Here is a 53,653-nt window from a genome sequence, read left to right as displayed (position 1 = left end):
GGGTCGCCCAGGCCCGAGGCGATGCGCAGTTCGGCCGCCGGGTCGCCGGCGGTGTCGTCCATCAGCACCGTGCAGCCGTGTCTGCGGGCCGCCGCGATCACCTCGACGGCCAGCTCGGCGAAGTACGGCGACGGCAGCTCCGGGAAGGCCAGCGCCAGCATGCCGCTGCGGCCGGTGCGCAGCCGGCGGGCCATCACATTCGGCTGGTAGCCGAGCAGGTCGATGGCCTGCTGGACCCGCGCCCTGGTCTCCACGGCCACGTGCACCGAGCGGTTGACCACGTTCGACACGGTCTTGACCGACACTCCCGCGGCCTCGGCCACGTCCTTCAGCGTGGGTGCGGTCGAGCCGCCCGTTCGCCCGTCCATTGAACCGACCTCTCGTCCCTGCGGTGCGTGCGGCGAGCCCGCTGAGGCCACAGCGGCATCAGCGGCTGTATTACAACGTTAGAATATCCGTTGTCGCAGCGTCTTCGGCAAGTGCCGCGAGACAGGATCAGGAGTCCGCCCGTGCTCTTCTCCGACCGATCCACCCACCGGCCGCAGCCCGCGCCGGTCCGCGACGTCTTCGGAACCCTGCCGGACGGCTCGCCCGTCCACCGCTGGACCCTCGACGACGGAGCGGGCATCACCGCCGCCGTGCTCACCCGCGGCGCGACGCTCCAGGCGCTGTACGTCCCCGACCGGGACGGCCGGGCGCTGAACGTGGTGCTGGGGCACCCCTCGCTGGACGGCTACCTGGTCCGCGGGCCGTTCTTCGGCGCGACCGTGGGCCGCTACGGCAACCGGATCGCCGAGGGCCGCTTCCAGCTGGACGGACGCACCCACACCGTCCCGCTGTGCGACCCGCCCCGGCGCAACGCCCTGCACGGCGGTCCGCACGGCTTCGACACCCGGCTGTGGCGGGCCGCCCCGCTCGACGGCGGCCCGGGCAGCGGCGTGCAGCTGACCCTGGACAGCCCGGACGGGGACCAGGGCTTCCCGGGCGCGCTGCGGGTCACCGTCCGCTACCTGCTCACCCCCGGCCGGCTGCGGATCGACTACCGCGCCCGCACGGACGCGCCCACCGTGGTGAACCTGACCAACCACTCCTACCTGAACCTGGCCGGCGAGGGCTCCCCCACCGTGCTGGACCACGAACTCACCCTGGCCGCCGCGGCGTTCCTGCCGGTGGACGCACAACTCCGGCCGCTGCACGGCCCGGTACCGGTCCACGGGACGCCGTTCGACTTCACCGCGCCCCGGCCGGTCGGGGCCCGGATCCAGGCTCCGGACGCCCAACTGCGGCTCGCCGGCGGCTACGACCACTGCTGGTGCCTGGACGGCGGCGCCACCCCGCGTCCGCGCCCGGTGGCGCTGCTCCGACACCCGGCCTCCGGAAGGGAGTTGACCCTGTCCACCACCGAACCCGGCATCCAGCTCTACACTGGCAACGCCCTCGACGGCACGCTCACCGGCCCCTCGGGGCGCCGCTACGGCCCGCGCTCGGGCCTGGCCCTGGAGACCCAGCACTACCCCGACTCCCCCAACCGCCCGCACTTCCCCAGCACCGAGCTGCGCCCGGGCCAGGAGTACCGCTCCACCACGCTGCTGTCCTTCACCGCCCCGGGCGGCCGGGCCGAACCCGGCGAGGCGTAGCGCACGGCCCGGCCGGGCGGATGGCAGCTGCACCACCCGCCCGGCCGGGCCGTCGGCTGCGTTCAGACGAACTGCCACAGATGGTCGGCGGTGCCGTTGTCCTCGAACTGGACGACCTGGGCGCTGTCGGCGGTGGACATCCCGGAAACCCCCAGCACCAGGCCGCTGTTGAGGTTGCGCACCCGGTACCAGCCGTCGCCGTTGTCGATCAGCGCCCACAGGTGGTCGGCGGAGCCGTTGTCCTGGTACTGCTGCACCGGGGCGCTGTCGGCCTGTGACATGGCGTTGACGGCCAGCAGCAGGCCGCTGTTCCGGTTGGCGATGCGGTACCAGCCGTTGCCGGTGTCGGTGAACTGCCACAGGTGGTCGGCGGTGCCGTTGTCGGCGTACTGGACCACGTCGGCGCTGTCGGCGGTGGACATCCCGGAAACCCCCAGCACCAGCCCGCTGTTCCGGTTGCGAATGCGGTACCAGGTGCCGGGCAGCACCACGGCCGGGGCGGCGGTGACGTTCCACTGCAGGATGCCGCCGGAGACCCCGCTCTGCAGCTGCACGGCCAGCCGCAGGCCGGTGGTGGTCACCGCGTCGAAGGCGGTGGTGTTGAAGGCGTCGGCGGCCGTCCCGTAGCCGGAGGCGCCGCTCACCGGGGTCCAGTCGCCCGCGGCGTCGAGGTACTGCACGCTCCACGACTGCGGCACCCGGCACTGGCCGCTGCCGGTGTCGTCGTACCAGTAGACCGACACGGCGGAGACGGTGACCGGGCCGGTGTAGCTGTACTGCACCCACTCGGAGCTGCCCAGGTGGTTCCACCAGGTGAACCGCGGGTGCGACTGGTCGTCCGAACTCGCCGGGTTGTAGCCGCTGTTGAGCGCGGCCACGGTGTCCCCGCTCCAGCAGTAGGAGGCGGACGGGGCGGCGGGCAGCTGCCACGGCCGCCCGCCCGCGCCGACCACCGGGAAGGAGGTGATCCGCAGCCGGGCCGCGCCCATCGGGATCAGCGTGACGCTGTGCGCGGGCTCGTCCGAGGCCACCGGGCTGGGCTGCAGCGGGGTGACCACGTTCTGGCTGTCGCAGGTCCAGTTGGCGATCGCCCGTGCGGTGGCGGTGAGTTGGACCGGGGCGCCGCTCTGGGTGAAGGGGTTGGCGGCGGTCGCGCCGGTGGACGACCTGGTGAAGGAGGAGGCCGGGTCCGACGCGTCCAGCACCAGCCCCTGGTTCCACGCCGAGGTGGGGTAGACCTCCCAGGTGGGCCAGGTGGTGTCGCCGGTGCTGTTGAGGTAGTTCTCGCCCACCTGCAACGAGTAGGCCAACGGCCCGTTGCTGACCGACACCGAGCCGTGGTTGGCGGTCCAGGTGGTCACCTCGGTCTGCATCGGCAGCGTGACCGTCACCGTGTCGCCGTTGCGCCAGGTGCGGTTCACCGCCGCCCAGGACGGCCCGGCCTGCGCGGCCACCGCCGCACCGTTCACCTGGACCGTGGGGGCCTGGCACCAGCCGGGGATGCGCAGGTAGAGCGGGAAGGCCACGGCCGTCGAGGTGGCCACGGTGAGCGTGACGGTGTCGCCGAACGGGTACGCGGTGCTCTCGGTGACGGTCACGCTCTGCCCCGAGGCCACGTCGGCGGTGACGGTGCAGGGCGCGTACATCGCGGCGGCCAGGCCGTTGTCGGCGGTGGCCAGCCACAGCGTGTCGGTGAAGTACGGCCAGCCCTGGCCGTAGTTGTGCGGACAGCAGCGGTACTGGTCGATCCCGGTCATGTACGCCTGGAGCGCGAAGCCGTCGTCGAACTGCCCCTGGGTCTTGGGGTAGTCGTCCAGCTGCATGCAGTTGGGGCTGCTGATGTAGTGGGTGCCCTTGCCCTGCGGGTCCAGCGCGGCGGGCAGGCCGTTGAACGCCAGCAGTTCGCAGGCGTCGGCCCAGGCCGGGTCGCCGGTGAGCCGGGTGAGCGTCTCATGGCTCTGCATGAACTCGACGATGCCGCAGGTCTCGAAGCCCTGCCGGGGGTCGGTGTATCCCGGGCGGCAGTTCTCGTCCCCGGCGAAGCCGCCGCCGGAGAACTGCCCGTACGTCCCCATGATCAGCTGGTAGTCCTGGTAGCTGGCCTGGAGCAGGCTGCTGCCGCCGCTGCGCAGCGAGTACTGGGCGGGTTCGGTGAAGCCCTGGGCCAGGTTGACGTTGTGCAGGGTCGGCAGGTTGCCGACGTAGTCCGCGCCGTTGGCGTGGATGGTGTCGGCCAGGGTGAGCAGGAAGCTCTCGCCGGTGCGGTTGTACAGCCACCACAGCGAGTCCAGGTTGGTGGCCCAACGGTAGGACGCCCAGCTCTGGTTGAAGGCGGACGCGCCCTGCGCGGCCTGGTAGCGGTAGAAGGCGGTCATGAAGGGGATGATCCTGCTGTCCCCGGTCGCCTCCTGGTAGGAGCGCATCGCCTGCATCATCGGCATGTACGGCCAGAAGTCCGGGCCGCCGCCGAGGGAGGTGCGCAGCGCGGTCGGTCCGAAGAAGCCGTCGGACGCCTGGGTGGCGAGGACGGCGTCGATCCAGCTGGCGGTCGTGGAGACGGTGTGCGCGTCCCCGGTGACGGCGCCGAGGTCGACGTACCCCCTGAGCCAGTAGGGCACCTCCTCCCAGCCGACCTGGGAGGGCACCGCCCAGCCGGTGGAGGACAGCTTGAGGAAGTGCGAGACGGTGTCCATCTGCCCGTTGAGACCGGCGAGTTGCAGCGACAGCTGCTCCTGGAGCCAACCGGAGGGCTTGACCGAGCCCACCGGCAGCCGCAGCAGCGGCGTCCGGGCCAGCGGGGCCAGGTTCGGGTGGTAGAGGCCACCGCCGGCGGTGCTGCCGACCAGGGTGATCGGGGAGGCGGACGCCGCATAGGCGGCCTGGCGGGCGAGCAGGCCGCCGAGACCGGCGGCGCCCAGCGCGCCCAACGAGCTTCGCAGGAAGGTACGACGGTCCACAGCGCCCCCAGCGGGATCAAGCGTTTTAACGTTGTAATTTCATGGCCCTGCCAGAGAACCCCCGTCCGCCCGACTCGTCAAGAGCCCGCGCAGCAGATTCGGCGCGGGGTTCGGCGGCAGGCCGCGTCGGTACCGCCGTCGGCGCCCATCACCCCAGATGGCAACGGTGTTGGCAGTCCACAGGACGTACGGGCGGCCGGATGGGGCGGGGCGGAGTGCTGCCGGGATTCTTGACAGTGCGCAGCAGGATGGCCCATCGTCCTCTACATCGTTGGAATCCCCGTCGTGGCGCCAGGCGAACCGAGTTGAGGTGACCTCATGCCGGACGACCGCACCTCCGCGCGCAGCGCTGCCGCAGGCAGCGGGGCCGGGCCCGGCTCAGCGGGAGCGGCGGCTGCTCTCCCGCACCACCACCCGGTGGCCGAGCGTGATCTGCCGGCTGGGGCCGGAGAAGCGCCCCTCGATCCGCTCGACCAGGCAGCGCACCGAGAGTTCGGCGATCTGCCGCTTGTCCGGCGCCACCGTCGTCAGCGAGGGGATGGCGTACTCGGCCTCCTCCACATCGTCGAAACCGACGATGGCGATGTCCTCCGGCACCCGCAGCCCGGCCTCGTGGACGGCCCGCAGCGCGCCCAGCGCCAGCAGGTCGTTGAAGCAGAAGACCGCGTCCGGGCGGTTGGGCAGCTTCAGCAGCCTGCGCATCGCGGCGGCCCCGTCCGGGCGGAAGTACGTTCGCACCGGCGGCAGCAGCGCCTCCTCCACCGCCATGCCCGCGGATTCGAGCGCTTCGCGGTAGCCCGCCAGCCGCTGCTCGGCCGTGGCCCGCGGCGCCGGGTCCTGCCAGCCGATGGCGGCGATCCGGCGGCAGCCTTCGTCGATCAGGTGCCGGGTCACCTCCCGGGCGCCGGAGACGTTGTCGATGTGCACCCGGTCCGCCACCGGCCCCAGATCGGCCTCGCCCAGCAGCACCAGCGGGATGTCCCGGGCGCGGGAGAGCAGCGTCAGCCGGTCCAGGCCCAGCGGGCTGAGGATCACGCCGTCGATCGTCGGATCGCCCAGGCCGGAGGCGATGCGCAGCTCGGCCGCCGGATCGCCGCCGGTGTCGTCCATCAGCACGGTGATGCCCTTGCGCCGGGCCGCCGCGATCACCTCCACCGAGAGTTCGGCGAAGTAGGGCGAGGGCAGTTCGGGGAAGGCCAGCGCGATCACGCCGCTGCGCCCGGTGCGCAGCCGCCGAGCGGTCGCGTTGGGCCGGTAGCCGAGCGCGTCGATCGCCTGCTGGACCCGCTGCCGGGTCTGCTCGGCGACCGGCACGGTCCCGTTGACGACGTTGGAGACGGTCTTCACCGACACCCGGGCCAGCTCGGCCACGTCCTTCAGCCGTGGTGCCGTGGACCAGCCGGTTTCCTCGGTCACGTGTTCCGTCCTCCCCTTGCGCCCCGACAACGAGAGCGTACAAGAGGGCAGCTCCCCGGCAGGGCGAGCCGGTGCGGCCCGGGGTCGCGGGCGCCGCCCGTGGGGGGCGGGGAAAGCCACTGGTCCAGCACCTTCGGTACCGACGCACAGCTCCCACCTACCCTTCGGAGCGCACATGTCAGGAAAGACATCCGCTGTCACCGGCCGGGGCCGCGGAACCGCCCGCCGGCTGCGGCGGGGACTACAGGCCCTGGTGACCGTCCTGGGCCTGGCGGCGGCGCTGCTGCTGGGCCTGCCCGGGACCTCCCAGGCCGCCACCCAGCTGCCCTGCGACATCTACGCCTCGGGCGGCACCCCCTGTGTCGCCGCGCACAGCACCGTCCGAGCGCTGTTCGCCGCGTACGACGGCCCGCTCTACCAGGTCACCCGCGCCTCGGACGGGGCCACGGACGACATCGGCCCGCTCTCCGCGGGCGGCTACGCCAACGCGGCCGCGCAGGACGCCTTCTGCGGCGGCACCAGCTGTCGCATCAGCAGGATCTACGACCAGACCTCGCACCACAACGACCTGACCCCGGGCCCGGCGGGCACCTCCGGCATGGGCGCGGACCGCGGTGCGGACGCGAGTGAGATCTCGGTGGTGGCCGGCGGCCACAAGGTCTACGGCGTGTGGATCTCCCCCGGCGTGGGGTACCGCTACACCGGCGCCGCGTCCGGCGTCGCGGTCAACGGCGCGGCCGAGGGCGCGTACATGGTCGCCAGCGGCACCCATGTCGGCTCCAACTGCTGCTTCGACTACGGGAACGCGGAGAGCAGCGCCGACGACTCGGGCAACGGCCACATGGACGCGGTCAGCCTGGCGACCACGTGCTACTTCCCGCCGTGCACCGGCTCGGGCCCCTGGGTCGAGGCCGACATGGAGAACGGCATGTTCCAGGGCGCGAACGGCTCCAACACCGCCAACGCCGGCAACAGTTCTCCGTTCGTCACCGCGGTCCTGGAGAACAACGGGCAGAACACCTACGCGCTGGCGGGCGGCAACAGCCAGTCCGGCGGGCTCTCCACCTGGTGGGACGGCTCGTTGCCGACCCAGGGCGGCTACGAGCCGATGCACCAGGAGGGCGGCATCATCCTGGGCACCGGCGGCGACAACAGCAACTGGAACATGGGCACCTTCTTCGAGGGGGTGATGGTCTCCGGGTTCCCGAGCGCCGCGACCGAGAACGCGGTCCAGGCGAACGTCGTCTCGGTCGGCTACTCGGGCGAGACCAACGTCCCCAACGGCCCGCAGGGCACCGTCACCGGGCCCGGCGGCCAGTGCGTGGACGTGGCCGCGGACGACACCGGCGTCGACGGCGCGGCGGTGCAGCTGTGGAACTGCCAGTCCTACGCCGAGGACCAGCACTGGACCCACAATGTGAACGGCTCGCTCAGCACCATCGGCCGGTGCCTGGACATCGACGGCGACGGCACGGCGGCCGGTACGCCGGTGGAGCTGTGGGACTGCAACGGCGTCGGCGGCCAGCAGTGGATCCAGCAGTCCAACGGCTCACTGCTGAACCCGCAGTCCGGGCTGTGCCTGGACTCGCCCAGCGACGCCACCGCCAACGGCACCCGGCTGCAGATCTGGACCTGCAACGGCACCGCCGCCCAGCAGTTCTCCGTCAACGGCGGCGGCCCGGTCACCGGGCCGGGCAGCCAGTGCGTGGACGTGGCCGGTGACGACACCGGCGGCGACGGCACGGCCGTGCAGCTGTGGAACTGCCAGTCCTGGGCGATCGACCAGCACTGGTACCACAACTCCAACGGGTCGTTGGAGACGCTGGGCCGGTGCCTGGACATCGACGGCGACGGCACGGCGGCCGGTACGCCGGTGGAGCTGTGGGACTGCAACGGCGTCGGCGGCCAGCAGTGGGTCCAGCAGTCCAACGGCTCACTGCTGAACCCGCAGTCCGGGCTGTGCCTGGACTCGCCCAGCGACGCCACCGCCAACGGCACCCGGCTGCAGATCTGGACCTGCAACGGCACCGCCGCCCAGCAGTACGCGCTGCACTGAGCCACGAACGCCGCGCACGCCGCATGCGCCGAGGGCGCTGAGCGCAGCGAGTCCCGGTCTCCGGTCCGCCGGAGGCCGGGACCTTCTGCGCGTCGGGGCGCGGGGCGCGCGGCGCCGGGCGCGGCAGGCGGCAGACTGTCGTACGCGCGGCAACCGCGACAGGCCGAGGCGAGAACGGAGCAGGGGATGAAGGCAGTGCGTTTCAACCGGTTCGGGGGCCCGGAGGTCCTGGAGATCGTGGAGCTGCCCGATCCGCAGCCGGGGCCGGGCCAGGTCCGGATCGCGGTGCGCGCGGCCGGCGTCAACCCGAGCGACTGGAAGAAGCGCCAGGGCCTGATGGACGAGGAGCTTCCGCAGACCCTGGGCTACGAGGCGGCGGGCGTCGTCGACCAGCTCGGCGAGGGCGTCGCGGACGTGGCCGTCGGCGACCGGGTGTTCGGCTTCTCCGCCGAGGGGGCGGCACAGGCCGAACGGGCGCTGCTGTCCTGGTACGCGCCGATCCCGCCGTCCCTGGACTTCGCCGACGCCGCCGCGCTTCCGGCCGCCGTCGAGACGGCCACCCGCGCGCTGGACCAGCTCGGCGTCGCGTCCGGCAGCACGCTGCTGGTCAACGGCGCCTCCGGGAGCGTCGGCAGCGCCGCGGTCCAGTTCGCCGTGGTGCGCGGCGCGCGCGTGATCGGTACCGCCAGTACGGCCAACCACGGCTACCTGCGCTCGCTGGGGGCCGAGCCGGTCGCCTACGGCGAGGGCCTGACCGAGCGGGTCCGCGCGCTGGCGCCCGGCGGGGTGGACCTGGCGCTGGACGTCGCCGGCAGCGGCAACCTGCCCGAGCTCGTCGCGCTCGCCGGCGGCCCCGGGCAGGTCGTGACGCTGGCCGACTTCGCCGGCGCGCGCGAGCACGGGGTGAGGTTCAGCAGCGGGGACGCCGGCCGCGCGCTGCACGCGATCGACGAGATCGGCGCGCTGGTCGAGTCCGGGCGCTTCTCGCTCCCGGTCGCGCAGACCTTCCCGCTCGCCGAGATCGCGCAGGCGCACCGCCTCAGCGAGGACGGCCGGGTCCGCGGGAAGCTGGTGCTGACCGTCGACGCGCCGTGATCAGTCCTTGACCACCTGGTAGATGCCGTAGATCACGCCGGGGATGTGGCCGAGCAGCTGCAGCAGGAACGCCCACAGGACCTTCAGGCACGGCCCCTCCTTGATCAGGACCGCCAGGAACGGGAAGACCAGGCACAACAGGACCAGCAGAACCTTGACCATGAGGACTCCTTCGACTGCGAGGGGGCAGCCGCTGCCCCACGCTGTCCCCTGCCCCGACCCCGGCGGTCCATGTAACGGCGGAGGTCGATGCAAGGACGGATTGGATCCGTCCCGGCCGGGCAGGGGCCGGGCAAGGGCGCATTCCCGTTCCCCGGGGACGCGCCCGCTCCCCCCTCCGCCCTCTCCTCCAGGAGTCGCCCAGTGGCCCTGCCCGAATCCGGTCCGGACGGTGTCGGCATACCGGCGTCCGGCCCGGCCGCTCCCCCGCCCAGACGTTCGTGGTTCGCCATGGGATTCCAGCTCAGCCTGGGCGCCCTGGTGGCCTATCTGCTGGTCGAGGCCGTGGAGGGGATCGCCAGCCTGGTCATGCTCTCGCTGCTCGCCCTGGTGATAGCGATCAGCGTCGACCCGTTCGTACGGGCGCTCACCCGCGCCGGGCTGCGCCGCACCTGGGCGGTGACGGTGGTGATCCTGGGGCTGGCCCTGTTCGTGGCCGCGCTGGCCCTGCTGTTCGTCACCCCCATCACCAACGAGATCAACGCCCTCACCCGCAGCGTCCCCGTCTGGCTGCAGCAGCTCCAGGACCACCACTCCACCCTGGGCCGGCTCGAGGACAAGTACCACATCGTGGAGAAGGCCAAGCAGGAACTGGGCTCCGGGGGCGGCGGCACCCTGGTGAGCGGGATCGTGGGCGCGGGTCAGCTGGTGCTGACCACGGTGACCGGGCTGTTCCTGGTGGTCACGCTGACCATGTACTTCCTCGCGGGGCTGCCCACCATCAAGGACTTCTTCCTGCGCTTCGTGCCGGGCAGCCGCCGCCCGCACGCCACCGAGCTCACCGACGAGATCCTGCTGCGCACCGGACGCTACATGCTCGCCAACCTCGCCACCTCGGTCATCGCCGGGCTGGCCACCTTCGTCTGGCTGCAGATCTTCGGCGTCCCCTACCCGGCCGCCCTCGGCGTGTTCGTCGCCGTGCTGGACCTGGTCCCGCTGGTCGGCTCCACCATCGGCGGAATCGTCGTCTCGCTCGTGGCGCTGGTGGTGTCCTGGCCGGTCGCCCTCGCCACCGCCGCCTTCTACACCGTCTTCCGCGTCGCCGAGGACTACCTGATCACCCCCAAGGCCATGAAGTACGCGGTGGCCGTCCACCCCCTGGTCACCATCCTGGGCGTGGTGATCGGCGGGGACCTGCTGGGCCTGATCGGCGCGCTGCTGGCCATCCCGGTGGCCGTCGCGGTGGGGCTGATCCTGGACGACGCCGTCTTCCCCAGCATCGCCGAGCGCTGAGGACGACGGCCCGTACGACCGCGCGCCCCGAGTTGCCGCCCCCGTGCCCGGAGCCACGATGAGCCCAACAGACAGGCGCGAGCCGCTCGGCTGCGCCACGGTCCGAGGAGCCGCAGTGGCCAAATACTTCGCGTCCTCCCAGGAATCGCTGGTGGCCGATGCCATAGCCGGCTTCTCCACCGTGCACAGCGGGCTGGTCGCCCACCATGCGCAGGACGGCTACGTACGCGCCCGGCACACCGCGCCCGCCCGCCGGGTCGGCCTGCTGTCCGGGGGCGGCTCCGGGCACGAGCCGATGCACGTCGGTTTCGTCGGCGCGGGCATGCTGGACGCTGCCTGCCCCGGGCAGGTCTTCGCCTCGCCGCACAACCGGCAGATCTTCAAGGCGTCCTGCGCCGTGGCCGGGCCGGAGGGCGTCCTGCACATCGTCAAGAACTACACCGGGGACCGGATCAACTTCGGGATCGCCGCCGAGCGGCTGGCGCACCAGGGCATCCCCTGCGCCCGGGTGCTGGTGGACGACGACCTCGCCTCCGACTCCGACGGAGTCGCCGTGGGGCGGCGCGGCACCGCGGCAACGGTGCTGGTGGAGAAGATCCTGGGCGCGGCGGCGGACCGGGGCGACGGACTGACCCAGTTGGCCGAGCTGGGCGCCCGGCTGGTCCGGCAGTGCCGGAGCATGGCCGTCGCAGCCGCCGCCCACACCGCCCCCGGCACCGGCAGGGCCGCCTACGCCCTGCCGACCGGGATGATCGAATTCGGCGTGGGCATCCACGGCGAACGCGCCGCCCGCTCCCTGCCGCAGGGCTCCCTGGCCGGACTGGTGGGGCGGATGGCCGAGGCGCTGACCGCCGCGCTGCGGCCGCCCCCGGGCGCGCCGGTGATCGTCCTGGTGAACGGGCTGGGCGCGGTCACCAGCCTGGAGCTGTACGCCGTGGCGCACGAGACCGTGCGGGCGCTGGAGGGGCGCGGGGTGCTCGTGGCCCGCTCCCTGGTCGGCGACTTCTCCACGGCGCTGGACACGCGGGGCTTCTCGCTCACGCTGCTGGTCGCCGACGAGGAGGTCCTCGGCCTGTACGACGCGCCGGTGCGCACACCGGCACTCGAGTGGTCCCGTCCGATGGTGAGGGAGTCGGTGGCATGACGAGCTTCGACGGCACCTTCACCCGCGCCTGGCTCCGGCGCTTCGCCGCCTCGGTGACCGCCACCGAGCCGGAGCTGACCGAGCTGGACCAGCGGGCCGGGGACGGCGACTTCGGCATCAACCTGCGCACCGGGGTGTGCTGCGCCACCAAGGCGCTGGACCGGCTGCCGGAGGCGGGCCTCTCCGCCGCCCAGCCGCTCCGGGCGGCGGCCGACGCCTTCCTGGACGAGGTGGGCGGCACCAGCGGCCCGCTGTTCGGGCTGGTGCTGCACCATCTGGCCGAGGCCGCCGTGCACCACGACCTCACCACGCCGGACCTGGCGCGCGGCGCCGCGGCGGGTCTGGCGGCCGTGCAGCGGGTCGGCGAGGCCGTCCCCGGCGACAAGACCCTGGTCGACGCGCTGGCACCGGCCGTCCTGGCGCTCCAGCTGTGCACGGTGGACACGCCCGTGGACCGCGCCCTCCCGGCGGCGGCGGACGCCGCCTTCCAGGGGGTGCGGTCCACCAGGGAGCTGTGCGCGCGCCGGGGCCGGGCCAGCTACCTGGGCGAACGGGCGTCGGGCATCCCCGACCCGGGCGCGGTCGGCGTCGCCCTGCTGTTCTCCTCGGCGGGAAAGCAGGTCACCACGCTCGTACCGCTGCTGGCGGAGCCCGGTCAGCACGTTCCGACGGGCTGACCGGGCCCGGCCCCAGCGGTCGGCCGCTCAGCCCGCGCGGCCGGTCAGACCGCGGCGCAGCGGGCCTGCCGTCCGGCGGCCCAGGCGCGGAGGGCGGGATCGGCCAGGGTGGTGACCCAGAGGTCGGCCATGGCGGTCTCCTCCTCGCCCGGGTGCGGCCCGACGCCGAGCACCCGCAGACCGGCGCTGACGGCGGAACGGATGCCGCAGGCGGAGTCCTCGACGGCCAGCGACTCGTCGGGGACCGCGCCGCACCGCTCGACGGCGGCCAGGTAGACGTCCGGCTCCGGCTTGGGCAGCAGGCCGTCCTGCGGCACCACGATGTGCGCGAAGCAGGACAGCAGACCGGCCTGGTCCAGGCTCGACTCGACGACGTCCAGCGGGCAGTTGCTGGCCACCGCCAGCGGAGCGAACTCGGCTGCGGCGAGGACGAGTTCTCTTGCGCCCGGGCAGGTGACCGGGTTCTCGGCGACGAGTTTGCGGAACACGTCCAGGAGTTGACGGGTCATGGCCTCGGCCAGCCCGGGGAATCCGGCCGTCTCGGCCATCAGCCGGCCGCACTGGGTGTAGTGCAGCCCCTTCGCCCGCGCCGCGAACAGGTCGTCGGGCGCGATTCCGTGGCCGCGGAGCACCAGCTCCCGGGCCTCCTGCCAGTGCTGCTCGCTGTCCATGAGGGTGCCGTCGCAGTCGAAGACCACAGCGGCGGGAGTCCAGGTGAGGATCGATTTTTTCGCCATGCCTCTACCGTTCGTGAGGGAAGGGAGGAGTACGGGGAGCGAATGCCGTGACCGATCGCGCAGGCGTGAGGGGAAACGCGGCGAACTCGCAGACCGCATATCCGGGCCGTTTTCGCATACGGGCCCGGCGAGAGGCCGTGCTGACGCGGCCTCGGAGTTCCGGCCTGTCCAGGAGCAGGCAAGAACATAACGCTCAGAACGTTATGTTCGCTACGGTTCGGAGTCAAACAACTCGCGGGCGTGTTCAGCCGCCGGTTTTCCGGAATACCGGAGCACGCCGACGGCGGTCGGTCCGGCGTCCTGCCGGATCCGGAACACGCAGGTGGTGCCGTGCACCGTGCACTCGACGGTCGCGGCCGGGCTGAACTCGGTGAAACGCAGCAGGCGCAGGCCGCAGCCGACCGGGCGCTGCAACCGCCCCTCGCTCTGGACCGCCACCGCCTGGCGCGCCGCCTCCAGCAGGGTCATGCCGGGCACGTGGTCGCTGTCGTGGTCGAAGAAGTACGGATGCCGGGGATCGGCCGGATCCACCCGGACGCCGTCCGGCGCGAGCGCCAGCATCACGTCCTGCGGCGAGGCCACACCCAGGCCCTCCGGCGCCGGACGCAGCCCGGCGGGGGCGCGCGGGTGTCCGTCGGGGGCGCCCGGGCGGCCGTCCGCGCCCGGTCCGGGCCCGCGCAGCGCCGTGTAGCCCTCGGCGTCCAGGATCCGCGCCCCGCCCTCGGCCTGCGCGAACGTCCGCCCTCCGGCGAGGAAGCGGGCCCGCAGCCGCATCCCCGACAGCGCGCCCGAGGCCGCCCGGCGGCGCACGTCGCCCATCTCCACCAGGCAGGTCACCTCGGTGGCGCCGTACCGGACCCGGGGCTCGGCGGCCGGATCCAGCTCGTAGGAGACGTCCGTGATCAGGAAGTGCGAGCGGGGCGGGACGCCGCAGTACCGCAGCGGCAGGTAGATGCCCAGCTGCCGGAGGGTCTCCACGATCATCAGCGGGTTGTGCAGGCCCTCCCCGCCGCGCGGGAAGGTGGGGTGGGAGAGCGGCCACTGGGCGGCGGCCGCGAAGCGCCCGGGCCCGGCCGGCAGCACATCGGTGAGCAGCACCTCGGCCACCGAGAGCCGGTGCACCGACTCCCGGGGCACCGTCCGCGACCAGGTGAGCGGGCGCGGCCCGTCCGCGGCCGAGCGCCCGCCACCCGTGCGCGGCACGGCGTCCCAACTATGCATACCAATAGCACATATCAAACCTTCGGAAAACGCATCCGCGATCCCGCGGCGGGCGGGGCAGAGCCGCTATGGTGACCCCGTCATTCGACGGCATCGACCGAGGCAGAGAACACGTGCAAGAACGGGCGGCGACGACGCGCAGAGCAGTCCTGGAGGCGGCAGCGCACCTCTTCGACGAAAAGGGCTACGCAGGGACAAGCATCGGCGACATCAGCGCGCTGTCCGGCCGTACCAGCGGGGCGATCTACTTCCATTACACGAGCAAGGAGAACCTGGCCCGGGCCGTCATCGAAAAGCACTTCTCCACCTGGCCGCAGCTCATCGACGGCGTGGCCGGGGGCGGCCCGCCCATGGAGCGGCTGGTCCTGCTGAGCTTCGTCGTGGCCCGGGCGTTCCGGGACGACGTCGTCGTCCGCGCAGGCGCCCGGCTGTGGTCCGAGCGGAAGGCCATCGACGCGGTCCTGCCGACGCCCTTCGTCGGCTGGATCGACACCGTGGCGGAGCTGCTCCGGCAGACCCGGGCCGAGGGCGGCCTGGCCCCCGGCGTCGAGCCCCGGCAGGCGGCGCACACCCTGGTCTGCGCCTTCTTCGGGCTGCACACCGTCTCCGACGCCCTGGACGGCCGACGCCGGATCGAGGCCCACCTGACCGGCCTGTGGCTGCTGCTGCTCCCCGCGCTGCAGGCGCGGCCGGAGCCGGTCGCGCTGCTCACCCGCGTCCGCGACCGGCTGCCACAGGCCCGGGCCACGGCCGATGACCAGGTCGAACTCGTCCGCTGACCGGTGTCCGGCCCAGGTCGGGGTAGGCGGGGGATCATGACTTTGAAACACCCAGCCGAGACCAACGGCGGCCAGCGCAGCCGGTTCGACCGTCTGGCCGAGCACGCCTCCAACTTCAGCAGTTCCCCGGCGTTCTTCCTGTTCTGCCTGGCCCTGGTGGCCGGTGTCCTGGGCGTGCACGCCGCCCGCCTGTCCACGGACACCAAGCTGTTGGCGGGCGACGCCATGACCGCGGTCACCCTGCTGCTGCTGGCCCTGCTCAAGAACTCCGAGCGCCGCTCCGAGCGCGCCGTGCAGCGCAAGCTCGACGCGATCGCCGCCTCCCTGCTGGAACTCCACGGCAACGCGGCCGGACCGGTCCGGCAGGACCTGGAGGCGGCCATCCGCATGGAGGACGAGCTTTAGCCGGACGGCAGACCGCAAGGCCGCCCCGCCGACCGCCGGTTCACGCCCGGGGCGGCCCGGAAGGGCGGGCGACGCCGAGCCCCTTGACCGGGGACGATCACGTCCGGGCAGGGCACGAGCCTCCTCGCGGCGTCAGCGGTCTCGGCGGCCCCAGCGGCGCTGTTCCGCCATCCGGCGCCGGATCACCAGCAGGTCCGCCACGGCGACCACCGCGCACACCGCGCAGACGACGGCCACGCCCAGGTTGACCGAGCGGTCCAGGTGCGGCCCCTTCGCCGCCAGCAGCGCGAAGGCCACGGCCCCCAGCACCATCAGCGGCGCGAAGACGCCCGCCAGCAGCCGCCGCGCCCGCAGGTCGCTGCGGGCCCACTGCGGCTCGGAGCCGTCGTGACGCCAGCGCCGGGCCGCCGCCCGGGCCCGCCGGTCCGCCGCATGCGTCTGCCACCACTGGCGGACGTGGTGCCCTTCGCTGTGCTGGTACGACATGGTCCCGGTCCCTTCCGGGTGGAGGCAGCCCCTGATCCTTCACCTACCCGTCCACCCGGCCGACCCCACCGCCCCGACCCCGATTCCCTGACCTCCTCCCGGTCCGGCCGGGCGGCGGTCGTCAGGCCGGTGCCTGGCCCTCGGCCAGGGAGGCGAACCAGGGCCGGGCGATCTGCACCAGCTCCGCCGGGTCGACGCCGCCCATCGCCGCCAGGTCCAGGAAGTGCCGGACGATGGTCAGCCCCAGCGTGCTGCTGACCGCCAGCAGCGCGCGGGCCTGCGCGTCCGGGCCGCCGCCCATGGACGCGGCGAGTTCGGCGACCCGCTGGTCGAGGAAGTCGCTGACCTGGCGGGACGCGTCCGGGGAGGTCAGCATCGACCGGAGCAGGGCCGCGGTCTCCGGCGGCAGCTCGCCGAGCTTGAGCGCCATCACGTCGCCCAGGTGGGCGGCGGCGTCACCGGGCTCGCCGGCGGCCAGTCCGGTGGCGGCGGAGAACAGGGCGTCCTTGGAGCCGTAGTGCTGGTGCACCAGCGAGGAGTCCACGCCCGCCCGGGCGGCGATGCTGCGGACCGTCGCGCCCTTGAACCCCTTGGCGCCGAACTCCTCGCGCGCGGCCTGCAGGATCCGCTGCGCGGTCGCCGCCCGTCGGGCGGCGCGGGTGGTCGTCGGCTGCTCCATGCGCCCACTCTAGCGTCACCAGCAACTTCGCTCCTCAATCGGTGAGCGAATGGTGTAGGGTTTCACTCATCACTGGATGAGCGAAAGGCGAGAGCCATGAATGCACAGCAACTGTTCGACGCGTGGGTGCAGGCCGTCCTGGTCAAGGACACCGACGCCATGGCCGACCTCTACTGCGAGGACGGCGAGCACCACTTCTCCTTCCGCGACGGCGCCCCCTTCATCAAGGGCCGCGAAGCCATCCGCGCCCACCTGGCCGCCACCTTCGGCGCGTCCCCCTTCACCTTCCAGCGACTCTCCGCCTGCACGGTGCACCGGACCACCGACCCGGACACGATCATCGTCGAGTGCACCTTCGAAGGCGCCGCCCCCGGCGGCGCCCCCTTCAACCCCTCGTACGTGGAGGTGCTGACCGCCCGCGACGGCCGCATCGCCCGGGTCCGCGACTACGAGAACCTCGCCTACCGCGCCGGTCGGCAGACCCCCGCCGCAGACGCGGCGCCCGCCGCGCCCTCCGCCTGATCCGCCTTCCGGCGGGTGCCGCACCGCCGACCGGGTCAGCCCTGGCCGGCGAGGAACGGCAGCAGGTGGGCGATGGTCAGTTCCGGGCGCTCCAGCGGGGCGAGATGGGAGGCGTCCGGGAGGGTGTGCAGCCGGGCGCCGGTGATGCCGTCGGTCAGCTCCCGGGCGGCGGCGAGCGGGGTGCTCGGATCGGACTCCCCCACCAGGACCAGGGTGGGGCAGGCGATCCGGCCGAGCCGGGGGGCGAGGTCCAGCTCGGCGACCATGTCCCAGACGGCGGCGTGCACCTGCGGGTCGTCGGCCAGCAGGGTGGTGGTGGCGCGGTCGATCAGCTCGGGCCGGTCCGTCAGGGCCTGCGAGGTGAACCAGCGGGCGAAGGTGGCCGGGAGCATGGCCTCCATGCCCTCGGTCCGGGCCTGCCGGGCGCGGTCCCGGATGGCGGCGCGCCCCTCCTCGGAGAAGGACGCGGCGGTGCCGATGAGTACGAGCGAGCGGACCAGCTCGGGCTCGGCGAGCGCGAGGGACTGCGCGATCATGCCTCCCACCGAGATCCCGACCACATGGGCGGCGGGGATGCCGAGGCCGCGCAGGAAGGCGGCGACGGTCGCGGTGACCCGTTCCAGCGGCCAGTCCCGCGGGCCGCCCGGGGAGCCGCCGTGGCCGGGCAGGTCCAGCGCGACCACGTCGTAGGCCGGGCGCAGGGCCGCGATGTGCCGGTCCCAGTAGCCGAGGTCCAGACCGGCCGGATGCAGCAGGACGACGGGCACTCCCCCGCGCGGTCCGGTGCGGAGGTGGTGCAGGGCTCCGGCGGCGGAGCTGGTGCGGGCGGTGCCCATGGGGATGCCTCTCTGGCGGTGGTGCGGGCGGTCGCGCCCGCACCACCAGCCTCGGGCCGACATACTTATGGTGTCCAACGAAGGATCACGATGGTATTCATCGATTCCGGACATCAATGGTGTCGGGCCGTGCGGGATGGCATGCGGGACGAGGGGCGGAGCATGGAGCTGCGGCATCTGGAGCACTTTCTGGCCGTAGCCGAGACCGGGAGCTTCACCCGGGCCGCGGAGCGCGTCCACGTGGTGCAGTCGGCGCTGTCGGTCTCGGTGCGCGCGCTGGAGGCGGACCTGGGCGCGCAACTGTTCCACCGGTCCACCCGCAGGGTGGAGTTGACCGAGGCGGGAACGGTACTGCTGGGCGAGGCACGGCGGACGCTGGAGGCGGCCCGCGCGGCGCGCGAGGCCGTCGCCGCCGTCAACGACGGCATGCGCGGCACGATCCGGGTCGGCATCATGCATGCCCTTCCCGGGATCGACCTGGCGGCACCGCTCGCCCAGTTCCTGGCGGAGCGGCCGCTGGTGCAGATCAAGCCCACGACCAATTCGGCGGGGTCGCGGGATCTGGTCCAGGCGGTCGCCGACAACCGGCTGGATCTGGCCCTGGCGGCGATGCCCGGCGCGCACCCGGCCGAGGTGGAGGCCATCGCGCTGTACCACGAGCCGATCATGCTCGCCTGCCCGCCGAACCATCCGCTCGCCGGACGGCGGCAGGTGCGGCTGGCCGATCTGGTGGGCCGGCCCTTCCTGGACGTGCCGGAGGGGTGGGGCAGCCGCATGAGCGTCGACTGCCTGTTCACGGCGCACGGCCTGACCCGCACCATCATCGTGGAGGTGGCCGACGTGGCGACCGTGTGCGAACTCGTCCGGGCCGGCCTGGGCCTGGCCCTGCTGGCCCCCTCGTCCGCCCCGGCCGACCAGCGGCAGCTGCTGGTGCCGGTACGGCCGCACGCCACCTTCACCGTCTCGCTGGTCCTGCCGCGCCACCGCACGCTCTCCGCCGCGGCCACCGCCTTCGCCGACCGGATCCGCGCCACCTACGGCCCCGCCCCGAGGCCGGCGGACGCCACGGGGTGACCCGCTTGACCAAACGGAACGCTGATCCGTATCGTAACGGAACAACGATCCGTTTTCAGGCCGCGTCCGCACGAGGCGTTCCCCGAGCGACGCCGGCGGAAGGACAGACATCATGAGTGCTATGACGACGCCCGCGCTGGTGGTCGCCGGTGACCAGGACGCCTCTGCGCACCTGACGGTCGCGGGCCCGGCCTGGCACGCCGATCCGTACCTGCTCTCCCCCGGGCCCAAGTCCCTGCTCACGCTGTTCGGCGCGGAGCACGGCCTCGGCGGGGTCTCCGGATACGACGTCGCCGAGACCACCGACGAGAGCCCCGAGCGGGTGGCCGCCGTCCAACGGCTCACCTGGGCCTACCTGCGCAGCGCGCTCCACCCCGGCGATCCCGCCTGGCAGGCGGCCTGCGAGGCGCTGGCCGCAGCAGCCGAGCCCCTCGGACGAGTGCAGTCCGCGTAGCTCCCGCCAGGAGCAGAGGCGACGCCAACTGCCGTCCGACAGGCGGACGATGGCGGCGCGGTTCAGCTGTCCCCGGGCCGCCGACCAGGCCGTCTGCCGTGGACACGACGATTCGGGCGGACCGGTGCTCCGATTCGTCCCCCGAGCCGCACGGCTTCCTTCTATCGTCTGTACCACGGCAGTTCACATGGGGGAATGATGGATTCCGAGTTGGTCATGCTGGCGTCGACAGGAGCCACCACGGTGGTGGCGCTGATGGCGACCGACGCCTGGGAGCAGGCGAGGGCGGCCATGGTGTCGCTGTGGCAGCGCGTGCACCCCGACCGGGTGGCCACGCTTGAGGCCCAGCTGGCAGAGGGCCGTTCGGCACTGCTGGCGGCCCGGGAGACCGGGGAGGACACCGTCCCGCAGGCGCTGGTCAGCGAGTGGAACGGCCGGATCGGCCGCCTGCTGGCCGTCGAGCCGCAGGCCGCAGGCTACCTGCGGCAGTTGATCGACGAGCAGCTCACCCCGGCCCTGGCCGCAGTCGGCGGCGACCAGCACATCGCCGAGGGACCGGTCCAGTGACGGTCCAGGCATCCGCCTGCGCCGGAGGCCGGTGGACCGCAACCATGTGCGGGTCCTGTGAGTCCTTCAGAGCGATACGTGTCCTGTCCTGATATGAGCGGAGCAAAGTATGGGTCGAATAAAGCGCAGCGTCGGCGTGGCGGTGCTGGCGGGTGCGGTGCTGGCCGGGGGCGGGTTGTTTGCCGGTAGCGCGACGGCGGCGGTGACCACGGGTGCGAGCGCGCAGGCGGCCGTCAAGCCGATGCTGCTGAACTCGATCAGCCCGGCCACCGGATCGACCGTCGGTGTGGCCATGCCGATCTCGGTGGTCTTCACCGACCCGGTGGCGCCCTCGGCCCGGGCCGCGATCGAGCGGCACCTGAAGGTCACCACGTCGGTGCCGGTCACCGGCGCCTGGCACTGGTTCAGCGACACCCGCGTCGACTGGCGGCCCAAGGGCTACTGGCCGGCCGGGACGAAGGTCACGCTGGACGCCTCGCTGACCGGTGTCGCGGACGGCCACGGCCGCCGCGGCGTCCACGCGTACCGGCACACCTTCACCATCGGCGCCGACTTCGAGACCACGGTCTCCGCCTCGGGGCACACCATGAAGGTGACCCACAACGGCCGGGTGGTGCGCACCATGCCGATCGACGCGGGCAGCCGGACCTTCCCGAGCTGGGACGGCACCATGGCCGTGATCGACAAGCAGCGCTGGGTGCACATGACGTCGTGCAGCGTGGGCATCACCTGCAACCCGAGCAACCCCAACTACTACGACCTGACGCTCCCGTGGGACGTCCAGCTCACGTACTCGGGGACGTACGTGCACTACTCCACCGGCGACCCGTACCCGGGCCACAGCCAGGGCTCGCACGGCTGCATCCACCTCTCGTACGCGAACGCCGAGTGGTACTACAACAACATCAAGCAGGGTGACCCGGTGACCATCACCGGCTCGCCGCGCGGCAAGGCCGCCGGTGACAACGGCTACGCGGACTACGACCTGTCGTGGTCGCAGTGGCTGGCGGGCAGCGCGACCGGCGCCCAGACCGCCTGACGCTCCTGCCCCGAGCAGACCGGGAGGGTCCGACCGCGACTGCGGTCGGACCCTCCTCCGCTTCGGCCGGGTGCGTCCCGCCGGTCCGGCGCGGGTCAGCCGGGCGTCACGTCAACCGAGCGTCACGTCCGCCGAGCGGGACGGGACGGCGTCCAGGGCGGCGAGGGTCGCGGCGTCCAGCGTCAGCGCGCCTGCGGCGATGTTGGCCTCCAGGTGGGCCGGGTTCGCGGTGCCCGGGATGAGCAGCACATGGGGCGCGTGCTTGAGCAGCCAGGCCAGGCCGACCTGGGAGGGGGTGCTGTCCAGGGCCTGCGCCGCGGCCTGCACCGCCGGTTCGTCCACCACCTTCGGCATGGCGGGGAACGCTCCGCCGAGGGGGAAGTACGGCACCCAGGCGATGCCCTCGGCGGCGCACAGGGCGAGCATGTCCTCGTCGCCGCGCGTCACCAGGCTGTAGGCGTTCTGCACGCAGACGATGCCCGCGGGGAGCGCCCGGCGCAGGGTGTCGATGGTCACGCTGCTCAGGCCGATCGCGCCGATCTTGCCCTCGTCGCGCATCGCGGTCATCACCGCGAGCTGGTCGTCGACGCCGACCACCTGGTCGCCCTCGGCCCGCAGGCCGGGGCCGGTGTCCAGCCGCCGCAGGTTGACCACCGGGATCCGGTCGAGCCCGAGGCTGCGGAGGTTGTCCTCGACGCTGGCCCGGAGTTCCTCGGGCCGCTGCGCCGGGCGCAGCGGGATGCGGCCGCCCGGGTCGGGGTCCGCTCCGACCTTGCTGACCACGACGACGCCGTCCTCGGGGCGGAGCGCGTCGCGGAGCAGCTCGTTGACGAAGCCGTTGCCGTAGAACTGGGCGGTGTCGACGTGGTCCACGCCGAGTTCGACCGCGCGGCGCAGCAGCGCGACGGCGGCGGCGCGGTCGCCGTGCAGGCGTTCGAGCTGCATCGCGCCGTATCCGACGCGCGAGACGGTGTGGCCGGCGATCGTGCCGGGGCCGCCGGCGCGCGGAGCGCCGATGGCGGCGCTGGGGGACGAGGGGGTGTCGGCAGGCATGGCGATGCTCCGGTCCTGTGCGACCATAGGGTAAGCGGAGGACCCTCCGCTCCATCGACTGTAACACTAACGGAGGTTCCTCCGCTTGACCCCGCCGACCCCGGACCCCGCCGGCCCGCCCCGGCCCGCCGACTCCGCCGACTCCCCCAGCGGCGCCGAGCGCCCGCTCCGTGCCGATGCCCGACGCAACCGCGACACCCTGGTCGCCGTCGCGCGGGCTGCCTTCGCCGCCGCCGACGACACCGTCCCGCTGGAGGTCATCGCCCGCGAGGCAGGCGTCGGCATCGGCACGCTGTACCGCCACTTCCCCACCCGGGAGGCGCTGGTCGAGGCGGTCTACGCCGCCGAGCTCGACGACATCACCAGCAGCGCCCCGGCCCTGCTGGAAACGCTTGCGCCCGACGCCGCGCTCCGCGCCTGGATGGACCGCTACGCGCAGTTCGCCGCCGTGAAGCGCGGAATGGTCGACACCCTGCGCGCGGGCTGGGCCTCGGGGCGCATTGCCACGCCGACCACCCGGGAGCGCATCACCGCTGCGATCGGGACGATCCTCACCGCCGGGGCCGAGGCGGGCGTGCTCCGCGCGGACGTCGAGCCCGACGACGTCACCGCGGTCCTGCTCGGGGTGTTCATGTCCACGGCCACCAACAGCACCCTGGACCAGACCGGACGCCTGCTCGACCTGGTCGTCGACGCGCTGCACCCGGAGCGAGCTGCCCGGGCCACCCGCTGACCCGGACGGCTCCGGCCGCCCGGTCCGGGAAGCCGCCCGGGCCGGGAGCCGGCCGGGCGACGTCCGTCAGCGGCCGCCGACCGGGCCGGTGGCCGCGCCCGCGCCCGCGCGCAGCTGCTCCCGGCTCGGCGGGTCGGCGCCCGGGCGGGTGCAGGTGACGGCGGCCGCCCGGGCGGCCAGGGACAGCGCCGCGACCACCTCGTCGGCCGCCCGGGTCCGGCCGACCGCAGCCCGGAGCCGGGCGCGGGGGGCGGGCCCGGGACCCAGCATCCCGGCCTGGAGGAGTCCGCTGATCAGGCCCGCCATGAAGGCGTCGCCCGCGCCCACGGTGTCCACGACCCGGACCGGGATCGGCGGGACCTCGCGCAGGCCGCCGTCCCAGAAGGCCGTGGCGCCCTCGGCTCCCCGGGTCAGCACGACCAGCGCGGGGCCGCTGCGGGCCCAGGCGGCAGCCGCCTCCCGGGGGTCGCGTCCGGGGTAGAGCCAGGCCAGGTCCTCGTCGCTGGCCTTGACCACGTCAGCGGCGGCGACCAGCGCCTCGACGCCCGGCCGTTCCCCGTCGGCGGAGCGCAGCAGCGGGGGCCGGATGTTCGGGTCGTAGGAGACGGTGGCCGTGGCCCGGGCCGCCTCGACGGCGGCCCGCACCTGCGCGGCGCCCGGTTCGAGCGCGGTGGCGATCGATCCGGTGTGCAGGTGGGCGACGGCTCCGGTGCGGGCGGGCGCGGTGGCGGAGGGCGGCAGCGACCAGGTGATGTCGAACCGGTAGGCGGCCGCGCCCCGGGCGTCGAGGGTGGCGGTCGCGGTGGAGGTCGGGGCATCGACGACGGACCCCTCGGTGAGCCGCACCCCGCCGTCCCGCAGGTGGCGTTGGAGCGCCTCGCCGAAGGGGTCGGTGCCCACCCGGGTGGCCAGCTGCACGGGGTGGCCGAGCCGGGCCACGCCCAGCGCCACATTGACCGGGCTGCCGCCCGGGTGGGCCTGCCGGCGGCCGCCGGGGTCCACCAGGATGTCGGTGAGTGCCTCGCCGACGACCAGGGTCGGCGGTGGGGTCGACTGCATACGTGCTCCTTCGGGGCGGACGGCCGCCCCGGCTGTCGCGGGCAGGGGCGGGGTCAGGGCCGGGTGAGGGCCGGGTCAGGGCGTCACCAGGATCTTGCGGCCCTTGCCCGCCTGGAACTGCTGGAGCGCGGCGGCGTAGTCGTCCAGCGGGAGCCGGTCGCTGATGAAGACCTCCGGGTCCAGCACGCCGGTGGCGAAGAGGTCCGCCGCGCGTTCGTAGCTGTGCAGGACGGCCATGGAGCCGGTGATGGTGATCTCCTCGTTGTAGATGCGGTAGGGCTCGATGGTGGTGCGCGCAGCGTAGTTGGCCACGCCGAACTGCAGGTAGGTGCCGCCCTTGCCGACCCTGCCCAGGGCGTCCTGGATGGCCTGCTCGTTGCCGGTGGCGTCGATGACCACGTCCCAGCCGCGCGGGCGCTGGATCTCGTCGGCCGAGGTCGCGGTCCCGGAGCAGCCCAGCAGCCGCGCGGTGGCGAGCCGGTCGGCGTTGATGTCGACCACGTCCACGCTTGCCGCGCCGGTGCGCTTGGCCAGTTCCAGCATCATCAGGCCCATCGTGCCGGAGCCGTAGATGAGCACGTGGGAGGCGAGCCTGCTGCGCAGGATGTCGTAGCCGCGCACCGCGCAGGAGAGCGGTTCTATGAGGGCGGCGTCCTCGGTGCGGACGTGGTCGGGCAGTTTGACGCAGTTGGCGGCGGGGGCGACGGCGTACTCGGCGGCCCCGCCGGGCACGGTGACCCCGATCGCGGCCCAGCGCTCGCAGAGGTTGTTGCGGCCGATGCGGCAGTAGTGGCACTCGTGGCAGTAGAGCGACGGGTCGACCGCGACCCGGTCGCCGGTCGCCAGCCCGGTGACCTCGGCGCCGACGGCGACGATCTCACCGGCGAACTCGTGCCCCGGGACGATCGGCAGGGTGGGGGCGAACTCGCCCTGGAGGATGTGCAGGTCGGTGCCGCACAGGCCGCACACGGAGACCTTGACGACGACGTCGCGGGGGCCGGGCGCGGGATCGTCGACCGACTCGATGGCCACGACACCGGGCGCGCTGATGACGGCTGCTTTCATTTGACTGCCCCAAGGGAGAGGCCCTGGACGAGCTTGTCCTGGGCAGCGAAGCCGGCGGCGAGCACCGGCAGGGAGACGCAGACGGCGGCGGCGCACAGCTTGGCCAGGAACAGGCCTTCGCTGGTGACGAAGCCGGTGAGGAACACCGGCGCGGTGCCCGCCACGACGCCGGTCAGCACTTGTGCGAACAGCAGTTCGTTCCAGCTGAAGATGAAGGAGATCAGCGCGGTGGCGGCGATGCCGGGGGCGGCCACCGGCGCCACGATCCGGACCAGGGTGGTGAGCAGTCCGGCGCCGTCGATGGAGGCGGCCTCCAGGATCTCCTTGGGGACCTCGGAGAGGAAGGAGCGCATCATCCACACCGCGATCGGGAGGTTCATCGAGGTGTAGAGGACGACCAGCAGCCAGATGTTGTCCAGCAGGCCGGCGTGCTGCGCGATCAGGTACAGCGGCAGCAGGGCCGCCACCGCCGGGAGCATCTTGGTGGACAGGAAGAAGAACATGACGTCCGTCCACTTGCGCACCGGCCTGATCGACAGCGCGTAGGCGGCCGGGATCGCCAGGACCAGCACCAGCAGCGTCGAACCGACGCTTGCGGTCAGGGAGTTGATCAGCGGCGGCCAGGGGCTCACCCCGGTGCCGGCGCCGAAGAACTCCCGGTACCCCTGGAGTGTGAGCGGGGCGGTGAAGCTGGGCGGGTTGGTCGCCGCCGCCGGTTCGCTGTGCAGGGAGGTGAGCACCATCCAGGCGAACGGCAGCAGGAACAGCGTGCCGCAGGCCCAGGCCAGCAGGCTCAGCAGCCGGCCGTTGCGGCGCGCGGCCCGGGAGTGGCGGCCGGGCCGACTGGCGTGGACGGTCGCGCGGGCGGACGGGGGGACAGTGGCCGCAGTCATGACAGGGACTCCTCTCGGAACAGCGAGGAGACTGTCCGCAGGGCGAAGGTGGCGATGGCCAGGGAGAGGACGACCACGATCACGCCCTCCGCCGACGCCTCGCCGTAGTCGTGGCCCGCGTAGAAGGTCTGGTAGACGGCGTACGGGAGGTTGGCCGTCCCCAGGCCGCCGGAGGTCAGGGTGAAGACCGCGTCGAAGTTCTGGACCACGTAGATGCTGCCGAGCAGCGCGGCGAGTTCCAGGTAGCGACGCAGGTGCGGAAAGGTGAGGTAGCGGAACACCTGCCAGGTGCCCGCGCCGTCCACCCGGGCCGCCTCGACGACGTCGGTGGGCCGGCTCTGCAGCCCGGCCAGCAGGATCAGCATCATGAACGGGGTCCACTGCCACACCAGGGACGCCTCGACCGAGGCCAGCGGGAAGCTGGTGAGCAGGTCCGGCTGGGGCGGGTGGGTGCTGCCGAACAGCTTCCACACCCAGCTGAGCAGGCCGTCGACGAGCCCGAAGGAGGCGTTGTAGATGGCGTCCTTCCACAGCAGGGCGGAGGCGACCGGGACGATCAGGAACGGTGTGATCAGCATGGTGCGGACGATGCCGCGCCCCAGGAAGCGCCGGTCGAGCAGCAGCGCCAGGCCGAGGCCCAGCACCAGGCTCACCAGCACGACCGTGACGGTCAGTTCGACGGTGGTGAGGATGGCGGAGCGCAGCGCCGGATCACGGAACGCGTTGGTGTAGTTGGTCAGGCCGCCGAAGCCGACATCGTCCGGATCGAGGGCGTTCCAGCGCATGAAGGAGATCACCAGCGTTCCCACGAAGGGGAGTTGGGTGACGACGATCATGAAGATCAGGGCGGGCAGCAGCGGGGCCCGCCGGGCCCACGCGCCGCGCTGCCTGCCCGACTCGGCGGGTGCGCCGGAGCGGCGGGCCCGGGGGACGCGGGCGGTCCGGGTGATCGAGGGAGTACTCATGGGTGCCTTCTGGTGTCGTCAGTGGCCCGCATACCGGGCGCCGACCTTCGCGGCCAGGGCCTGGCTGTTCTTCAGCGCCGTGCCCACGCTGATCTGCCCGGCGATGGCGTCGCTGATCAGCTGCGAGACCTGGGTGCCCAGGTCCTCGAACTCGGGGATGCCCACGAACTGGATGCCCGGGGCGGGCCGCGGCTGCACGCCCGGGTCCTGCGGGTTGGCGGCGTTCAGCGCGGTCAGGGTGGGCCCGGCGAAGGCGGAGGCCGCGCTCAGGTAGCCGGGGTCGGAGTAGGTCGAGGCGCGCTTGCCGGCCGGGACGGACGCCCAGCCGAGGGTCGTGCCGACCAGGTCCTCGTACTGCTTGCTGGACGCCCAGGAGACGAACTTCCAGGCGTCGGTCTGGTGCTTGCTCGCCTTCTGGATGCCCCAGGCCCAGGTGTACAGCCAGCCGGAGCTCTTGGTCTGGTCGACCGGGGCGGGCACGTAGCCGATCTTCCCGGCCACCGGCGAGCCCTTGCCCTCCAGCGAGCCGGCCGCGGAGGTGGCGTCGTACCACATGGCGACCTTGCTCTGCTCCATGTCGTTCAGGCACTCGGTGAAGCCGTCCTGGGCGGCGCCGGCCTCGCCGTGGGCGCGGACCAGGTCGACGTAGAACTCGGTGGCCTGCTCGAACGCCGGACTGGTCAGCTGGGCCTGCCAGTTGTCGTTGAACCAGGTGCCGCCCATGGTGTTCACCACGGTCGTCAGCGGCGCGATCACCTCGCCCCAGCCGGGCTGGCCGCGCAGGCATATGCCCTTCATCCCGGACTGGGCGCCGTCGGCCTCGGCCGCCAGGGCGGCGACCTGCTGCCAGGTCGGGTGGGCCGGCATGGTCAGGTGCTTGGCCGCGAAGACGTCCTTGCGGTACATCAGGAAGGACGACTCGCCGTAGAAGGGCTCGGCGTAGATCTGGCCCTTGTAGGTCAGCGACTGCTGGATGTTGGGCAGGATGTCGCTCTGGTCGAAGGCCGTGTCGGACCGGGCGTCCGAGCTGAGCGGGGACAGCCAGCCGTCCTTGGCGAAGAACGGCGTCTCGTAGTTGCTGATGGTCGCCACGTCGTACTGCCCGGCCTGGCTGGAGAAGTCCTGGGTGACCTTGTCCCGCACGTCGTCCTCGGGCAGCACGGTGAAGTTGACCTTGATGCCGGTGGACTTGGTGAAGTACTGGGCCGTCAGCTTCTGCAGGTCCAGCATCTGCTGGTTGTTGACCATCAGCACGTTGATGGAGTCCGACGAGCCGGAGGCGGTCCCGGCGGAGCCGCCGGCGCCGCTGCAGGCGGCCAGCAGGGCGCCGCAGAGCACCACGGCCCCGATCGGAGCGGTTCTGCGCAGGAGGGAGTTGCTGGGTGGCATGGTGTTTCCTTCGGTCCTCGGTCGGTTCACGGGGAGCGGGCCGGGAGGGGCCCGCTGCGGGCATGGTCGGCTGGGCGCGCGTCGCAACGGCGCCGTACGGGTGGTGGTGTGGGGGCGTCAGACCCGGATGACGTGGGGGCCCATCAGGGAGTAGCGCTGGGCTTCGGCACTGGACAGTCCGGTGTCGGTGACGATCGCCTCGAAGTCGGAGACCTCGGCGAAGCGGCAGAAACTGCTGGCGCCGAACTTGCTGTGGTCCCCCATGAAGATCCGTCTCCGTGACACTTCCAGTGCCTTGGCCTTGACGTCCGCCACCACCGGGTCGGGTGTGGTGAGGCCGAACTCCCGGGAGATGCCGTTCGACCCCAGGTAGGCCAGGTCGATGACGAAACCCGAGAGCATCGCGCAGGCCCAGGAGCCGACGGTCGCCAGGGTGCGCGCCCGCACCCTGCCGCCCAGCAGCAGCACGGTGGTGTTGCTGGAGTCGGCGATGGCGGCCGCGGTGGACAGCGAGGCGGTGACGATGGTCAGCGGCCGGTCGGTGGGCAGCAGCGCGGCGAGGATCTGCGGCGTGTAGCCCTCGTCCACGAACACGGTCTCCGCGTCGCCGAGCAGGCCCACCGCCTCGGCGGCGATACGGCGCTTGTTCTCCACGTGGAGCGTGACCCGCTGGGCCAGATTGGTCTCGAAGCCCGCGCTCTCGACGGGATAGGCGCCGCCGTGGGTACGGCGGACCAGCCCCCTGCGCTCCAGTTCGTTGAGATCCCGCCGGATGGTCTCCAGCGCGACCCCGAAGTCGGCTGCCGCGACCGCGACTTCGACGCTCCCCTCCTGGCGGGCCAGGAGGAGGATACGGCGCTGCCGCTCTTCTGCCCTCATGAACAACCGCCCTGATCCCTCGTCAGACATTCGGGCATCCGAAGCCCGAATGTGCCCGCGAGAGATTTATACCGTCCTCCCCGAGCCGGGTGGTGCCCCATTACGGGCAACAGATTGGCCGATCGTGCCCGGATCCGGAGGGGGGGAGTCGCAGCGCCGGGGCGGCCCGCGGCGTCCCTGCCCGGGCGGCCCGGGCCTGGTTGCGGGCGATCCCTGCCCGGATGCTGTGGGATGCGCCGATCGCGGCGGAGTTTGCCCCCGGGGGCGCCGGGTACGCGTCAGCCACTTCAGTTTCCTGACTGTCAACCCCAGCGCGCCGGTTCCAACGCGCGGAGAACGCAACCGCCCGCAGCCCGGGCACGGTACGCAGGATTGGGAGGCCGCATCACATGTTCGGCTGGTATGTACTGGTAGCCCTCGTCGCCTACGTGCTGTGCTCGCTGGCCGTGGCCCGACAGGTGTACGGGATACAGCGGACGGCTCTCATCACCCGGTCCGGGCCCCGGGGCGGGCGCAGCTGCGCCGAGTACTTCCGCTCGCACGACCAGGAGCACGCGACCGCGCTCGCCCTGCTCGCCGGGCTGCTGTGGCCGGTGGCGCTTCCCGCCTGCCTGGCCTACCGCTTCTGCAAGTTGGCCATCACGGCCCGTCCGCCGCTGACCCCCGCCGAACGCCGGGAGCGGGCCTTCATCCTTCAGGAGCGCACCCGCGAGCTGGAGAGGGTCCTGGGGATGGCACCGGACGCCGAGTTCGGCTCCCCCGTGCCCAGCTCCACCCCATGACCCCGCCAGGGCCGGCCAGGACCGTCCGGCGCACACCACGGGCCGGGCAACAGCCGCCGGTGGCCCGGACGTTGTGCGTGTCCGGGCCACCGGCGCCGGAGTTCAGCCGGCCGGTACCAGCGCGACGGCGTTGACCAGCGGCTGGCCCGCCGATCCCGGCAGGAACTGCACGGTGACGTCACCGTTGGCGTCGGCGGTCGCGTTGACGTCCTCCTCCACCCCGATGTACGTGCCGTCGCCGCCCGCATTGCCCGCCGCCTGCACGATGTCGAAACCGGTCAGCGCCGGGGCGCCGTTGACGTCGACGTCGAAGACGCGCTTGCCGACCTGGGTGTTCTGCCAGTCCAGGAAGTACAGCCGCACCTGGTAGACGCCACCGGCGGTGAGATCGGGGATCTGGTACGTCGAGGCGGACGAGCGGAACGAGTTCCAGTCCGCCTGCGGAATCGGGTGCGCCACCGTCTTGAAGGTGGTGAAACCGTTCGACCCGGACGCGTTCACCCCCGCCGTACCACCGCTGTAGTACTCGTCCGCAGCGAATCCGCTGCCACCCGAACCGCTGCTGTCGACCGTGACGTCGACCAGTGACCACCAGTTGGTCCTGACGCTGTCGGTCAGCACGATCCGCAGGTAGCGCGCCGTCTGCGGGGCGAAGACGGCGGTCTCCGGCGAGCCGGTGCCGGTGTCGGTGGAGACGGTGGTGAAGGTCGTGCCGTCGTTGGAGACCTCGACCTGGTAGCCGCGGGCGTAGTCGGCGTTGAAGCCGCCGGAGTCCAGCTCGACCTCGTCGAAGCTCTGCGTCGAGCCCATGTCCGCCTGCCACCACATGCCGAAGGACTGGTCGGCGTCGGAGCTGAAGCGGGCGCCGGTGTTGCCGCTGATCGCGTTCTGCGGGGCGTCACCGGGGGCCGAGCTGGTGTTCGCGGTGGCCACCCAGCCGGTCTCGGGCAGCGCTGCCCCGGCCGGGACCGCGCCCCCGCTGTCGCCCTGACCGCCGGAGTCGACCGAGACGCCTTGGGCGTTCACCGCCACCGGTGCCAACGCGATGGCGTTGACCAGCGGTTGGCCGACCGGGCCCGGCAGGAACTGCACGGTGATGTCACCGTTGGCGTCGGCCGTCTCGTTGACGTCCTCCTCCACCCCGATGTACGTGCCGTCGCCGCCCGCGTCGCCCGCCGCCTGCACGGCGTCGAAGTTCTCCAGCGCCGGGGCGCCGTTGACGTCGACATCGAAGACGCGCTTGCCGACCTGGGTGTTCTGCCAGTCCAGGAAGTACAGCCGCACCTGGTAGACCCCGCCCACGGTGAGGCCGGGGATCTGGTACGTCGAGGCGGACGAGCGGAACGAGTTCCAGTCCGCCTGCGGAATCGGGTGCGCCACCGTCTTGAAGGTGGTGAAACCGTTCGACCCGGACGCGTTCACCCCCGCCGTACCACCGCTGTAGTACTCGTCCGCAGCGAAGGTCTGGTCGCCCGCCCCGCCGGAGTCGATGCTCACCCCGCCGGCGTTGGTTGCGGCCGCCGCCGCGCGGGCGGGCCCGCCGGCCCACGCCGGGGCGGCGCCGATGAGGCCCAGCACGAGGGCGATGAGCAGCACACTCCCCAAGCCTCGGTGTCGCCTGGTACTGGCTGAATTGGCGATCACGGAATTCCCTCCGCTGATCTCGTTGTTCGGGTGGGTTGGCCTCCGTCGACGGCGGCCCTGATCCGGAGAGCGCTCTCTTGATGAGATGGTCACGCCCGCGTAACACATGAGATGGTCACGCCCGCGTAACACACTGTCAAGTAGCGGCGCAGGGTGCGAACTTGTCCGCATCTGCCCGGTTGCGGGACAAACCCGGCGCCCGGCCCGGCAGTTGGTCCGGGGCACACAGAAAGGCCGCCTCCGCGCGCTGCGCGGAGGCGGCCCCTGGCGCCGGTCGCCCGGCCCGGCAGGTCAGTGCATGCCGGCGATGCCGTAGTAGGTGCCGACCTGCTCGTGGTAGGTCGGGTCGGCGACGTGCTTCTCCTTGTCGAACTCGGGGGAGTTCTTGATCTCCTCCTTGGTGCGGCCGACCTGGATGGTCTCGTTGACGGTGTCGATCAGGGTGATGGTTCCGGCCGGGAGCAGCACCTGCTTGCCGAAGATCCACACGCCGGTGTCCACGACGATGTACCCGGCGCCGACGTCCTCGGAGTACTTGTCGACCTTGCCGATGTGGCCGTCGGTGGCCTCGACCTTGAAGCCGGTCAGGTCGGTGCCCGCCTGGTAGCCCGCGTTGTCCTGGTAGCCCCACATGCCGTTCTCCACGGAAACACCCTCTTCTCTGTCAGCCGATCGGAGGCCGGAAGCCTCCCCACGGGTCGCCTGTCCCTGATCCGCGCGCCCATGCCGGGCGGATCGGCGGAACCCTGCGGACGCCCGGGGTGCACGGCAGGGCCGCCCCGCAGCCGTGCCGTCAGCTGCAGGGCACGCAGGTGCGCGCCGCCGGGCGGGCCTCCAGGCGTTCCGCGGGGATCGGCTCGCCGCAGCGCTCGCAGCGCCCGTACCCGCCGCTCGCCAGCCGCTCCAGGGCGCGGTCCACCTCGCCCAGCTGCTCCTCGGCGCGGGCCAGCAGCGCGGCCACATGGGCGCGCTCGAAGGCGGTGCTCGATCCCTCCGGATCGTGTTCGTCGTCGTTGGCCACCAGCGCGTTCGCCTCGACGATGCCGTCGTAGTCGCGGCTCAGCACGGCGATCTGCGCGCTCGCTCCGGCGCGCTCGGCCAGCAGCAGCTCCCGGGCGCGCTCGGGCCCGGGGGCCGGGGAACGGGAAGGACGGGTATTGCGGGACGAACCGCTCATCACCGCACTAACGCGGGCGCACCGGGCGGACATTCCCTCGCGGCCCCACAGCGCCCACAGCGGCCCCTCAGCGTCCGCCCGCATGTCATCCGTTCGGCGCGGCGCGCCTGCCGCGCCCGAGCCCTCCGCGCCACCGAGGCTGGAGGCTCGCCCTTCCCGGTGGTCGGCATGCACGCGAGAGGCTGAAGCGGTGTTCGAAGCGAATGACATCCGTGAGTACCGCGGCCACGACGTGGTCGACGTGGACAAGAAGAAGATCGGCGCCCTGGAGTCCGTGTACGTGGACACCGCCACCGACGAGCCCGCCTTCGCCACCGTCACGATCGGGCTGCCGACCCGGCACCGGCTGGTGTTCGCACCCCTGGCCGGGGCCCGCGTGGGCCCGGGCTACCTGCAGGTGCAGTATCCCCGGGCCCTGGTGAAGGACGCCCCGGCGATGGGGACGGACGACGTGCTGCCCGTGGAGGACGAGGCGGCGATCTTCGCGCACTACGAGCTGGCCTACGAGACCGGCGCGGCCGGGGAGCGGCGGCTGGCCCGCCGCTAGGCCGGTCGGCGACCGGCGGCCGGTCGGCGGCTAGCGCCGGACGTCGCGCCGCCCCAGCCTGATGCCGCCGTAGACGAGCGCGGCCACGAAGAGCACGCAGCCGATCACCAGGAGCCAGAGCAGGCCCTTGATGATGGCGCCGAGGAATCCGCAGACGACCGCGACCAGCAGGATGAACAGAACGACCGCCATGGTGCCTCCTCCGGGCTGCGGCGCCTCCGAACACGGTGCCCAGTGAGGTACGTCTGCCCGCTCAGCTCAGACCCTAGCGGGGCAGAAACGGAAAAACCGCAATAAAACGCTGATCATCTTGTCGGCGCGTCATCTCGTCGGCGCGCCGCCGGACGGAGCGGCGCCGAGGGCCGGAGCCCCCGTGCGGGGGGCGTGGCCCGGCCCGGCCGCGTGGGTGGCGGCCACAGGCGCGCCGACCAGGCAGATCAGCAAGATCATGTGCCCCAGAACATGCCCCAGCCCGTGACTGCTCCCGCGTTTGCCGCACGCCATGTCCACCCCTCGCCTCGACCGATGGCCGACGCCTACCCAGGCGCCGCCGCCGCAACGGTGCGAAGCCGAACCGGTCCCGGGTAACCGAATTCGCTCACATGTTCTATTCTGAAGCGACAACGGTCCCCACCACACCCCCGAGGAGGCGGCATGCGCTGGCAGAACCTCGGCGCCGACAGCAGCACCGCGCCGGCGCTCTTCGGCCTGGACGCGGTCACCCGCACCTTCGACACCCCGGAGTTCCGCGGCATCACCTTCCACGAGATACGCGCCCGGTCGATCATCAACCGGGTTCCCGGCGACTCCCACGTGCCGTTCGAATGGACGATCAACCCCTACCGGGGGTGCAGCCACGCCTGCGTCTACTGCTTCGCCCGCAAGACCCACAGCTATCTGGACCTGGACACCGGGCGGGACTTCGACAGCCAGATCGTCGTCAAGGTCAACGCCGTGGAACTGCTGCGGCGCGAGCTGGCCGCGCCGCGCTGGCGGGGCGAGCGCATCGCCATGGGCACCAACGTCGACTGCTACCAGCGGGCCGAGGGCCGCTACCGGCTGATGCCCGGCATCCTGAGCGCACTGCGGGACCGGGCCAACCCGTTCTCCATCCTGACCAAGGGCTCGCTCATCCTGCGCGACCTGCCGATCCTGGTACAGGCCGCGCAGGTCGCCGAGGTCTCCACCGCCGTCTCCGTCGGCTTCACCGACCACGGCCTGTGGCGCAGCGTGGAACCCGGCACCCCCTCCCCCGACAAGCGCCTGGAGGTCTGCCGCACGCTCACCGGCCACGGCATACCCTGCGCCGTGCTGATGGCGCCCATCCTGCCCTACCTCTCCGACTCCCCGAGCAGTTGAGCGCCACCGTCCGCGCCGTCGCCGCCAGCGGCGCGACCTCGGTCACCCCGCTCGTCCTGCATCTGCGGCCCGGCGCCCGCGAGTGGTACTTCCAGTGGCTCGCCGAGCACCACCCGGCGCTGGTCGGCCGCTACGAAGCGCTCTACCGCCGCGGCCCCTACGCCCCCGACTGGTACCAGCGCCGCATCACCCGCCAGGTAAGCGAGTTGGCCGCAGAGCACGGCATGGCCCCCGCCCGGCTCGGCCGCCCCGGCGCGGCGCCGCAACCGCCGCCCGACGAGGCGCCCGGGGAGTCCGACGGGCCCGCGCAGCTCCGCCTGATCTGACCCCGACGGCGAGCGGCCGCGCCCGGGCGCCATGTGAACGCGGTCACAGCGGGATTGGGATGCCGATTCCGGGTTACTCCTTGGTAGGTGGATGGTGTCGAGATAGCCGCACGCGGTCTGAGCGTGCGCGGGGCCCGGGGACCGGTCTTCGAGAACGTGGACGTCCAGGTGCCCCCGGGCGGCCTGCTGGTGGTGCACGGGACCGCACGGTCCGGGCGCACCTCGCTGCTGTTGGCCCTGTCCGGGCGGATGCGCCTGAACGCCGGAACGGTCCGGATCGGGCCCTACACCGTCCCCTCGCAGGCGCGGAAGGCCGCCGCCCTGGTCACCGTGGCCCGCGCCGAGCCCGCCGTCGCCCTGGAGGAGAGGCTCCGGGTCGGCGAGCTGATGTCCGAACGGTGCTGGACCTCCCGGGCGGTGACCCGCCAGGGCATCCGCGACGCCGCGTCCGCCGTCGGGCTGGAGCTGGACGAGCGGCTGCTGGTCGAGGAGTTGACCGCGCTGGACCAGACCCGGCTGGCGCTGGCGCTGGCCCTCGCCGGGCGGCCGGCCGCTCTCGTCATCGACGACGTCGACGCCGGGTGCACCGACGAGCAGCGCCGACAGGCCTGGCAGGCGGTGGCCCTGGCCCATGAGCAGGGCTGCACCGTGCTGGCCGGCGCGCTCCAGGAGCCCCCGCCGCAGGGCGAACCCGTCGAGCTGGTAAGCCTTCCGCAGCTCAGCGCCCACCGGCTGCCGCCCGCCGTCACCACGGACGCCCACCGGCTGCCGCCGGTCGTCACCGCAGAACCGAGGAAGGCGATCGCCGAATGACCGTGTTCCGACTCGCCTGGCTCGAACTGCGGCGCTTCCGCGGCCCCATGCGCCGCCTCGTCCCACTGCTGCTGTGCCTGATCCCGCTGCTCTACGGCGCCATGTACCTGTGGGCCAACTGGGATCCGTACGGCAAGACCGAGCGCATCCCGGTCGCGGTGGTCGACCAGGACCGCCCGGCCGAGGGGCCGCAGGGCCAGCCGGTCGACGCGGGCAGCCAGCTCGTCCAACAGCTCAAGGCCACACCGACGTTCGACTGGAACTTCGTGAGCGCGGCCCAGGCCAGGGACGGGCTGCGGCACAACCGCTACTACTTCACCGTCACCATCCCGGCCGACTTCAGCAGCGACCTGGCCACGGCCGGCACCTCCGCCCCCGAGCGGGCCGGCATCACGCTGCAACTGAACGACGCCAACAACTACATCGCCGGGATCATGACCGAGGTGGTGCAGTCCAAGCTCCAGGACCAGGTCGACTCCGCCGCCCACGCCGCCTACGTGCGCAGCATCTACGGCGAACTCTCCACCGTGCGCTCGCAACTGGACACCGCCTCCAGGGCGGCGGACCTGCTGGTCGCATCCACGCAGACGGCCCGCCAGGGCAGCGCCGCACTGGTCTCCGGAACGGGCGACCTGCAGAGCGGGGCCGCGCAGACCGCCGCCGGCGCCGACCAGATCTCCCAGGCAGCCGACAAGCTCAACGGCCTGTTCAACAGCCTGGACCAGAGCGCGGCCCAGCAACTGCCCACCGCCGCAGCGACGTTGGTGAATGCCGCCGGGCTGGCCGCGCAGGGCCTGGACGACATCCACAGCGCCACCGGCCAGGTCCACCAGGCGACTTCCAAGGCCGTCACCGACCTGACCGCCCTGGCCGACGCCCATCCCGGCCTGGCCGACGACCCGCTCTACCAGAACGCCCTCAAGGACGCCAAGAACCTCGACGCCACCGCCGGCCGTCTCGACGGCCAGGCCGCCACCGCGGCGGCCAACGCCCAGCAGGCGCTGACCCAGGCCGACAGCGTGCAGAGCGCCGCCAACGCCGTCCAAGGCCAAGTTCTGACCGCCCAGGGCGCGTTGAACCTCGCCGACTCCGGTACGGCGCAGGTGGCCGACGGCGCCGCGACGGTCAGCAAGGGCCTGGGCACGCTCAGCCAGGGCGCGCAGAGTTTCAACAGCGCCGCCGACGAGGCCCACAGCGGCGCCTCCAGCCTCTCCGGCACCATCAACCAGGCCCTGCAACGGATTCCCCCCACCAGCCCGCAGGACACCGCCCGCGCGGCCGACGTCCTGGGCTCGCCGGTGAACATCACCGACACCAACCTGCACCCGGCCAAGGTGTACGGCCGCGGCATGGCGCCGTTCTTCTTCGGCATCGCCCTGTGGGTGTTCGGCCTCTTCGCCTACCTCCTGCTGCGCCCGGTGAACCTGCGGGCCATGGCCAACCGGGTGAACGCCCTGACCGTGGCCGCCGCCGGCTGGCTTCCGGCCGCCTCCCTCGGCGGCGTCGCGGCGGTGGTCCTCTTCGGCGTCGTGGACGTCACGCTGGGGCTGGACCCGATCCACCCCTGGGCCACCATCGGCCTGCTGCTCCTGGCCGCGGGCGCGTTCACCGCGGTCGACCACTGCCTGCGGACCACCCTGGGCGTCCCCGGCGACGTGCTGTCCCTGGTGCTGCTGATCCTCCAGCTCACCGCCTCCGGCGGGCTCTACCCGATGCCCACCGAACCGGTGTTCTTCCAGACCGTGCACGGGCTGCTGCCGATGACCTACCTGATCGACGGGCTCCGGGTCACCATCTCCGGCGGCTCCACGGCGAGCCTGGCCAGGGACGCCGTGGTCCTGCTGGGCTTCACCCTCGCGTTCGTCGGCCTCACCGCCCTGACCGTGCGCCGCCAGCGGGTCTGGACCGTCGCCCGGCTGCACCCCGACGTCAGCCTCTAGCCCGGCGCTGCCGGCGTTCGGCGTTGCGGAGCACGCTGTAGGGGAGCAACAGCCAGCCGACCAGGAACCAGGCCAAAACGGCGCCGGCGATGGCCCAGGCCAGGGCGTCGTTTCCGGTGGCGACGCGGAGCAGGAGCAGCAGGGCGGTACCGATGGTCAGGCCCAGCAGACACAGGCCCATGGTGATCAGCCGTGCGCCGACCTTGATCAGTTCCGGCTTCAGGTCGTGGCCGGTGAAGAAGCGGTGGAACGCGACCGGGGCGATCAGGGCGCCCGTGGCGCAGGCGCCGAGGACCATGGTGACCACGTACAGGCCCTTGTCGAAGCCGCCCAGCCCGGCGAACCGGGGCGTGAAGGCGACGCTGAGCAGGAATCCGAAGAGGATCTGGGCACCGGTCTGGCAGACCCGGACCTCCTGCAGCATCTCGGTCCACAGCCGGTCTGCCCGCTCCTCGGGCGTCTCGTGCCTGCCCGGGCCGCCGCCCTGCTCGTTCGCGCCGTTCATCCAGGCTCTCCTCGCCCCCGCTCTGCCGCACCGTGCCGCGTCGCAGCTTCTGATCTTCGGCTACCCGGGCAGAAAACCCGCAACCGCCGCTCCCGTTATCGCAGGTCCAGCCGGGGAACGGTGTCGTTTGCCCGTTTTTGCTTCGGGTAGCCGCATGAGCGGGTCCACCCGCAGGACAGCTCCAGGGAGGCGAGGAACGTATGGCGGATCAGCTCGCAGCGTCCGGCAGGAGCGGGCTGCCGCCCGCAGGCGCGGTGCGGACGGGGGCGGCCGGATGAAGGCGGTCAGCTACCGCGCGTACGGCGGCCCGGAGGCGCTGGAGTACGGCGAGCGCCCCGATCCCAAGGTCGGCCCCGACTCCGTCCTGGTCAGGGTGAAGGCGGCGGCGGTCAACCCGGTGGACTGGAAGCTGCAGTCGGGGGCCATGGACGCGATCATGGACGTGGTCTTCCCGGTCGTGCCCGGCTGGGACGTGGCCGGGGTGGTCGAGAAGGTCGGGCCCGCGGTGATCGAGTTCTCCCCCGGCGACGAGGTCTTCGGCTATGTGCGTGAGGATCTGGTCGGCCGGGGCACCTTCGCCGAGTACGTGTCCGCGCCGCTGCGCACCCTGGCGCACAAGCCCGCCGGGCTCTCCTTCGAGCAGGCGGCGGGCGTCCCCCTGGCCGGCCTCACCGCCTACCAGGCGCTGAACCGGGGCCTGGAACTGCGGTCCGGCGAGACGCTGCTGGTCCACGCGGCCTCGGGCGGTGTGGGGTCGTTCGCCGTGCAGATCGCCCGGACGCTGGGCGCGCGGGTGATCGGCACCGCGAGCGAGGCCAACCACGCCTACCTGCGCTCGCTCGGAGCCGAACCGGTGCCGTACGGCGACGGTCTGGCCGAGGCGGTGCGCGGTCATGCGCCCGAGGGTGTGGACGCCGTGCTCGACCTGGTCGGGGGCGAGGCGCTGGAGGCGTCGTTCGGCCTGCTCCGCGACGGCGGCCACGGCCGCGTGGCCTCCACCATCGATCCGGCGGTCGCCGCCCGGGGCGGGCGCTACGTGTTCGTCCGCCCCGACCGGCACGACCTGGACGCGCTGGCGGCCCTCGCCGACGACGGACGCCTGCGGGTCGACATCGCCGCCACCTTCCCCCTGGAGCGGGCCGCCGACGCCCAGCGCTTCAACGCCGAGGGCCACACCCGCGGCAAGGTGGTCGTGACCGTCGCCTGAGCCCGACCCCGCCCGCCCCGACACACGGACACCGGGCACCCGAACACCTGGAACGCGAACACCCGACACCGGCGTACAGAGCCGAGGAGGCACACCATGAGCGACGACGACGCCTGGGGCGACGAGGTCTACCAGCCCGACCCCACCGAGGAGGAGCAGGACGACGTGGGCCTTCTGGACCCCGAGGACTCGCTGCTGGACCGCGGCGTGGACCAGGCCCTCGACGAGGGGTACTCCCCGCCCGAGCGGCCGCGGGGCGTGGAGCACTACGGCATCACCGCGGACGAGCAGCAGCGCGGCGAGAGCCTGGACCAGCGCCTCGCCGAGGAGGTGCCGGACGACAACCAGGCCACGGAGCAGGACGACGACCCGGGGGACGACGACGGCTACGTCGGGGACCGGCGCTCGGGGCGGCTGCTCTCCCCCGGCGAGGGCGCGCACGAGGAGCACGACGGCATGGTGGGCACCGACGTCGGCATCGACGGCTCCGCGGCCTCGGCGGAGGAAGCCGCCGTCCACATCACTCCGGACGGCGGCTGATCCCTCTCCGACTGCGGTGCTGGGCGGTCAGATGCTGCGGGTGAGCCTGCGGCGGCCGGCGGCCGCCCAGCGCTCCGGGAGTTCGGCATCGGTCCGGCTCAGCACGGACTGCTGGGCGGCGTAGAGCACGCCGTAGCCGAAGCCCTGCTCGCCGTGGGCGTGGGCGACGGCCGCGAGCCCGGGCAGGGCCCGGCGCGCCAGCACCGCGTCCTGCCGGTCGCCCAGCACGGACTGCACCGCCTTCATCCGTTTGGCGAAGCGGTGCGCCTTCCTGCCGACGACGGCCTCCGCCGCCTCGCCCACGTAGCGCGCCCGCTTGGCGGCCCGGCGGGCGGCGTGCAGGGCGCCGTCGCGTTCCTCCCCCGGCGGCAGGGCCTGCGCCGCGTCCATGCGCGCGGCCACGCGCTTCTGCTCGCGGGTGAGCACGCGCCGCACCTCCTTGCGCGCCCCTCGGTCCGCCGCGGACGCGGCCACGGGGGCGGCGGCCAGGCTCTCCAAAGCGGTGAGCAGCTGGTAGTAGCGGGCGCTGTCCAGGGCGGCGTCCAGCGGGATGCGGGCCTCCCGGCGGCGCTCGGCGGACCAGACCGCGATCCGGTGCCGTACGGGGCCCGGGCGGGCCGCCTTGGGCAGGTCCTTGGCCTGGGCCGCCAGCTGCTTGCCGAGGACCTCGCTGTCGCGGGCGTCGCCCAGGCAGTGCCCCAGCCAGCGCAGCTCCCCGGCCATGGCGTCGGCCGTGGCCCGGTCCAGCGAGCGCCGGTGGGCCCGGAGCGTGCTGCGGAGCCTGCGCACGGCGATCCGCATCTGGTGGACGGCGTCGGGCCGGTCCCGGCGTACCGCACCGTCCAGGTCCAGCACGGCGGCCACCTGCCCGGCGACCTGGGCGGTGAGCATGTCCCCGACCGAGGCCGGATGCTCGGGCGCCGCCGCAGCTGCGGCGACCACCGGTGCGTCGGCGTCGTCCCTGAGCGCGCGGGCCAGCTTCGAGGGCACGGCCGCCCGGGACAGCCCGGCGTCGACGAAGCGCTCCTCCAGGGCGTCCAGCAGGGCCACATCGCCCTCGTGCAGCTCGGCCTCCACCTCGCGCCACTCGCGCAGCACGACGATCTCGGAGCCGCGGGAGCGCTCGGGTACGCGCGCGCTGACGGTGTCCTCGGCGATCTCGGCCATCGGGCTGCCCGCCCCGTCGAGCAGCAGCCGGCGGTGCCGGTGCGTGTGCAGCCGGGCCACCGGACCGAGGGACTGGCCCCGGGCGTACGCACGGACCCGCAGCTCCAGGTCGGCCGGGACGTGGTCGGGGGCGCCGCCCGCGTCCACCGGGAGCTGTACCTCCCGTCGGCGGTCGGTGCCCTCGGGCAGCTTGAGGTGCCAGCCGGCGTCGTGGCCGCCGGTGCGGCGGCGCAGGGTGATGTGGTGGGCCAGGAGGCGGTGGTCGGCGGTGTCGTAGTAGACCGCGTCCAGCTCCTCCGAACCGGCCGGTTCCACGGTTCTGATCCCGGGGAGCCCGCTGAGGTCGGGCAGGACCGCATCCGATCCGCCGTCGAACGTCCTCTCGTGCTCCAGGTGGCTTGCCGTCACCGTACGACTCCTCTCGGCGCTGAGAGCTGCTTCGTCCCCTCCGCTCAGCGCCTACCCGGCGCCCGTGCCCTCACGCTCCCGGCAGGTCCTGCCGGAGGCCGGTTGCGGGGTCGGTACGGGGGACGGCGCGGGGGCCCCGGCTGTGGGCCAGCACCTCCAGCAGCGCGCCGACCGGCAGACCGGCCTCCGCCGGGTGCCGGAGCAGGGCGTCGGGCACCACCCGGTAGTGGTTGCGGCGGCCGACGCGCGAGCGCTCCAGGTATCCGGCGCCCTCCAGGTCGGCCACGATGGCCTGCACCGCCCGCTCGGTCAGCCCGCACACCTCGGCGACGTCGCGCAGCCGGGCGCCGGGATCCCGGGCGACCAGCGAGAGCACCCGCGCGTGGTTGGTGAGGAAGGTCCACGCCATGCGCGGCTGCCGTACAGACTCCATGCCCACCATCATACGATCTGCGATTCACGTATCAAGAGACGCGTACTATGCTTCAGGCGTTGCGCGACAGGTGCACTGTCCGACCGCACGATCGATGACGGAACCTCCTGGACGCCAAGGAGCAACCATGTGCCGTACAGACCCCGATCGGCGTGCCCTCCTCACCTCCCTGGCCGGCTGCCGGGCCGGTTCCGACGGCGACGCCGTGAGCATGCGCGTCGTCCGCTCCGGGACGGGCTCCCCCGCCGTGGCCGTCGGCGGCGACCTCGACCTGGACTGCGCGCCGGCGCTTCAGCAGCTCATCGCCGTCACCGCGTCCCGCTGCCCGGCCGGACAGCCGCTCGAGCTGGACCTGCGGGAGGTCACCTTCTGCGACTGCTCCGGCCTGCGGGTGCTGATGGCCGCCCGGGAGCGGCAGCTGGCCCGTGGCGGCAGCCTGTGCATCGTGGCCGCCGGCCCGGCCGTGCTGCGGCTGCTGGAGATCAGCGGCGTCGCGCACCTCTTCGCCATCGGCCGCCCCGACCCCCGGGGCGGGGCCGACCGCGCGGAGCAGCCGGAGCAGGGTCAGCCGGTGACCGGGCGCAGCACCGGCGGCGGCCCGGTCTAGCCGGGACCGGGGCGGGCGGGCCTGACTGGCCGGGTCGGGGCCCCACAGCACGACATGCCCGGGGGCCACCGCATGCGGTGGCCCCCGGGCATGTGGACGGTCTGCCTACCAGCGGTACCAGCGGCCCCCGCCCGACCCGCGGAAGACGAACCCGAGTATCCACAGAACCAGCACCACCAGCGCGACCCACCACAGGATGTGGACCGCGAAGCCCACACCGCCCAGAATCAGAGCCAGCAACAGAACCAGCAGCAATGCACCCATGCCGTCATCCTCCTTCGTTGAGACGCGTCTGCCCCCGCGCACGGCGGTCATGCAGCCGATCTGCCGCCGGACCGGCACCGGTACCGATTGGGATGCCAACGAACGGGCAGATAGTCAACAGATCTGGGCAATTCGGTCGTACCGGCCGCACCGCATCCGCGTCGGCCCGGGGACCGTCCGTCCCGGGAGAGCAGGGAGTCGCTGGTGGACCGCATGCATCCCGCTCAGTCGGCGGCCGGGGCGCCCGGCACGCTCCTGGACCGGCTTGCGGTGGCGGCGGTGGTGCTGGACCCGCACGGCCGGATAGTGCTGTGGAGCCCGGAGGCGGAGGGCCTGTTCGGGTACACCGCCGAGGAGGCCCTGGGCCGCCACGCGATCAGCCTGCTGGCCGACCCCGAGCACCAGGATCGCGTCTCCAGCGTCTTCGCGCAGATCATGGACCACCACGGCACCTGGGCGGGTGTCTTCCCGATCCGGCACAAGAACGGGACCACCCGGCTGGTGGAGTTCCGCGACATGGGCCTGGAGAACGAGCAGGGACGGCCGTTCGTGCTGGCGCTGGCCGCCGACCAGTACACCGTGCGCACCGTCGAGCGCGAGCGCGCGCTGGCCGTCAAGCTGATCGACCAGTCCCCCATCGGGCTGGCCGTCTTCGACCACGACCTGCGCTACGTCTCGGTCAACCAGGCGCTGGCCCGGATCAACGGCCTGCGGGCCGAGGCGCACCCCGGCAAGCGGCTGGGCGAGGTGCTGCCGTTCCTGGACACCGAGGCCATCGAGGACACCATGCGGCAGGTGCTGACCACCGGCACGCCCGTGCTGGACCAGCGCTCGCTCGGCCACACGCGCCTGGGCCGGCACGGCGTGCTGGCCCTGTCGGCCTCCTACTACCGGCTGGAGGACCCGGGTGACAGCGTCCTTGGCCTGGCCGTGTCCGTCGTCGACATCACCGAGCAGCACCTGGCCGCGGCGGCGGCCCAGCGCGCCCAGCACCGGCTGGCGGTCATCGCGGACGCCTCGGCCCGCATCGGCACCGCCCTGGACCTGTACCAGACCGCCGCCGAACTCGCCGACGTGGCGGTGGCCGGCCTGGCCGACATCGCGGCGGTGGACGTGCTGGACTCCGTCATCCCCGGGCGGCACGCCGGTCCGGACGCCGAGGGCGGCGCCCTGTTCCGGGCGCTGGCGGTCGCCGCCGCCGTGCCGACCGAGGCCCTGGCCGCGGCCGACCAGGCCGGCGAGATAGCCCGCTACGGGTCGGACCGGCTGGTCACCCGGTGCGTCCGCACCGGGCAGCCGGTGCACATCGCCCGGATCGGCCCGGGCGATCTGGCCTGCATCGCCCGCGACGCGGACTCCGCCGAGACCCTGGCCCGGGTCGGGGTGCACACCTACCTCGCGGTGCCGCTGGTCGCCCGGGGCGAGATCCTGGGCGTGCTCGACCTGAAGCGCTTCCGCAACGCCCAGGCCTTCGACGGGGACGATCTGCTCCTCGCCACCGACCTCGCCGCCCGCGCCGCCGTGGCCATCGACAACGCCCGCTGGTACCAGCACGCGCGCGACACCGCGCTCACGCTCCAGCGCAGCCTGCTCCCCCGCCCGCCCAACCGCATGCCGGGGCTGACCCTGGCCTCCCGCTACCTGCCCGCCGACGCCGCGGACGAGATCGGCGGGGACTGGTACGACGCGATCACCCTGCCCGGCGGCAAGACCGCCCTCACCGTCGGCGACGTGATGGGCAGTGGCATCCCCGCCGCCGCCACCATGGGCCGTCTGCGGACCGCGCTGGCGACGCTGGCGCCGCTGGACCTGCCGCCCGGCGAGCTGCTGCGGCACCTGGACACCATCACCGAGAACCTCGGCCAGTCCATCGCCACCTGCATGTACGGCGTCTACGACCCGCGCACCGCCCGCTGCTGCCTGGCCAGCGCGGGCCATCTGCCGCCGGTGCTGCTGCGCCCGGGGCGCAGCCCCGAGGTGGTGGACGTCGCCCCCGCGCCGCCGCTGGGCGTCGGCGGCCTGTCCGCGGTCGCCGCGGACTTCGACTTCCGCCCCGGGGACGCCCTGGTCATGTACACCGACGGCCTGGTGGAGACCCGTGACGCCGACATCGAACAGCGCCTGGCCGTCCTGGTGCAGACCCTGGCCGAGGCCGACGGCGCCTCGGCCGAGGAGCTGTGCGACCACATGGTCCGCGAGCTGGGCAGCACCGGCGCGCACGACGACATAGCCGTCCTGGTGGCCCGCGCCGACGCGCTCGAACCCTGACCGAGCGCCCCGGCTCGGACGACAGGTTGTGTGCTGAGCGTCGCCGGGGGTACGCGCACCGTCGGCAAGCACTCGACCCACTCTTGGGAGGCACGGCATGACTCAGGTTGTCGGTCCCGCCACAACGGACCCGGACGTCATCGCGGTACTGCTCGGGCAGCACGCCCGGGTGAAGAACCTGTTCGCGCAGGTGGAAGCCGCTACCGGCCAGGCCCGGCAGGAGCGCTTCGACGAGCTGCGGCAGCTCCTGGCCGTCCACGAGATCGGTGAGGAGATCGTCCTGCGGCCGGTGGCGGAGAAGGCCGCAGGCGAGCAGGAGGCCGACGCCCGCAACGCGGAGGAGAAGGAGGCCAACAAGGTCCTCGCCGAGCTGGAGAAGCTGGACGTCGACGGGGCGGAGTTCGCGGCCAAGTTCGCCGAGTTCCAGAAGGCCGTGCTGGCCCACGCGGAGCACGAGGAGCGCGAGGAGTTCCCGGCGGTACGCGAGCACTGCTCCCCGCAGGAGCGGCAGGAGATGGGCCGCCGCCTGCTGAAGGCCGAGGACAAGGCCCCCACGCACCCGCACGCGTCGGCCGCCGGATCGCCCACCGCGCAGAAGGTCGTGGGCCCCTTCGCCGCCATGGTGGACAAGGCCCGCGACGCCCTGTGACCGGGCCGCCCCCGGGCGGAGCACAGAACGGACGGCCGAGGGCCGTCGGTCGGCGTGAGCCGCAGGCCGACGGCCCTCGGCCTGTCGGCGCGCCGAAGAAGATCCCGGAGAAACCCATGGGAGCAGAGGGACGGGGCAGGCGATCGCCATGACTACCTCCATGACATACGTGCAGACAGCGGCCGGGAGCATCGGATCGGCGGGCGCGATCGCCCTCGTCGCCGGGATCGTCGTGGTGGCCGCGCTGATCACGGCGTTCGTCTGGGGAGCGCGCCGCAAGGAGAAGGAGCCGCCGCCGCTCACCCCTTCGGCCGAACGGCCGCCGCAGGAGGCCCGCCGCCCGGACAGCGGTTCGTGGTCCACACCGGCGTCCACGCCCGGCGAGTCGCCCCGTGGGGGCCCGACCCGTCCCGACGACGACCGGACCTGACCCGGATGGCCGATGCTAGCCCGCGCAGAACTGGGCAGAAGTGACCTATGTGGTTGATGCAGCCTCCTGGTGTGTACGCGGCCCAGGGCGATACGGCTCTGCTGATCGAGCATCTCGGACGGGAGAGCCTGAGCCCCGGCTGCCGGGTGCTCGACCTCGGCACCGGCAGCGGTGCGGTCGCCGTGGCGGCGGCACGCTGGGGCGCCGCCGTGACGGCCGTCGACGTCTCCCGACGGGCGCTCGCCGCCGCCTGGATCAACGGCGCGCTGCACGGCCGGCGGATCTCGGTACGCCACGGGGATCTGCTGGAGCCGGTGCGTTCCCGCCGCTTCGACGTGGTGGTGTCCAATCCCCCGTACGTCCCGGGCCTCAGTGAGCGGCTGCCGGCGCACGGCATCACCCGCGCCTGGGAGGCCGGGCCGGACGGGCGGACGCTGCTGGACCGGATCTGCCACCAGGTGCCGCAGGTGCTCGTCCCGGGCGGGGTGCTGCTGCTGGTCCAGTCCTCGATCTGCGGCGTGGAGCTGACGCAGAAGGCGCTGTCGGCGTCCGGGCTGGAGACCGCAGTGGTGGCCCGGGTGCGGCAGCCGTTCGGCCCGGTGATGGCCGCCCGGGCAGCCTGGTTCGAGGAGCGCGGGCTGATCGCCCCGGGGCAGCGCGCGGAGGAGCTGGTGGTGATCCGCGGTGTCCGGGCGGCGTGACGGCCCGGCGCGGGTGGTGATGCCCGGGGACAGCGGGCCGATCCTGGTGGAGGGCCCGGTCGAGGTCCAGCTGCCGGACGGCACGCTGCGGGTCAGCGAACGGCCGGTGGTGGCGCTGTGCGCCTGCCGCCGCAGCCGCCACTACCCGTTCTGCGACACCAGCCACCGACGGCGGTCGCTGCCGCCGTCGGCGCACACCCAAGCGGACGCCTCAGCGAACCCCGGCGCCTCAGCGGACCCCGGCACCGACTCCCCCGGCAGCGACCTCCGCGCCGGGCGCGTCGGCCAGCGGGACGCGTAGCGAGCTGCGGCCGCTGCGCCAGCTGCCGAGCAGGTGCTCGGCGAAGAGGTCGTCCACCAGGCCGCTGGCCGCCAGCCCGAAGGCGATGTCCGCCTCGAGTGCGGGCTCGTCCCGCAGAAGCGCCTCGATCACCCCGTGCCGCACCAGCTGCTCGTGGACGGCGTCGGCCTCGACGTGCTCCTGGTAGAACCGGACGCCGGCCGGGCCCGCGCCGAGCCGCTCCAGCGCCGAGGCCAGCCGCTCCGAGCCGGGCGAGGAGGTGATCTCCACCGCGGCGAACTGCCCGACCAGCGCGCCCCGGTGGGCGCGGTGCAGGCCGAACAGCGACATCAGGTTCACCACCGCCAGCGCCGGGGCCGGGGAGGCGTCCAGGTAGCGGCCGTACCCGGGGTCCAGCCCCAGGTCGGCCATCATCTCGGCGAACAGCCGGGCGTGGACCCGTTCGGGCCGCCCGCCCCCGTACTCGTCGTACTCGATGGCGACCAGCGCCGCCTGCGCGTCCCCGTGCAGCCGGGGGATGACCCACGCCTGCGGGTCCGCCTCCTTGAGGTGGTACAGCGAGCGCTGGGCGAGGTACTCGCGGGCCTGCCAGCGCTCGCCCTGCTCCAGCAGGTGGTACGACGGACCGGTGCCGGTGGGCGGCTCGACCAGCAGCGCGTCCAGCTGCTCGGCCAGGCCGGGGACGGGCCCGAGCCGCTCGCGCAGGGAGGCCAGGAAGGCGTCCTCCAGCTGTCGGCGCAGGCCCAGCAGCTGCGGATCCCACTCCCAGCGCGGGTCCACCCCGGCGAAACCGCGGTAGTGCAGTTCGTAGCAGAGGTACAGGGCGAGCTGGTGGTCGTCGCCCCACGGATCGGCCCCGAACGGATCGGCCCCGGGGGCGCTCTCCGGGCCGCCCTGCGGGCACAGCTCCGCTGCTCGCGGCGCGTCGGGGGCGCCGAGCAGCAGCGCGGTCAGCGCCTGGCTCAGCGGGCCGCGCGCGCCGGGCAGGGCGGGCGCCGAGGGGGCGGTGATACCCATGGTCCTGATCCTCCGATCAGCCGAGAGCGGTGCCGGGCCTGCGCCCGCCGGGAGGCCGGTGGTGGGCCCGCACGCCTGCGGGCCTCTCGGCGGTGCGTCCGGCGGGCCCGGCGGCGGGGGCGAGGGCGGCGTCGCGTAGTTCCAGCATGCAGCACTTGGGGCCGCCGCCGCCCTTGAGCAGCTCGCTCAGGTCGACGCCGATCGGTCGGTAGCCGTGCGCGGCGAGCCGGGCGGCCAGGGCGGTCGCGGCGGCGGGCAGGACGACATGGCGCCCGTCGCTCACCGCGTTCAGGCCGAAGACCGCCGCGTCGGCCTCGTCCGCCTCGATCGCCTGCGGGAAGAGGCTGCGCAGCCGTTCCCGGCTGCCGGGGCTGAACGCCTGCGGGTAGTACATGATCTGCTGCTCGTCCAGCACGGCGAGGGCCGTGTCCAGGTGGTAGAAGCGCGGGTCGACCAGGGTCAGCTCCACCGTCGGCCGGCCGAAGTAGCGGGCGGTCTCACGGTGCGACGCCTGCTCGGTGCGGAAGCCGTCGGCCGCCAGGATGTGGCCTCCGGCCAGCAGGTGGTCGCCCTCGCCCTCGTTCACCGAAGCGGCCCGGTGCACCTCCGGGTAGCCGTGGCGGCGGAACCAGGCGTCGAAGGCGTCGGACTCCGGGGCCCGCTGCGGGTGCCGGAAGGTGGCGACCAGGGCCCGGCCGTCGATCACCGTCGCCGCGTTGGCGGTGAACACCATGTCGGGCAGGCCCGGCACGGCCTCGACCAGCTCCACCCGGTGCCCCAGGGCGGTGACCAGGTCGCGCAGGTGCTCCCACTGCCGGGTCGCCACGGCGGCGTCCGCCGGCCGGCCGGGGTCCATCCACGGATTGATCGAGTACTCCACGGCGAAATGGGTGGGCCGGCACATCAGGTAGTGCCTGGGCCGCGCCGTGCGGGCGAGGGGACCAGCGAGCGACACGATCAGCTCCCGTCAGTCGGTGCGGCCGCAGGCGTCCGGTGCGGACGGGGATCCTCCGGCTCTGGGCGGGTACCCGTTCATCAGCAGGCCACACGCAGGCAACACGCGCGGCCCGCCTACAGACGTATCACCGGACCTGCTCCGCCGCCCCCGTGGCGGGGCCCTGTGAGCCGAGCGAGGAAGCCATGGCAGACCAGCTGCGCCAACCGCTCCAGTTGGGCGTCGAGGAGGAGTTCCTGCTCGTCGACCGGCACACCCGGGTCAGCGCGCCGCGCGCGGCGGAGGTCATCGCCGACGCCGCGCGGGTGCTCGACGGCCGGGTGCAGAGCGAGTTCTTCGCCACCCAGCTGGAGATCTGCTCGCGCCCGCAGACCTCGGCCGGGGCGCTGCGGGCCGACCTGGCCCACGCCCGGGCCACCGCGGCGCGGGCGGCGGCGGGCGCCGACTGCCTGCTGGTGGCCTCCCCCGCCGCCGTGCTGACCCGGCACCCGCTGCCGCTGACCGGCGGCGACCGCTACCAGCGGATCGCCCGCCACCTCGCCCCCACGGTCCGGGCCTGCCGCGCCGAGCTCAGCGGCTGCCACATCCACCTCGGCAGCCTGGACCGCGCCCAGGCGCTGACCCTGAACAACCACCTGCGCCCGTGGATGCCGGCACTTCAGGCGCTGGCGGCCAACTCGCCCATCTGCGACGGCCGCGACCGGGGCTGCGCGAGCTGGCGGGCGCTGCAGTACGACCGCTGGCCCACGGTCGGCCCGGCCCCGCTGCTGGACGAGAGCGGCTACGACGCCCTGGCCGACCTACTGGTCGCCTCCGGCACCATCCTGGACCGCCGGATGATCTACTGGTACTCCCGGCCCAGCGAGCACCTGCCCACGCTGGAGGTGCGGGTCGCCGACGTCAACGCCGACCTGGACACCACCGTCCTGCTGGCCGTGCTGCTGCGGGCCCTGGCCACCTCGCTGCTGGCCGACGCCCGGGCCGGGCTGCCCCCTCCCCCGGTCAGCGAGGCCCAGCTGCGGGCGGCGCACCGCGAGGCCGCGCTGCACGGCCTGGACGGCGCCGCCCGTGATCCGGTCACCGGCGGCCGGATGCCCATGGCGTCGCTGCTGCGCTCCCTGGTGGCGCGCGGCCGGGAGGCGCTCCGGGCCACCGGGGACCTCCCGCTGGTCCGGACCCAGCTGGCCCGGGTGCTGGCCGAGGGCAACGGCGCCCAGCGGCAGCGCGCCACCTACCGCGCGACCGGCTCGCCGACCGCCGTGGTGGACCAGCTCGCCGTGCCCGCCACCCCCTGCTGAACGGATGTCCTCCGTGCTCCGGGCGGGTGATCGCGCCCATCGGGGCTAGCCTCGTAGGGGGAGGGGGACACCGCAGGAGGTCGCCGTGGGACTCTTCGACTCCATCGCCAGAATCACCCACCACCGCCCGGACGGCGTCGTCACCATCACCGGTGCGCGCCCGAGCCGCTTCGACGAGGTGCGCCACCGCCAGCACCGCTACATGCTGACCATGGCGATACGCACCGTGTGCGTGATCCTGGCGATCGTCCTGTGGCAGGAGTCGCGGCCGGTCGCCGTGGTCGCCCTGGTCTGCGGAGGCGTGCTGCCGTACATCGCGGTGGTGTACGCCAACGCCAGGGAGGACGGCGGCGAGCAGCCGCCGGACGCCTTCGTGCCGCACCAGGCGCCCCGCTCGGACGACGGTCCGCCCGGGCCGGGCGGTCCGCCCGACACCACCGGGCGACGCTGACGCCGCGCCCCGCCGCCCGGGGCGGTCAGGCGCCCCGCAGCCCGGGCAGGACGCGGTCCCGGTAGAAGTCGAAGAAGCCCTGGTAGTGCTGGCCGATCTGACCGACGAAGACGTGGTCGAAGCCGGCGTCGACGTACTGGCGCACCGCGTCCAGGTGCTGCTGCGCGTCGTCGCCGCAGACGATCGCCTCCGCCACCTGCTCCTCGGTGACCAGCTCGGACGCCTGCTCGAAGTGGCGCGGGGTCGGCAGCACCTGGGCGAGCTCGCCGGGCAGCAGCTCGCTGGGCCACAGCCGGTGCACGGTCTTCACCGCCCACTCCCGGTCCGGGCTCCAGCAGACCTTGAGGCCGCCCAGGACCGGCTTGTCGCCGCCGCCGGACTCGCGGAAGGTCCGGACCAGGCCCTCGTCCGGCTGCATGGTGACGAAGCCGTCGCCGATCCGCCCGGCCAGCCGGGCCGAGCGCGGGCCGAAGCCGGAGACGTGGATCGGCACCGGCCGCTCGGGCGCGGTGTAGAGGCGGGCGTCCTCGACGGTGTAGTGGCGGCCGTGGTGGCTGACCTGCTCACCGGTGAACAGGGCCCGCATGACCTCGACGGACTCTTCGAGCATCTCGGCGCGGACGTCGTACTCGGGCCAGCGGTCGCCGAGGATGTGCTCGTTCAGGGCCTCGCCGGTGCCGACGCCCAGCGCGAAGCGGCCGTCGGTCAGCACGCTGGAGGTGGCCGCCGCCTGGGCGGTCACGGCCGGGTGCAGCCGAACGGTGGGGCAGGTCACCAGGGTGGTCACCGGCAGGTCGGTGACCTGCGCCAGCGCGCCGATGACCGACCACACGAACGGGCTGCTGCCCTGGGCGTCGTTCCACGGGTGGAAGTGGTCGGAGATCGCCAGTTCGGTGAATCCGGCCTGCTCGGCCAGGCGTGCCTGCTCGATCAGCTGCTGCGGGGTGAACTCCTCGCAGGAGAGGAAGAAGCCGAAGGACGTCATCGGACATCCCGCCTTTCGTGATGATGCGGACCGGTGTGCCTTCCGGACCGGCGCCCAGCCGATACCGCCGGGGGAAAACCTGCGGGCGCCGACCTGCCCGGGCCGGTCAGCGGTCGGGGGTGCCGAGCAGGCTGTCGGCCAGCCGGTCGGCCAGCTCGGCCGCGTCCTGGTAGACCTCGTCGGCGCCGGCCTCGAGCAGCTCGGCCCGGCTCACACCGCCGGACAGGACGCCGATGCAGCGCACGCCCGCGCGGTGCGCCGCCTTCACGTCCCAGGGCGTGTCGCCGACGAACACCGCCCGCTCGGGCCGGGCCCCGGCCTTGTCCAGCGCCTGTTCGACGATGTCGGGCGCGGGCTTGGCGGTGTCCACATCGTCGGCGGAGACCGCGTCGTCGATGGCGTCGTCGGCGTCCAGCGCGGCGCGCAGGGCGTGCAGCTCGTCCTCCTTGGCCGAGGTCGCCAGCAGCACCTGCCACCCCCGCTCGGCGCAGGCGCGCAGCAGCCGGGCCGCTCCCGGCAGCGGTTGCAGCGAGGGCCAGTAGGCGGCGTACAGGGCGCTGTGGGCCGCGGCCAGCTCGTCGTCGCGGCTCCGGTCGCGGTCCGGGCCCAGCAGCTGCTCCAGCAGCTGCTCGGTACCCAGGCCGACGGCCCGGTGCGCCTCGGCCATCGGGACGGTGTGCCCGGCCTGGCGCAGCGCCTCCCACCAGGTCACGGCGTGCAGGTAGGAGGTGTCGACCAGGGTGCCGTCCACGTCGAACAGGGCCGCGGCGGGTTCGGGCTGCTTGTCTTTCGTCATACTGGCTCCGATTCAGGATTCGACTTCAGGATTCGTCCGGTGGACGCACGGTCACCAGGCCGTCCACGACCTCGACGTCGAACACCGGCTGGGGCGAGGTGGCGGGCCCCTGGACGACCGCACCGTCGGCGAGCCGGAACCGGCTGCCGTGCCAGGGGCACTCGATGCAGCCGTCCTGGACCGTGCCCTCGGACAGCGGCCCGGACAGGTGGCTGCACGCCTCGGCCAGCACCCGCACCAGGCCGGAGGGCTCCCGCACCACCAGCACCGGTACGGTGCCCACCAGCCGCCGGGTGGGCTCGTTGACGGTGAAGTCGCTCAGCGGGCCCAGGGTGTGCCGTCCGGGCTCCGCCACATGGGCCACGTCCTCGGCGTGGTTGGCGCCGGCCGCCTGCCGGTACGCCAGGTGCCCGCCGAGCAGGCCGCCGAGGCCCACTGCGGCGAGCCCGGCGAAGCCCAGCGCGCGGCCGCGCAGCGACCGCCCGCGCACCCGGGCCACCAGCGAGGCGGTGTAGCAGGCCACGCCGACCGCGTTGGCGGAGGCATGCACCAGGCCCACGCGCAGCTGCCGCTCGTGCAGCTCCGACCAGTCCACCCAGCCGGCCCAGGCGGCCGGTCCGGCGCCGGCCAGGCCCACGGCCACCAGCACCGTGGCGGCGCGGCGCTGGCCCGGCAGCAGGTCGAGCACGGCGGCGCTGGTCCAGGCGCCCACCGGGATCTGCACCAGCGTCGGGTGCAGCGGGTGCCCCAGCCAGGTGCCGTGCAGCACGTCGCGCCAGCGGCCCAGCGGCAGCCCGCGCACCATCCGCTGCAC

Annotated in this window: 56 protein-coding genes and 2 pseudogenes (2 of these 58 cut by a window edge); 29 read left to right on the top strand and 29 right to left on the bottom strand. The window is 73.1% G+C overall.

Annotation, left to right across the window (positions count from 1 at the left end; translation table 11 throughout):
- Positions 1–368, bottom strand: the 5' end (the start) of a protein-coding gene (locus GXW83_RS14470) for a LacI family DNA-binding transcriptional regulator (RefSeq protein WP_182443471.1). It extends 670 nt beyond the left edge of the window; only the first 368 of its 1,038 coding nucleotides appear in the window; the start codon lies at positions 366–368; its stop codon lies beyond the left edge, outside the window.
- Between the two features lie 141 nt (positions 369–509).
- Between GXW83_RS14470 and GXW83_RS14465 the strand changes: the two genes are divergently transcribed.
- Positions 510–1,637, top strand: coding sequence for an aldose epimerase family protein (locus tag GXW83_RS14465; protein ID WP_182443470.1), 1,128 nt, complete (start codon positions 510–512; stop codon positions 1,635–1,637).
- A 62-nt stretch (positions 1,638–1,699) separates the two neighbouring features.
- On the opposite strand, the gene GXW83_RS14460 is transcribed toward GXW83_RS14465, so the two are convergent.
- A complete protein-coding gene (locus GXW83_RS14460) occupies positions 1,700–4,594 on the bottom strand; it encodes an RICIN domain-containing protein (RefSeq protein ID WP_225446979.1) in 2,895 nt (964 codons plus the stop codon).
- A 378-nt stretch (positions 4,595–4,972) separates the two neighbouring features.
- Positions 4,973–6,010 (bottom strand): LacI family DNA-binding transcriptional regulator, encoded by a 1,038-nt coding sequence (locus tag GXW83_RS14455; protein ID WP_225446978.1) that lies wholly within the window; start codon positions 6,008–6,010, stop codon positions 4,973–4,975.
- Positions 6,011–6,185: 175 nt separating this feature from the next.
- Between GXW83_RS14455 and GXW83_RS14450 the strand changes: the two genes are divergently transcribed.
- Entirely contained in the window at positions 6,186–8,066 is a 1,881-nt protein-coding gene (locus GXW83_RS14450; RefSeq protein ID WP_182443468.1) for an arabinofuranosidase catalytic domain-containing protein, read from the top strand.
- Positions 8,067–8,252: 186 nt separating this feature from the next.
- The gene (locus GXW83_RS14445) at positions 8,253–9,161 is read left to right on the top strand and encodes an NADP-dependent oxidoreductase (protein WP_182443467.1); all 909 of its coding nucleotides are present in this window, start codon (positions 8,253–8,255) and stop codon (positions 9,159–9,161) included.
- Here the strand turns inward: GXW83_RS14445 and GXW83_RS14440 are convergent, their stop codons facing one another.
- Positions 9,162–9,323: a YqaE/Pmp3 family membrane protein gene (locus GXW83_RS14440; protein WP_182443466.1), complete on the bottom strand. Its 162-nt coding sequence runs from the start codon at positions 9,321–9,323 to the stop codon at positions 9,162–9,164. It lies immediately after the preceding gene.
- 201 nt (positions 9,324–9,524) lie between these two features.
- Here GXW83_RS14440 and GXW83_RS14435 point away from each other — a divergent pair, with 201 nt between their 5' ends.
- From GXW83_RS14435 to dhaL, 3 genes are all read left to right on the top strand, one after another.
- Complete coding sequence (locus GXW83_RS14435; protein WP_225446977.1) at positions 9,525–10,613, top strand: AI-2E family transporter; 1,089 nt, start codon at positions 9,525–9,527, stop codon at positions 10,611–10,613.
- Positions 10,614–10,728: 115 nt separating this feature from the next.
- The gene (locus GXW83_RS14430; protein ID WP_182443465.1) at positions 10,729–11,757 is read left to right on the top strand and encodes a dihydroxyacetone kinase subunit DhaK; all 1,029 of its coding nucleotides are present in this window, start codon (positions 10,729–10,731) and stop codon (positions 11,755–11,757) included.
- Complete coding sequence (dhaL, locus tag GXW83_RS14425; protein ID WP_182443464.1) at positions 11,754–12,434, top strand: dihydroxyacetone kinase subunit DhaL; 681 nt, start codon at positions 11,754–11,756, stop codon at positions 12,432–12,434. The genes GXW83_RS14430 and dhaL overlap by 4 nt, the downstream gene beginning before the upstream one ends.
- A gap of 44 nt (positions 12,435–12,478) precedes the next feature.
- On the opposite strand, the gene GXW83_RS14420 is transcribed toward dhaL, so the two are convergent.
- Both GXW83_RS14420 and GXW83_RS14415 read right to left on the bottom strand, forming a co-directional pair.
- A complete protein-coding gene (locus GXW83_RS14420) occupies positions 12,479–13,171 on the bottom strand; it encodes an HAD family phosphatase (protein ID WP_182443463.1) in 693 nt (230 codons plus the stop codon).
- Positions 13,172–13,381: 210 nt separating this feature from the next.
- Positions 13,382–14,392, bottom strand: a complete 1,011-nt coding sequence (locus GXW83_RS14415) for a ScbA/BarX family gamma-butyrolactone biosynthesis protein (RefSeq protein ID WP_182443462.1) — start codon at positions 14,390–14,392, stop codon at positions 13,382–13,384.
- A gap of 113 nt (positions 14,393–14,505) precedes the next feature.
- On the opposite strand from GXW83_RS14415, the gene GXW83_RS14410 reads away from it, so the two are divergent.
- Both GXW83_RS14410 and GXW83_RS14405 read left to right on the top strand, forming a co-directional pair.
- Complete coding sequence (locus tag GXW83_RS14410; protein WP_182443461.1) at positions 14,506–15,171, top strand: ScbR family autoregulator-binding transcription factor; 666 nt, start codon at positions 14,506–14,508, stop codon at positions 15,169–15,171.
- A gap of 36 nt (positions 15,172–15,207) precedes the next feature.
- Positions 15,208–15,576 carry a hypothetical protein gene (locus GXW83_RS14405; protein ID WP_182443460.1) on the top strand — a complete coding sequence of 123 codons (369 nt, stop codon included), beginning with the start codon at positions 15,208–15,210 and terminating at the stop codon, positions 15,574–15,576.
- Between the two features lie 132 nt (positions 15,577–15,708).
- On the opposite strand, the gene GXW83_RS33990 is transcribed toward GXW83_RS14405, so the two are convergent.
- Positions 15,709–16,062, bottom strand: a complete 354-nt coding sequence (locus GXW83_RS33990) for a DUF6343 family protein (RefSeq protein WP_225446976.1) — start codon at positions 16,060–16,062, stop codon at positions 15,709–15,711.
- Positions 16,063–16,183: 121 nt separating this feature from the next.
- Complete coding sequence (locus GXW83_RS14395) at positions 16,184–16,741, bottom strand: TetR/AcrR family transcriptional regulator (RefSeq protein ID WP_182443459.1); 558 nt, start codon at positions 16,739–16,741, stop codon at positions 16,184–16,186.
- Between the two features lie 96 nt (positions 16,742–16,837).
- Between GXW83_RS14395 and GXW83_RS14390 the strand changes: the two genes are divergently transcribed.
- Positions 16,838–17,263 (top strand): nuclear transport factor 2 family protein, encoded by a 426-nt coding sequence (locus tag GXW83_RS14390; protein WP_182443458.1) that lies wholly within the window; start codon positions 16,838–16,840, stop codon positions 17,261–17,263.
- A gap of 35 nt (positions 17,264–17,298) precedes the next feature.
- Here GXW83_RS14390 and GXW83_RS14385 read toward each other — a convergent pair whose 3' ends face one another.
- Entirely contained in the window at positions 17,299–18,099 is an 801-nt protein-coding gene (locus tag GXW83_RS14385; RefSeq protein ID WP_182443457.1) for an alpha/beta fold hydrolase, read from the bottom strand.
- 162 nt (positions 18,100–18,261) lie between these two features.
- Here GXW83_RS14385 and GXW83_RS14380 point away from each other — a divergent pair, with 162 nt between their 5' ends.
- The 4 genes and pseudogenes from GXW83_RS14380 to GXW83_RS14365 all read left to right on the top strand — a co-directional run bounded on the left by GXW83_RS14380 (position 18,262) and on the right by GXW83_RS14365 (position 21,233).
- Positions 18,262–19,173 carry a LysR family transcriptional regulator gene (locus GXW83_RS14380; protein ID WP_182443456.1) on the top strand — a complete coding sequence of 304 codons (912 nt, stop codon included), beginning with the start codon at positions 18,262–18,264 and terminating at the stop codon, positions 19,171–19,173.
- 103 nt (positions 19,174–19,276) lie between these two features.
- Positions 19,277–19,627, top strand: a pseudogene (locus tag GXW83_RS14375) (chlorophyllase); the annotation flags it as partial.
- Between the two features lie 195 nt (positions 19,628–19,822).
- Positions 19,823–20,194 carry a hypothetical protein gene (locus GXW83_RS14370; RefSeq protein ID WP_182443455.1) on the top strand — a complete coding sequence of 124 codons (372 nt, stop codon included), beginning with the start codon at positions 19,823–19,825 and terminating at the stop codon, positions 20,192–20,194.
- Positions 20,195–20,303: 109 nt separating this feature from the next.
- Positions 20,304–21,233 carry an Ig-like domain-containing protein gene (locus tag GXW83_RS14365; RefSeq protein ID WP_182443454.1) on the top strand — a complete coding sequence of 310 codons (930 nt, stop codon included), beginning with the start codon at positions 20,304–20,306 and terminating at the stop codon, positions 21,231–21,233.
- 111 nt (positions 21,234–21,344) lie between these two features.
- On the opposite strand, the gene GXW83_RS14360 is transcribed toward GXW83_RS14365, so the two are convergent.
- The gene (locus tag GXW83_RS14360; RefSeq protein WP_182447305.1) at positions 21,345–22,286 is read right to left on the bottom strand and encodes an aldo/keto reductase; all 942 of its coding nucleotides are present in this window, start codon (positions 22,284–22,286) and stop codon (positions 21,345–21,347) included.
- Between the two features lie 85 nt (positions 22,287–22,371).
- On the opposite strand from GXW83_RS14360, the gene GXW83_RS14355 reads away from it, so the two are divergent.
- Complete coding sequence (locus GXW83_RS14355; protein WP_182443453.1) at positions 22,372–23,019, top strand: TetR/AcrR family transcriptional regulator; 648 nt, start codon at positions 22,372–22,374, stop codon at positions 23,017–23,019.
- A gap of 66 nt (positions 23,020–23,085) precedes the next feature.
- Here GXW83_RS14355 and GXW83_RS14350 read toward each other — a convergent pair whose 3' ends face one another.
- The 6 genes from GXW83_RS14350 to GXW83_RS14325 all read right to left on the bottom strand — a co-directional run bounded on the left by GXW83_RS14350 (position 23,086) and on the right by GXW83_RS14325 (position 29,269).
- Complete coding sequence (locus tag GXW83_RS14350) at positions 23,086–24,078, bottom strand: carbohydrate kinase (protein WP_182443452.1); 993 nt, start codon at positions 24,076–24,078, stop codon at positions 23,086–23,088.
- 75 nt (positions 24,079–24,153) lie between these two features.
- The gene (locus tag GXW83_RS14345) at positions 24,154–25,143 is read right to left on the bottom strand and encodes a zinc-dependent alcohol dehydrogenase family protein (protein WP_182443451.1); all 990 of its coding nucleotides are present in this window, start codon (positions 25,141–25,143) and stop codon (positions 24,154–24,156) included.
- Positions 25,140–26,036, bottom strand: a complete 897-nt coding sequence (locus tag GXW83_RS14340) for a carbohydrate ABC transporter permease (RefSeq protein WP_182443450.1) — start codon at positions 26,034–26,036, stop codon at positions 25,140–25,142. The genes GXW83_RS14345 and GXW83_RS14340 overlap by 4 nt, the downstream gene beginning before the upstream one ends.
- Entirely contained in the window at positions 26,033–27,001 is a 969-nt protein-coding gene (locus GXW83_RS14335) for a carbohydrate ABC transporter permease (RefSeq protein WP_182443449.1), read from the bottom strand. Before GXW83_RS14335 ends, GXW83_RS14340 begins: the two co-directional genes overlap by 4 nt.
- A gap of 18 nt (positions 27,002–27,019) precedes the next feature.
- A complete protein-coding gene (locus tag GXW83_RS14330) occupies positions 27,020–28,390 on the bottom strand; it encodes an ABC transporter substrate-binding protein (RefSeq protein ID WP_182443448.1) in 1,371 nt (456 codons plus the stop codon).
- Positions 28,391–28,507: 117 nt separating this feature from the next.
- Positions 28,508–29,269 (bottom strand): DeoR/GlpR family DNA-binding transcription regulator, encoded by a 762-nt coding sequence (locus GXW83_RS14325; protein WP_182443447.1) that lies wholly within the window; start codon positions 29,267–29,269, stop codon positions 28,508–28,510.
- Positions 29,270–29,658: 389 nt separating this feature from the next.
- Between GXW83_RS14325 and GXW83_RS14320 the strand changes: the two genes are divergently transcribed.
- Complete coding sequence (locus GXW83_RS14320) at positions 29,659–30,051, top strand: hypothetical protein (protein WP_182443446.1); 393 nt, start codon at positions 29,659–29,661, stop codon at positions 30,049–30,051.
- Positions 30,052–30,153: 102 nt separating this feature from the next.
- Here the strand turns inward: GXW83_RS14320 and GXW83_RS14315 are convergent, their stop codons facing one another.
- From GXW83_RS14315 to GXW83_RS14305, 3 genes are all read right to left on the bottom strand, one after another.
- Positions 30,154–31,647, bottom strand: coding sequence for a malectin domain-containing carbohydrate-binding protein (locus tag GXW83_RS14315; RefSeq protein ID WP_182443445.1), 1,494 nt, complete (start codon positions 31,645–31,647; stop codon positions 30,154–30,156).
- 339 nt (positions 31,648–31,986) lie between these two features.
- Entirely contained in the window at positions 31,987–32,340 is a 354-nt protein-coding gene (locus tag GXW83_RS14310) for a PRC-barrel domain containing protein (protein WP_182443444.1), read from the bottom strand.
- Between the two features lie 148 nt (positions 32,341–32,488).
- Positions 32,489–32,872, bottom strand: a complete 384-nt coding sequence (locus GXW83_RS14305) for a TraR/DksA C4-type zinc finger protein (protein WP_182443443.1) — start codon at positions 32,870–32,872, stop codon at positions 32,489–32,491.
- A gap of 190 nt (positions 32,873–33,062) precedes the next feature.
- On the opposite strand from GXW83_RS14305, the gene GXW83_RS14300 reads away from it, so the two are divergent.
- The gene (locus GXW83_RS14300) at positions 33,063–33,419 is read left to right on the top strand and encodes a PRC-barrel domain-containing protein (RefSeq protein WP_182443442.1); all 357 of its coding nucleotides are present in this window, start codon (positions 33,063–33,065) and stop codon (positions 33,417–33,419) included.
- Positions 33,420–33,449: 30 nt separating this feature from the next.
- On the opposite strand, the gene GXW83_RS14295 is transcribed toward GXW83_RS14300, so the two are convergent.
- The gene (locus tag GXW83_RS14295; protein WP_182443441.1) at positions 33,450–33,611 is read right to left on the bottom strand and encodes a hypothetical protein; all 162 of its coding nucleotides are present in this window, start codon (positions 33,609–33,611) and stop codon (positions 33,450–33,452) included.
- A 462-nt stretch (positions 33,612–34,073) separates the two neighbouring features.
- On the opposite strand from GXW83_RS14295, the pseudogene GXW83_RS14290 reads away from it, so the two are divergent.
- The 3 genes and pseudogenes from GXW83_RS14290 to GXW83_RS14280 all read left to right on the top strand — a co-directional run bounded on the left by GXW83_RS14290 (position 34,074) and on the right by GXW83_RS14280 (position 37,857).
- Positions 34,074–35,104: pseudogene (locus tag GXW83_RS14290) on the top strand (Rv2578c family radical SAM protein).
- A gap of 87 nt (positions 35,105–35,191) precedes the next feature.
- Positions 35,192–35,917: an ATP-binding cassette domain-containing protein gene (locus tag GXW83_RS14285; RefSeq protein WP_182443440.1), complete on the top strand. Its 726-nt coding sequence runs from the start codon at positions 35,192–35,194 to the stop codon at positions 35,915–35,917.
- A complete protein-coding gene (locus GXW83_RS14280; protein ID WP_182443439.1) occupies positions 35,914–37,857 on the top strand; it encodes a YhgE/Pip family protein in 1,944 nt (647 codons plus the stop codon). The genes GXW83_RS14285 and GXW83_RS14280 overlap by 4 nt, the downstream gene beginning before the upstream one ends.
- Here the strand turns inward: GXW83_RS14280 and GXW83_RS14275 are convergent.
- Positions 37,847–38,362, bottom strand: a complete 516-nt coding sequence (locus GXW83_RS14275) for a DUF6328 family protein (RefSeq protein WP_182443438.1) — start codon at positions 38,360–38,362, stop codon at positions 37,847–37,849. The two genes, GXW83_RS14280 and GXW83_RS14275, sit on opposite strands and share 11 nt — an antisense overlap.
- A gap of 274 nt (positions 38,363–38,636) precedes the next feature.
- On the opposite strand from GXW83_RS14275, the gene GXW83_RS14270 reads away from it, so the two are divergent.
- On the top strand, positions 38,637–39,569 hold the full coding sequence (locus GXW83_RS14270; RefSeq protein ID WP_182443437.1) for an NADP-dependent oxidoreductase: 933 nt from the start codon (positions 38,637–38,639) through the stop codon (positions 39,567–39,569).
- A 96-nt stretch (positions 39,570–39,665) separates the two neighbouring features.
- Positions 39,666–40,109 (top strand): DUF5709 domain-containing protein, encoded by a 444-nt coding sequence (locus GXW83_RS14265; protein ID WP_182443436.1) that lies wholly within the window; start codon positions 39,666–39,668, stop codon positions 40,107–40,109.
- A 27-nt stretch (positions 40,110–40,136) separates the two neighbouring features.
- Here the strand turns inward: GXW83_RS14265 and GXW83_RS14260 are convergent, their stop codons facing one another.
- Both GXW83_RS14260 and GXW83_RS14255 read right to left on the bottom strand, forming a co-directional pair.
- Positions 40,137–41,684 carry a CYTH and CHAD domain-containing protein gene (locus GXW83_RS14260; RefSeq protein ID WP_182443435.1) on the bottom strand — a complete coding sequence of 516 codons (1,548 nt, stop codon included), beginning with the start codon at positions 41,682–41,684 and terminating at the stop codon, positions 40,137–40,139.
- 70 nt (positions 41,685–41,754) lie between these two features.
- The gene (locus GXW83_RS14255; RefSeq protein WP_182443434.1) at positions 41,755–42,117 is read right to left on the bottom strand and encodes a helix-turn-helix domain-containing protein; all 363 of its coding nucleotides are present in this window, start codon (positions 42,115–42,117) and stop codon (positions 41,755–41,757) included.
- A gap of 127 nt (positions 42,118–42,244) precedes the next feature.
- Between GXW83_RS14255 and GXW83_RS14250 the strand changes: the two genes are divergently transcribed.
- Positions 42,245–42,724 carry an STAS domain-containing protein gene (locus GXW83_RS14250; RefSeq protein ID WP_182443433.1) on the top strand — a complete coding sequence of 160 codons (480 nt, stop codon included), beginning with the start codon at positions 42,245–42,247 and terminating at the stop codon, positions 42,722–42,724.
- A gap of 105 nt (positions 42,725–42,829) precedes the next feature.
- Here the strand turns inward: GXW83_RS14250 and GXW83_RS14245 are convergent, their stop codons facing one another.
- Positions 42,830–42,988 carry a hydrophobic protein gene (locus tag GXW83_RS14245; RefSeq protein WP_182443432.1) on the bottom strand — a complete coding sequence of 53 codons (159 nt, stop codon included), beginning with the start codon at positions 42,986–42,988 and terminating at the stop codon, positions 42,830–42,832.
- 213 nt (positions 42,989–43,201) lie between these two features.
- On the opposite strand from GXW83_RS14245, the gene GXW83_RS14240 reads away from it, so the two are divergent.
- From GXW83_RS14240 to GXW83_RS14220, 5 genes are all read left to right on the top strand, one after another.
- A complete protein-coding gene (locus GXW83_RS14240; protein ID WP_182447304.1) occupies positions 43,202–45,256 on the top strand; it encodes a SpoIIE family protein phosphatase in 2,055 nt (684 codons plus the stop codon).
- Positions 45,257–45,353: 97 nt separating this feature from the next.
- Positions 45,354–45,905, top strand: a complete 552-nt coding sequence (locus tag GXW83_RS14235; protein ID WP_182443431.1) for a hemerythrin domain-containing protein — start codon at positions 45,354–45,356, stop codon at positions 45,903–45,905.
- A 148-nt stretch (positions 45,906–46,053) separates the two neighbouring features.
- On the top strand, positions 46,054–46,335 hold the full coding sequence (locus GXW83_RS14230) for a DUF6479 family protein (protein WP_182443430.1): 282 nt from the start codon (positions 46,054–46,056) through the stop codon (positions 46,333–46,335).
- A gap of 47 nt (positions 46,336–46,382) precedes the next feature.
- Complete coding sequence (locus GXW83_RS14225; RefSeq protein ID WP_182443429.1) at positions 46,383–47,036, top strand: HemK2/MTQ2 family protein methyltransferase; 654 nt, start codon at positions 46,383–46,385, stop codon at positions 47,034–47,036.
- Positions 47,020–47,337 (top strand): CDGSH iron-sulfur domain-containing protein, encoded by a 318-nt coding sequence (locus tag GXW83_RS14220; protein WP_370466676.1) that lies wholly within the window; start codon positions 47,020–47,022, stop codon positions 47,335–47,337. Before GXW83_RS14225 ends, GXW83_RS14220 begins: the two co-directional genes overlap by 17 nt.
- On the opposite strand, the gene GXW83_RS14215 is transcribed toward GXW83_RS14220, so the two are convergent.
- Entirely contained in the window at positions 47,266–48,354 is a 1,089-nt protein-coding gene (locus GXW83_RS14215; RefSeq protein ID WP_182443428.1) for an iron-containing redox enzyme family protein, read from the bottom strand. The two genes, GXW83_RS14220 and GXW83_RS14215, sit on opposite strands and share 72 nt — an antisense overlap.
- 16 nt (positions 48,355–48,370) lie before the next feature.
- Positions 48,371–49,258 (bottom strand): dimethylargininase, encoded by an 888-nt coding sequence (ddaH, locus tag GXW83_RS14210; protein ID WP_182447302.1) that lies wholly within the window; start codon positions 49,256–49,258, stop codon positions 48,371–48,373.
- Between the two features lie 236 nt (positions 49,259–49,494).
- On the opposite strand from ddaH, the gene GXW83_RS14205 reads away from it, so the two are divergent.
- Positions 49,495–50,607, top strand: coding sequence for a YbdK family carboxylate-amine ligase (locus tag GXW83_RS14205; protein ID WP_182443427.1), 1,113 nt, complete (start codon positions 49,495–49,497; stop codon positions 50,605–50,607).
- Between the two features lie 85 nt (positions 50,608–50,692).
- Positions 50,693–51,058, top strand: a complete 366-nt coding sequence (locus GXW83_RS14200) for a DUF3099 domain-containing protein (RefSeq protein WP_225446975.1) — start codon at positions 50,693–50,695, stop codon at positions 51,056–51,058.
- Positions 51,059–51,083: 25 nt separating this feature from the next.
- Here the strand turns inward: GXW83_RS14200 and GXW83_RS14195 are convergent, their stop codons facing one another.
- The 3 genes from GXW83_RS14195 to GXW83_RS14185 form a co-directional block, all read right to left on the bottom strand.
- The gene (locus GXW83_RS14195; RefSeq protein ID WP_182443426.1) at positions 51,084–52,043 is read right to left on the bottom strand and encodes an LLM class F420-dependent oxidoreductase; all 960 of its coding nucleotides are present in this window, start codon (positions 52,041–52,043) and stop codon (positions 51,084–51,086) included.
- 106 nt (positions 52,044–52,149) lie between these two features.
- Entirely contained in the window at positions 52,150–52,839 is a 690-nt protein-coding gene (locus GXW83_RS14190; RefSeq protein WP_182443425.1) for an HAD family hydrolase, read from the bottom strand.
- Between the two features lie 25 nt (positions 52,840–52,864).
- Positions 52,865–53,653, bottom strand: partial view of a Rieske (2Fe-2S) protein gene (locus GXW83_RS14185; RefSeq protein ID WP_182443424.1) — the 3' portion only. Its footprint extends 108 nt past the window's final position; only the last 789 of its 897 coding nucleotides appear in the window; its start codon lies off the right edge, out of view — the gene reads right to left on this strand; its stop codon occupies positions 52,865–52,867.

This window comes from Streptacidiphilus sp. PB12-B1b (assembly GCF_014084125.1).
GTDB lineage: Bacteria > Actinomycetota > Actinomycetes > Streptomycetales > Streptomycetaceae > Streptacidiphilus.
The sequence above is the reverse complement of the archived record's forward strand: the minus strand, read 5'-3'. Positions and strand labels throughout refer to the sequence as shown.

What these genes read in the sequence shown, in the direction of transcription:
- GXW83_RS14320 (WP_182443446.1), top strand. Translation starts at nt 29,659, where the DNA reads ATGTTCGGCTGGTATGTACTGGTAGCCCTCGTCGCCTACGTGCTGTGC.
- GXW83_RS14265 (WP_182443436.1), top strand. Translation starts at nt 39,666, where the DNA reads ATGAGCGACGACGACGCCTGGGGCGACGAGGTCTACCAGCCCGACCCC.
- GXW83_RS14225 (WP_182443429.1), top strand. Translation starts at nt 46,383, where the DNA reads ATGTGGTTGATGCAGCCTCCTGGTGTGTACGCGGCCCAGGGCGATACG.
- GXW83_RS14445 (WP_182443467.1), top strand. Translation starts at nt 8,253, where the DNA reads ATGAAGGCAGTGCGTTTCAACCGGTTCGGGGGCCCGGAGGTCCTGGAG.
- ddaH (WP_182447302.1), bottom strand. Translation starts at nt 49,258, where the DNA reads ATGTGCCGGCCCACCCATTTCGCCGTGGAGTACTCGATCAATCCGTGG.
- GXW83_RS14450 (WP_182443468.1), top strand. Translation starts at nt 6,186, where the DNA reads ATGTCAGGAAAGACATCCGCTGTCACCGGCCGGGGCCGCGGAACCGCC.
- GXW83_RS14280 (WP_182443439.1), top strand. Translation starts at nt 35,914, where the DNA reads ATGACCGTGTTCCGACTCGCCTGGCTCGAACTGCGGCGCTTCCGCGGC.
- GXW83_RS14255 (WP_182443434.1), bottom strand. Translation starts at nt 42,117, where the DNA reads ATGGAGTCTGTACGGCAGCCGCGCATGGCGTGGACCTTCCTCACCAAC.
- GXW83_RS14230 (WP_182443430.1), top strand. Translation starts at nt 46,054, where the DNA reads ATGACTACCTCCATGACATACGTGCAGACAGCGGCCGGGAGCATCGGA.
- GXW83_RS14395 (WP_182443459.1), bottom strand. Translation starts at nt 16,741, where the DNA reads ATGGAGCAGCCGACGACCACCCGCGCCGCCCGACGGGCGGCGACCGCG.
- GXW83_RS14240 (WP_182447304.1), top strand. Translation starts at nt 43,202, where the DNA reads ATGCATCCCGCTCAGTCGGCGGCCGGGGCGCCCGGCACGCTCCTGGAC.
- GXW83_RS14245 (WP_182443432.1), bottom strand. Translation starts at nt 42,988, where the DNA reads ATGGGTGCATTGCTGCTGGTTCTGTTGCTGGCTCTGATTCTGGGCGGT.
- GXW83_RS14195 (WP_182443426.1), bottom strand. Translation starts at nt 52,043, where the DNA reads ATGACGTCCTTCGGCTTCTTCCTCTCCTGCGAGGAGTTCACCCCGCAG.
- GXW83_RS14405 (WP_182443460.1), top strand. Translation starts at nt 15,208, where the DNA reads ATGACTTTGAAACACCCAGCCGAGACCAACGGCGGCCAGCGCAGCCGG.
- GXW83_RS14385 (WP_182443457.1), bottom strand. Translation starts at nt 18,099, where the DNA reads ATGGGCACCGCCCGCACCAGCTCCGCCGCCGGAGCCCTGCACCACCTC.
- GXW83_RS14380 (WP_182443456.1), top strand. Translation starts at nt 18,262, where the DNA reads ATGGAGCTGCGGCATCTGGAGCACTTTCTGGCCGTAGCCGAGACCGGG.
- GXW83_RS14370 (WP_182443455.1), top strand. Translation starts at nt 19,823, where the DNA reads ATGATGGATTCCGAGTTGGTCATGCTGGCGTCGACAGGAGCCACCACG.
- dhaL (WP_182443464.1), top strand. Translation starts at nt 11,754, where the DNA reads ATGACGAGCTTCGACGGCACCTTCACCCGCGCCTGGCTCCGGCGCTTC.
- GXW83_RS33990 (WP_225446976.1), bottom strand. Translation starts at nt 16,062, where the DNA reads ATGTCGTACCAGCACAGCGAAGGGCACCACGTCCGCCAGTGGTGGCAG.
- GXW83_RS14205 (WP_182443427.1), top strand. Translation starts at nt 49,495, where the DNA reads ATGGCAGACCAGCTGCGCCAACCGCTCCAGTTGGGCGTCGAGGAGGAG.
- GXW83_RS14330 (WP_182443448.1), bottom strand. Translation starts at nt 28,390, where the DNA reads ATGCCACCCAGCAACTCCCTCCTGCGCAGAACCGCTCCGATCGGGGCC.
- GXW83_RS14440 (WP_182443466.1), bottom strand. Translation starts at nt 9,323, where the DNA reads ATGGTCAAGGTTCTGCTGGTCCTGTTGTGCCTGGTCTTCCCGTTCCTG.
- GXW83_RS14215 (WP_182443428.1), bottom strand. Translation starts at nt 48,354, where the DNA reads ATGGGTATCACCGCCCCCTCGGCGCCCGCCCTGCCCGGCGCGCGCGGC.
- GXW83_RS14365 (WP_182443454.1), top strand. Translation starts at nt 20,304, where the DNA reads ATGGGTCGAATAAAGCGCAGCGTCGGCGTGGCGGTGCTGGCGGGTGCG.
- GXW83_RS14415 (WP_182443462.1), bottom strand. Translation starts at nt 14,392, where the DNA reads ATGCATAGTTGGGACGCCGTGCCGCGCACGGGTGGCGGGCGCTCGGCC.
- GXW83_RS14190 (WP_182443425.1), bottom strand. Translation starts at nt 52,839, where the DNA reads ATGACGAAAGACAAGCAGCCCGAACCCGCCGCGGCCCTGTTCGACGTG.
- GXW83_RS14390 (WP_182443458.1), top strand. Translation starts at nt 16,838, where the DNA reads ATGAATGCACAGCAACTGTTCGACGCGTGGGTGCAGGCCGTCCTGGTC.
- GXW83_RS14345 (WP_182443451.1), bottom strand. Translation starts at nt 25,143, where the DNA reads ATGAAAGCAGCCGTCATCAGCGCGCCCGGTGTCGTGGCCATCGAGTCG.
- GXW83_RS14305 (WP_182443443.1), bottom strand. Translation starts at nt 32,872, where the DNA reads ATGAGCGGTTCGTCCCGCAATACCCGTCCTTCCCGTTCCCCGGCCCCC.
- GXW83_RS14250 (WP_182443433.1), top strand. Translation starts at nt 42,245, where the DNA reads ATGTGCCGTACAGACCCCGATCGGCGTGCCCTCCTCACCTCCCTGGCC.
- GXW83_RS14270 (WP_182443437.1), top strand. Translation starts at nt 38,637, where the DNA reads ATGAAGGCGGTCAGCTACCGCGCGTACGGCGGCCCGGAGGCGCTGGAG.
- GXW83_RS14275 (WP_182443438.1), bottom strand. Translation starts at nt 38,362, where the DNA reads ATGAACGGCGCGAACGAGCAGGGCGGCGGCCCGGGCAGGCACGAGACG.
- GXW83_RS14335 (WP_182443449.1), bottom strand. Translation starts at nt 27,001, where the DNA reads ATGAGTACTCCCTCGATCACCCGGACCGCCCGCGTCCCCCGGGCCCGC.
- GXW83_RS14420 (WP_182443463.1), bottom strand. Translation starts at nt 13,171, where the DNA reads ATGGCGAAAAAATCGATCCTCACCTGGACTCCCGCCGCTGTGGTCTTC.
- GXW83_RS14340 (WP_182443450.1), bottom strand. Translation starts at nt 26,036, where the DNA reads ATGACTGCGGCCACTGTCCCCCCGTCCGCCCGCGCGACCGTCCACGCC.
- GXW83_RS14295 (WP_182443441.1), bottom strand. Translation starts at nt 33,611, where the DNA reads ATGGCGGTCGTTCTGTTCATCCTGCTGGTCGCGGTCGTCTGCGGATTC.
- GXW83_RS14360 (WP_182447305.1), bottom strand. Translation starts at nt 22,286, where the DNA reads ATGCCTGCCGACACCCCCTCGTCCCCCAGCGCCGCCATCGGCGCTCCG.
- GXW83_RS14235 (WP_182443431.1), top strand. Translation starts at nt 45,354, where the DNA reads ATGACTCAGGTTGTCGGTCCCGCCACAACGGACCCGGACGTCATCGCG.
- GXW83_RS14325 (WP_182443447.1), bottom strand. Translation starts at nt 29,269, where the DNA reads ATGAGGGCAGAAGAGCGGCAGCGCCGTATCCTCCTCCTGGCCCGCCAG.
- GXW83_RS14350 (WP_182443452.1), bottom strand. Translation starts at nt 24,078, where the DNA reads ATGCAGTCGACCCCACCGCCGACCCTGGTCGTCGGCGAGGCACTCACC.